Genomic DNA, 57,244 nt, shown 5'->3' on the forward strand with positions numbered 1-57,244 from the left:
TGGTAATCTCACTTTATCAATTCATCAGACAGGTGAATTATATAAATAAGCATGAATAAATATTTAAAATATATTCTTTTGTTGTTAGCTGTCGCGGGGAGTACCTATGGTATTCATCATTTTGTATTGGCAGAAAAGGGCGTGCAGCACTATTGGGCACAATCCGGTTATTCCTTGGCAGGGTTATATTTTTTTGGATTTATAGCTTCATTTTTTGTTACAATTGTTATTCTGCTGGGGCAAAGGGTAATGCCGAAAAATGTTGGTTTTGTATTTCTTGGCGTGATGACGGTCAAGGCGATAGCGAGTTATCTGTTTATTCAGGACGGTTTAAATAAATTTGAAAATGACTTTATCGAATATAATTTCCTGGTGGTATTCTTTGTTTTCTTGTTTTTTGATGTTTTTGTGGCTTTCAAAGTGATAAATGAAGGCTGAAATAAGTAGGTAAAGTATTTTTATAAAAAGTTTCAATAAAAGGTATTTAATGCCAAATAAAATTGTATTTTTGCGCAAAATTTTTCATTATTCAACGTTAGTTAAAATGGTGAGTCTTAAGAGAACACTTTTAGTATTTACAGTGATTTTTTTTACTGTTAACCCTTTCAGTCTGAGAGCAGCGGATGATGTGCATGAAGATGTGCCGAAGACGCAAGAAGAAGAAATCAATGCGTATATAGCGCATCACTTGGAAGATGACCACTATTTTTCATTATTCAGTGATAAAAAAGCAGGTAAACATTATGGTTTTCCGCTTCCGGTGATTTTGATTGATGGCGGGTTGAAAATATTCTCTTCGGGAGAATTTCACCATGGTGAGCATATCGTTGAAAAAGGAGGAGAGTTTTATAAATTATACCACGGTAAAATTTACAAGACAGATGCTTCGGGCATATTGAGTTACGATGAGCACCACCACCCGACGAATGCAAAACCATTGGATTTCTCTATTACAAAGAATGTAGTAGGATTGTTTTTAGCCGGAATTTTATTGTTTTGGGGCTTTCTAAGTCTCGCAAACACGTATAAAAAGGGAGCTAATGCCATTCCTAAGGGCATCGGTCGTGTGCTAGAACCATTGGTACTGTATGTACGTGATGAGATGGCGATTCAAAATATCGGACACCGTTATAAAGAATTTATGCCGTATCTACTTTCGGTATTCTTCTTGATCCTGACATTAAACTTGTTAGGACTTACGCCACTTGGATTCAACGTGACGGGTAATATCAGCATTACGCTGTGTTTAGCCCTGTTCACTTTTTTTGTTACCAATATCAAAGCGAACAAAGATTATTGGAAACACATCTTCTGGATGCCGGGAGTGCCTGTTCCGTTTAAGTTCGTTTTAGCACCTATTGAAGTGTTGGGTATGTTTACCAAGCCTTTCTCGTTAATGGTGCGTCTTTTTGCTAATATCACAGCCGGTCACACGGTAATCATGGGATTAATAGCTATCGTTTATTTATTACAAAATCAATTAACCGTAGGCGGAAGTATAGGTGTTTCAATGATACTTACTTGTTTCCTTATGGTGATTGAATTGTTTGTAGCGTTTTTGCAAGCCTTTATCTTTACGATGTTATCTTCGTTATTTATTGGTATGGCTGTAGAAGAACATACGCATCATTAATCAGAATTTTTGTTAAATTTTATAAAATAATTATTATGTACAACTTAATTGGAGCAGGTTTAATCGTAATCGGTGCAGGGATTGGCTTAGGTAAAATCGGTGGTTCTGCAATGGAAGCTATCGCTCGCCAACCAGAAGCAACATCTAAAATTCAAACTGCGATGATCATTATTGGTGCCTTACTAGAAGGTTTAGCATTCGGTGCTTTACTTTTAGGTAAATAATCAATAGCAAAGTACAACACAATTTGCAACGGTTGGTTGCAGATTGTGTTTCATTAAAATGACAAGAATTAAAAAATTAACATTTTACACTATATATAATGGATGCATTAATTAATCAGTTCTCATACGGTTTGTTCTTTTGGCAGTTAATCGTATTATTGGTTATTATCTTTTTGCTGGGCAAGTTTGCTTGGAAACCAATTGTTAATGCTTTAGAAGAGCGTGAAAGTGGTATTGCTGATGCTTTAGCTTCTGCCGAAAAAGCGAAGTTGGAGATGGCTCGTTTGACAAATGAAAATGAGCAGCTTTTGAAAGAAGCACGCGTTGAGCGCGATGTAATCTTAAAAGAAGCTAAAGAATTAAAAGACAAAATTGTAGCCGAGGCAAAAGTAGCCGCGCAAACCGAAGGTGCAAAACTCATTGAACAAGCAAAACGTGAGATCGAGGACCAAAAGACAAAAGCATTAGCCGAGGTGAAAGGTCAAGTATCTGCATTATCTTTAGCGATTGCACGTAAAGTGTTAACAACAGAATTTGAAGACCAAGGGAAACAAGAGGCACTAGTGGCAGACTTGTTGAAAGATGTGAAATTAAACTAATTGGTTACGCAAATTAAGTATTAACGTATGTCAGTATTCAAAGTTGCTTCAAGATATGCCAAATCACTAATTGATTTAGCACAAGAACAAGGAAGTTTAGAAGTTATTAAAGTTGATATGGAACAAATTGTCGCTTTGATAAAATCTAGCTCTGAGTTGCAAGCTGTTTTAGGTAATCCTATCATTAAAACAGATAAAAAGAATAGTATCTTAGAAGCTCTATTTAAAGATAAAGTACGCCCTGAAATATTAGGATTCTTTAATATTATGGTTAGAAAAGGGCGTAGTGAGCTCGTGTACGCTACAGCGCAGGAGTTCATCCGCGAATACAATGAAGTAAAGGGCATCGTAAAAGCGGAGGTGACTTCAGCAACTGCGTTATCTGAGGCTAATTTGCAGTCCCTAAAAGCTAAGATCGCACAAGAGATCAATGCAGAAGTCATCCTTACCAATAAGGTGGATGAGGCGTTGATCGGTGGCTTTGTGGTAAAAGTAGGCGATAGACAACTTGATGTAAGTATCGCCGGTAAATTGAATAAGTTAGAAAGACATTTTAGTAGTCAAGGTATTTAACACCTCGGCGAATAATAAAAGTAATAGAATCTAAAACCCCTTATACGAATTTAAAATGATAGAGGTAAGACCAGATGAAGTTTCGGCAATTCTAAGAGAGCAATTGTCAGGCTTTAAGTCAGAGGCCGAATTGGAAGAAGTGGGTACCGTATTGCAAGTAGGAGACGGTATTGCACGTATTTACGGCTTAACAAAAGTTCAATCAGGCGAGTTGGTTGAATTTGCTAATGGATTACAAGGTATAGTATTGAACTTAGAAGAAGACAACGTAGGTGTCGTACTTTTAGGTCCTTCTGACGAAATTAAAGAAGGCGATACAATTAAACGTACAAGCCGTATTGCATCTATTAAAGTAGGTGAAGGCATGTTGGGACGTGTAGTAAATACATTAGGTCAACCTATTGATGGTAAAGGTCCTATCTTGGGTGATACGTATGAGATGCCTATCGAGCGTAAAGCTCCGGGTGTTATCTTCCGTCAACCGGTAACTGAACCTCTTCAAACGGGTATAAAGGCTATCGATGCGATGATTCCTGTAGGTCGTGGACAACGCGAGTTGGTCATCGGTGACCGTCAAACCGGTAAAACTGCGGTTTGTATCGATACGATCATCAATCAAAAAGAGTTTTATGATGCTGGGCAACCAGTTTTCTGTATATACGTTGCTGTAGGTCAAAAGAATTCTACCGTTGCGAACATCGTTCGCACGCTGGAAGAGACTGGCGCTATGGCGTACACCGTAGTTGTAGCAGCTTCTGCTGCTGATCCTGCTCCACTTCAGTTTTACGCGCCAATGTCGGGTGCTGCTATCGGGGAGTTCTTCCGGGATACAGGTCGTCCGGCGTTGATCGTTTATGATGATTTATCAAAACAAGCTGTGGCGTATCGTGAGGTGTCATTATTGTTGAAACGTCCTCCAGGACGCGAGGCATATCCGGGCGATGTATTCTATTTACATAGCCGTCTGTTAGAAAGAGCTGCAAAAATCAACTCTTCCGATGCTATCGCTAAAAATATGAACGACTTACCTGAATCCATCAAACATTTGGTAAAAGGAGGAGGTTCATTAACAGCGTTACCGATCATCGAAACACAAGCAGGTGACGTATCGGCTTATATCCCTACCAACGTTATTTCGATTACGGATGGTCAGATCTTCTTAGAGTCTAATCTGTTCAATGCAGGTATTCGTCCGGCAATCAACGTAGGTATTTCGGTATCACGTGTTGGGGGTAATGCACAGATTAAATCCATGAAAAAAGTGTCAGGTACATTGAAGTTAGATCAGGCACAATACCGCGAGTTGGAAGCATTCGCTAAATTTGGATCAGACCTGGATGCCGCTACAAAATCCGTATTGGATAAAGGTATCCGTAATGTGCAGATCTTGAAGCAAGGACAGTTCTCACCTGTATCTGTAGAGAAGCAAGTAGCTATCATCTATGCCGGTACGAAAGGACTATTGCGTAATGTACCTGTAGATAAAGTTAGAGAATTCGAAGAGGAGTATTTAACACAATTGGAGCAACGTCATCCAGAAGTATTATCCGCATTAAAAGCCGGTAAATTCTCAGATGAGTTGACAGATGTTTTAGAAACTGTAGCAAAAGAATTATCTTCAAAATATTAGTTAGTATAGCGTATTGAGTATAGTGTGTCGAGTACATAGCTCAGTACACTGTACTTGGTACCCACGAATAAAGTATGGCAAATTTAAAAGAAGTTAGAAACCGTATTACCTCGGTAACATCGACGCAACAGATTACCAAAGCAATGAAAATGGTGTCTGCAGCGAAATTGAAACGTGCAACTAATGCAATCGTGCAATTACGTCCTTATGCCAATAAGCTAAGAGATATTTTGGCTCAAGTTTCTACTTCTGTTGAAGGGAATGATTCTCCTTTCACACAAGATCGTGTGCCTGCCAAGGTGTTAATTATTGTTGTTACCTCAAATAGAGGTCTTGCGGGGGCATTCAATGCAAATGCCATTAAAGCAACAAATAATTTGATCGCTTCCAAATATGCAGATCAGTTTGCCAAAGGGGATGTAAGCCTTATCGCTATTGGTAAGAGAGGTCATGATTTCTTTTCAAGACGTAATTTCAACGTAATCGGTAATCACAATGATATATTCAATAATTTAGATTTTGAAAATGTATCTAAGGTGACTGAATATGTGATGGATGAATTCAAAGCGGGAAATATCGACCGTGTAGAAGTTGTGTACAATCAGTTCCGCAATGCAGCTGTTCAAATTTTGACTTCAGAGCAAATGTTGCCTCTTCTGCCTGAGCAAAAGAACGAGGATGTAGTAGAATTGGATTACATTATCGAACCTTCCAAAGAAAAGATAATTGAAGAATTGATTCCTAAGGCTATTAAAATCCAATTGTATAAAGCGGTATTAGACTCCAACGCCTCCGAGCATGGCGCGCGGATGACGGCAATGGATAAAGCAACTGAGAATGCAGGTGATTTGTTGAAGGCATTAAAATTGTCTTACAATCAAGCACGACAAGCTGCGATTACAACCGAATTAACAGAAATTGTTTCCGGTGCAGCAGCGTTATCCAACGGATAATTCAGCTAATTTAAAGATATATAGTTAGGGCGATGAAATTCTTCATCGCCTTTTTTGTTTATCACCGCGGAGCCAATGTCGTTAAGTTAAGAGCTCAACTGCTAGTTGTTCATACTGAGGCTTGCTGAAGTATCTGTTCGCCATATAGGGAATATATAGTTTACAGATCCCTGACTGCCGTCAGGCAGGCTTCCGTTCGTCAGGATGACAAAACGTGCTAACTTAACGACATTGACCGTGGGGCTGTCTAGGTTTAATTCGGCAATATCTCTACTAATAACATGATTTATCTGAAACCCGAGACCAGACGGGTAAGGAAAAAAATAAACGCGATTCCTTATAAAGAAATCGCGTTTACGTTATCCGGTTGAATCTTTTAAAACTAGTTTAACGGTTCATTGGATATTTGGTCAGGAAATGAAGGAGCTGCCGCAGTTCCTGTACCTTTTATTACATCGACTAATTCAATTTCGAATACCAATGGCGCATAAGGAGCTATTTTACCTTGGCCACCACGTTCGCCATAGCCCAATGATGAAGGAATGATAAAAGTAGCTTTACTGCCTTTGTTTAATAATTGAAGACCTTCTGTCCAACCTTGAATAACCGGATCATTCCCGATGCTGAAACGAATAGGTTCGTAAGGACGCATCGGATTGAATTGATTCTCTTTTTTAGCTAACACAGGATCGCTCGTATCGAACACCGTTCCATTAGTTAATTTACCAGTGTAATGAACCACTACGGTATCTCCTAAAGCTGGTTTATCGCCTTTACCTTCTTCTTTAACAATGTATTGTAAACCAGAAGCTGTTTTTTTAGGCTCTAATTTGTTGGAAGAGATATAAGCCGTGATTTTTCCTTCTTCTCCATTTTTCAAACCTTCTATCTCTGCTTCGAAGTATTTGTTTATGTCAGCGTAAAGAGCTGAATCTGTTAATTCCCCTTTTTTAAAGTGTTTTCTAACCTTTACGGTAAAGGTTACGAATTTGTCTGCAAATTCAGGTTTTGGTTGACCTGTTTTAGCTGCCATTGTGTCTAAGTTTAGACGAAATACAGCACTATCACCTTCGCCTAACATCTTGAACATGGAGTTGTAATCTCCGGCATATAAACCAGGGATTGAATCAGGCGCAATATTTACGATTTGAGGTAAGCCCATATCGTAAGTGCTATTTAATAATGAGTCATTTCTGTCAGAATTGATTATCATATCGACCGACAATAAATCGCCACCGACAGCTTTTTCTGCACCTGCATCCTTAACGATTTTGTACTCAAGACCACCATCACCTTTCTTAAAGTTTTGGCATGAAGCAGCAGATAATAATACCGCTGCAGATAGAAATAGAATTGATTTCTTCATTTTTATTTATACTACTTATTTACGTTGTTAATAGTTCTTTATATTTTGGTAAAATAGATTTAAATGTGTGTACTACAGTCGTAAGCTCTTCGTTGGAGCTTCCGCCTGAGGCATTCAGATGTCCACCGCCATTGAAGTATTTTTTACATATTTCATTGCAAGGAATCTCGCCGATCGACCGCAAAGATAGTTTAATTAATTCGGTTCTGTCAACAATTAGTGCAGCAAGTCGGATCCCCTTTATAGAAAGGGCATAATTGACCAGACCTTCTGTATCTCCGGTGCTGATTTCGAATTGTGCCAGATCAGCTTTGCTAATGGAAAATAGCGCTGTATTGTATTCGGGAATTACTTCCAGACAATTTAAAAGGCAGTAGCCCAAAAACTTCAATCGCCTCTCGGTAGAGCTATTGTAGATCTGCTCGTGAATTTCCCAATTGCGGGCACCTGCTTCTATCAGATTAGCGATAATATGGTGTACGGCTGATGTGGTAGAACGAAAACGAAAAGAGCCTGTATCTGTCATGATGCCTGCATATAGACAGGTCGCAATGTTAGCATCGATTAATTCTTTCCCTCCCAGGATATCCACAATGAAGGTGTAAATTAACTGTGCTGTGGCGGCTGCGTTTGAATCCCAATAGGTTAATTGAGCAAAATCTTCGGGATCCAGGTGATGATCTATCATCCATTTTTGTCCTGAAGCCGCACGAATATATTCTTCTAAAATATTAGTACGGGAGAGTGCGCTGTAATCTAAACAGAAAATAATCTCTGCTTCATCCAGTAGTTGTTTACATGTTTCCGGATTTTCAGGATAAGATATAACGGCATTACGTCCCGGTAACCAATCCAGAAAAGTAGGGAAATCCGATGAAACGATGACGTGTACTTCGTGATTTTTCTTTTTTAACCAGTGGTAAAGACCTAAAGATGAGCCTAAAGCATCGCCGTCAGGCTTATGATGAGTCGTGATTACAATTTTCTTAGGTTCGGTAAGTAACTTTAAATTCTCTTCTCCTTGTAGCATAGTATTATTATGGGTACAAACGTACTAATAAATAATGTTCTTGTAAAATTATTTTTGATGTCGGAAAGCATAAAGTTTGTGATCTCGTCGCATACATAACAAGAAAGTGTCGCTGTTGTAATTTATTTTTCCATAATAGAATAGAGGTCGTCCCTCTACCGGAAAGCCATCGATGATCGATCCATTCTCATTAAAGAGGTAAATGAGGTTGGTTGCTTTGGAAGCAATACCTATCAAAGAGAATCCGGTAGTAGATCTAAAATATTGGGGTCTGTCTGAAATATCTTTTGTAAAACTATATTCGAAAAGTAGTTTTGTGGTGTCAGTTATGTCATAGGCGCGTAATCGACTGCCATCGATAACGATCATTTCCGGGGCGCTTGAGGATGCGATATTGATAAAGTCAGCATAAAATTTAGCGTTCCATTTTTCGAGTCGTGTGCTAATGGCGGCTTTGTTGATCGGAAACTTGTAAAAGTTGCTCGTCGTATCTGTAGCCAATATAGTGAACTCTGTATTGCCCACATTTAGCGATCCGATCGGGTTCCGAAATACAACATCTCCCGGGGCATCGATATGCTTGGTGATACGGCCTTCCTGATCGAATAAGTAAACTCTTCCATAGGTAGTTCCAATCGCGAAATAGTCGCCCACCATTTGTATTGAACCGATTATTTCGCCTGCTATGTTTTCATCCCGGAAAAGATCAACAAGAGCCCCTTCCATGGTGTAAGTGTATATTTTTTTTCGTGTAGGTACTAAAATTAATGACTGACCGGCTATAGATGTAAGGGTGGGAGTGGCTATTGGTTCTTCGGGTATGCCCGTAGAGAATCCTTTCATCGGTTTTCCGGAAGTATCAAAGCGATATAATCTGTTCCTGTCTGTTACCAAAATAATGGATCTGTCTGCGATCTGAACCATATCTCCGACTACGCGCCCGGAAAATACGGTCGACCATATTTTTTTTCCCGAAGGGCTAATCGCGTGTAGCGTATGGTCCAATTCCTGCAATAAAATGAATTGGCTAGTATCAGAGTGCTCAAAGATATAAGGTTTTGTAATCACATTGTTTTGCAATGGGTAGACCCACTCAGGGGTGGTTCCGAGTGCGGTTTTACTTTTGTAGACGGCGTAAATACGTGATAGGAAACCGTCGTTATTTCCCGACAACTGAGCTGACCAGGAATAAAAATCCTGATAGCCGAAGTTATCGTTATTCCTGAAGTTTTTTTGATAGTGCTGCGGTAAGGAATTTAGAATTTTGGAATTCGCATTTTTAGTATGTACAAAGAAGGTGATATTCGCTTCGTTTCCCTGGAGCTTTTCAAAGTTTTTAAAACCCAGGTTTCCGGTTAGTAAATTTCTGTTTTTCCAATCTTTTTGATATTCGCGTAGCGTATTGCTACTGTTGGCCACAACGAGTATATTACTTATCTGCATCACATACGGACGGGGGAAAACTTTGAACGCATCGCCATAGAAAGCATAGAGTAGATTTGAGTTTTTGAATCTATAAATGGAATCTCCTGCATCTTCGAATAATTCAAGTTTTTTAAGCCGGTTCCACGAATTGGTGTCAGCTAGACTGATATAGCCCATATAGGTTTGATTTGATTGTTCGATCAATGCAAATTCTAAACCTAAGGCTTGCTGCAATTTAAATATGGCGGCAGTATCTTGTTGTTGAGACTTGAATTGGTTGTAGATTTTATCTCTCTCTTTACGAAAGGTAAGTAAGTCATTGAGGTCTTTGGTAAATTGTTTCTGATCACTGATACTGTATTCTATATATACGGCTGTAGCCGATGGAAAGAAATTGTATAAATATTGTGTCTTTTTTCGTTGGCTGCGGAACAAAGCAAGATAATTCCCATCTGTATTTTCGATTTCACTTTCACCGGTCAACATTAAAGCGTCTTGTTTAAAATTAATATTCCACGCAGATTGTCCTTTCAGGCCTTCAAACTGTTTTAAAAATGTGCCTGAACTCGTGCGTTGAAACTGTTGCAGAACGGATGGAAGCTGCTGATGAGGAAAAAACACACTTAGCGGTGTGTTCCGGGAATTGTTTGTAATGAAATAATCAATTTGTTCCTCGGGAAGACGCTTCGTTTCTTTACTTATTATAGCTGCTAAAAGGGGTTTGGAATAGGACGCAAAGAGGATGTTTTCGTGGCAGATGATGTAGAGTGTAGCATCGATATTTCCATTGTTGAAGGAAAATATTTGCTGATTCAAGGTGTCTTGTATGTCTACTTTGTAATCTGTTCCCATCTGCTGAATGATGGCAGGCAGTTGATTAGGAGCTATTTTTCCGGTAGTTGGGATGGTAAATAGCGTTTCCACAGATTTTTTATCATTGGGGTGAAATGAAATGTAAATTTCAGAATCCGATACATGCGATCTTAAAGCATCATTGCGCAGTAATTTTTTCTTGAATTCTTCGAGTCTTTCCATTTCGCTGAAGCCGAGAATGGCATCAAACACCTCAAAATCTTTAAAGATATTATCTGTTACTTCGTCATTGCGAATTGACAAAATCAATAGGGTATTCTCGGGCAGGTATTTCAAAGGCTTGATTGCCTCTTTGTGGTCTTTATTCAGATCGCTGAAGTAATAAATAGAAGCGCCAATTACAGCTATAAATAAAATGGCCGTTACGATAATCGTATTCCTCATACTACAAACCTACTTAATTATGATGCGAAAATAAAGCGTAACCAAATAAAAAAGCAAAAATATTGATGCTTTTAACGGATATTTTTTACATTTATAAGCAATATTTCAATAAGTTTGAATTTTTAGAGATTAGATGAATAAACAGATTATATTGACAGCCTCTTTTTTGGGGTTGATCGCTGTTATATTGGGCGCGTTTGGAGCACATGGCTTAGAAGGGAAAATCAGCGAATACCATTTGGCAACCTGGAAAACCGCTAACCAATATCACTTTTACCATACCTTGGCATTGTTGTTTTTGTCCACATTTTCGAGAGCCAAGAGTCCTTCCATACGTGTGTCATTTATTGCATTTACAGTTGGTATCTTGTTTTTTTCGGGGTCACTGTATGTATTAAGTGTACGATCTTTGCTCGATATAGAAATCGCATCGTGGCTAGGCCCCGTCACTCCGATAGGCGGATTGTTTTTTATGACGGGATGGGTAGGGTTGTTTGTGGCGGCGATACGACATCGCGCTTAGTTTAAAAGTATAACATATTTAACCTCGATAATTTTATTGTCGAGGTTTTTTTGTTAAAATGTGTTTTTAAGGAAGGATTTTCTTAATCAATTTTTATGCGCCTCTGTCGCCGGCGCAGGGGCGACTTCTTTTTTTATAAAAAGAAGGAAAAAATCATCGCTGTACCCATTTGCCAGAATGGTTAGTGCCTCCTCCTGCAATTGGCAAATGGCTAAGGCGATATTTGTCTAATTTGTAAGGATAGTGCTTTATTCTTAAATATTATTTTATATTTCAGCTCAGCAGTAGTATAAGGCCAATATTAATAATAAACGCACTACCCCTACACACACGCTAAATGTCGCCTTGGCGGGTCGCAAATAGCAGGAATGGTGACCCGTTGTGCGAGCCGGCACAGCGACGACTTTTGCTTCTTTTGAGAGAAAAGAAGGAGGCTGCCCGCCGATGAGGGCAAAAGATAAAATACAGATATTAATGATTGCTGATACAACTTGGAATCAGCGAATAATAACCTGACTAATTTAATCCTTCCTTTATTTATTACCCCACCATCATCAGAGATTATAATCTTACAAAAAAGCAAATGCTGAATTGTGTTTTTACAACTCGGCATTGGCGAATGCGAAGCATTTTATCTAAGTTTGTTGTATGTCCAATTCCGAGCTGTTCGATCAAAAGCGTAAAACGTTATTTGTAGAAGTGATCCTCCCTTTGGCAATCGCCAAAACGTATACATATCGTGTGCCACATGATTTGAATGACCGTGTGAAAACAGGTATTCGTGTAATTGTGCAATTCGGAAAGAATAAAATTTATTCGGCTATAGTAAGAGCTTTCTCTACAGAAGCCCCTGTCAAATACGAAGCCAAATACCTGCTGGATATTGTAGACGAAGAGCCGATTGTAGATGGATCGCAATTGCAGTTGTGGGAGTGGATGGCGGCATATTATATGTGCCATTTGGGAGAGGTTATGCAAGCAGCTCTTCCCGCAGCCCTGAAAATGGCTTCGGAAACCAAAATTGTTTTAGCGGATAATCCAAATCTGGATCGGTCAGACGTTTCTGATAAAGCGTATTTGATCCTGGAAGCACTGGATATTGCCGGCGAATTGAGGGTCAGTGATGTTGTTAAGATATTGGGACAGAAATCCGTATTCCCCCTGTTAAAATCCTTGTTTGAGAAAGGCTATATTTTAATTTCAGAAGAAATTAAGGAACGATATAAACCGAAAACAAAAGCGTTTTTGCGTTTGGCATCGGAGTATGGTGATGCGGAAGGTAAACGACTACTATTAGACAGTCTTAATCGCGCCCCTAAACAGCAGGATGCTTTTCTTGCTTTTATGCAATTGTCCAAAACAAAGGAAGATATTACACGTCAGGAGATTATGGAGCTGTCCGGCTGTGGAACAGGGGCTGTGACGGCGTTGATCGATAAGGGGGTCTTTGACCTAAAAGAAAAGTTGGTTAGCCGATTTAACGGCATAGACACGTTGGTAGTAAAAGATTTTACCTTTAGTGAAAGTCAACGGAATGCTTACGATACCATTGAAGCGCAGTTTGAAGACAAAGAAGTTGTACTGTTGCATGGAGTGACAGCTTCCGGTAAGACACAAATTTACATCCGATTAATTGAAAGAGCATTGGAAGAAGGTAAAAATGTATTGTACCTGTTGCCGGAAATTGCACTTACAGCACAGATTACCGCACGGCTCAAGTTACATTTTGGTAACAAATTGGGGGTTTATCATTCGAAATTTAACGACAATGAACGAGCGGAAGTTTGGCATAAAGTTATCAAAGATGAATTCAGGGTGGTAATTGGTGCCCGTTCTTCGGTGTTTTTGCCGTTCAAAGACCTTGGTCTTATCATTGTTGATGAGGAGCATGAGAATTCATATAAGCAATATGATCCGGCACCTCGTTACCATGCACGGGATACGGCCATATATTTAGCCCATATTCATCATGCCAAAGTTTTATTGGGGTCTGCAACACCTTCTGTCGAAAGTTATTATAATGCTAAGGCTAGTAAATATGGTTTTGTGAACTTATTACAGCGTTTTGGAGAGGCACAACTGCCGGATATTCAGATTATAAATATACCGGAAGAGAGCCGAAAAGAACAGATGCATTCCTATTTTAGTGCTGATCTTTTAAGAAGTATAGAGGAGGCAGTACGTAAAAAGGAACAGATCATATTGTTTCAGAATCGCAGAGGGCACACCCCTTTTGTGCAATGTAGCACCTGTGGTTACGTTGCTAAATGTGTCAATTGCGACGTGAGTTTGACCTATCATAAAACATCGCATTTATTGCATTGCCATTATTGCGGACATTCCGAGTCTCCGATTAATGTGTGCCCGGCCTGTGGTATGCCACACATGGAGAGTAAGGGATTTGGTACCGAAAGGGTAGAGGAAGAGCTAGAGATTTTAATGCCGGAGCTTCGGATCGGTCGCCTGGATCTGGATTCAACAAAAGGTAAGTATGGATTTGATAAAATAATAGGTGCCTTTGATGATTATGAATTTGATGTGTTGATCGGCACGCAGATGGTAGCTAAGGGGTTGGATTTTGGCCGCGTTAGTCTAATCGGAATTATCAATGCGGATACCATTATTAATTTCCCTGATTTTAGAGCATACGAGCGTGCTTTTTCATTATTTTCTCAGGTTGCAGGGCGCGCCGGAAGAAGGCAATCTCTGGGTAAAGTAATCATCCAGACCTATACGCCTAAGCATAGGGTCATTGAACAGGTGGTGAATCACGACTACGAAGGGATGTTTATGAAGGAAATTACGGAACGTAAAAATTTTCAATATCCGCCATTTTGTAGACTGATAAAAATGGATGTCAAGCATACAGATCAACAGCAGACGTTAGATTCTGCCAACAGGTTGGCTTCCGCACTCCGTTCTCATTTGGGAAATCGGGTATTAGGCCCTGAGCCACCACTGGTGTCACGTGTACGAAATCACTATATCCAAACCATTACGCTGAAGATCGAGCGAGCAAACATCAGTATCCATAAAGTTAAAAACCTGATTAGGCAGGCGATAGCACTGTTTGAATTGGACAAACACAATGCCGGTGTACGTATCCAAATTGATGTGGATCCCTATTAAAAATTAAGGGCTTAGTTTCCATACTTTATCCGCCGAAGGAAGATATTCGGGCAATGCTGCCGAGCCATACCAATTAAATAATTCATAAGTAAGGAGATTCGCCCGGATAGCGGGGTCTGTCATTAGTACTTCATCTGCTTCATCCGGCGATGTTACATTGAGTACAAAAATTCCACGATAAGTCCGTTCATTTTTCCCCAAGGGGCCTGCGAGAATTAGCTTGCCTTGCTCTACAAGCTTATCGATATTGTCTAAATGCCCCCTGAAGGCACTGTTTATAAATTCTTTGTCATCTGTCGTATTGTTTCCTGTTTTGAGTATAACAAGAAAGTACTTCTTCATTCCATAATCGTCTGCACCTAACTTTTGTGCGAGTGCAGCATTGTAATTGGGGTTGGCGTTAGTGGAATCTATAGCCGTATTTTTAGTATGCTGCTTCAGTAAACTGTAGGAATAGATTTTTTGTCCTCCATCCGAAATTTGAACCAAAATCTCTGAGTCGGTACGTTTTTTATAGACAATTTTTTTTGGAAAATCATGAGCTTGATTTTCAAATATCAGGGCTGTATCAGAAAGAGTTTGTTTAAAATTAATCGTTTTCCCTGCATTTTGTCCTTTTACCGTGGCAGAATACACCACTTCTTTGCCCCTTGTTTGATGGATAGTAGCATATTCGGTAACAGTTATATTGCCATTTTTTAACATATAAGAAAATCCTTTCAACATGCGTGGATTTAATTTATCCCAATGTTCGTAATGGTTCTTGTCTTTCCGTTTCCAGGTGCCTTCCATAAAGTCGGGAGATATGGTTTGTGATATACTCTGTTGGGTAAGCAGCATAGTCAAAAATACGAGTAGGTACTTCATAATTTTTCGTCTTTGGTAAGTAACACTAAGGTATTCATTTTTATCAGATAGAAGAGATTTTTTTTATCCCATTTAATAGCTGTACCATCGCTGCTGATGGTAGCTGTTTCAAGCGCGTTGATGGCATTTGGTATTTGAATAACGAATGTCCTGAGCTAAAACATTTTGCACTTTAATAGCGATAATATGCCCCAACAATGGTATTTTTGAGGAACAATGGCATACAAATTCGTAGATAACTACCGAGAAAAAGGCGCGCGCAAGCAACTTGTGAAACATCTGGAGAAAAGAGGAATTGAAGATAAAAATGTGTTGCGGGCAATCGGAAAGGTACCCCGTCATTTTTTCTTTGATGAAACCTTTTGGAATCAGGCTTATAGAGATATAGCTTTTCCGATCGGGGATGGGCAGACGATTTCACAGCCTTATACCGTGGCCTATCAATCTGAATTGCTACATGTAAAAAAAGGGGATAAGATTTTAGAAATAGGTACAGGATCTGGTTATCAGTCTTGTATATTGTTGGAATTAGGAGCCGATTTGTACACGATTGAGCGTCAAGAAAATCTCTACAACCGTACCATACAGGTATTGCCTTATATGGGATACAAACCTCATTTTTTTCTGGGTGATGGATCGAAAGGAATTCCTGAACATGCACCTTATGATAAAATTATAGTTACCGCGGGTGCTCCGTTTGTTCCGGATGTGATGCTCAAACAGTTGAAGCTGGGAGGGCTTTTAGTTATCCCTGTTGGGGATGAAAATTCGCAAAAGATGGTGACAATTTTACGCGTCGGCGAAAATGATTTTGAACGTATTGTATTAGATACGTTTCGGTTTGTACCTTTGGTAGGTGATAAGGCCTGGTAAAAATTACTATCTTTAAAGCAGAAATGAAAGAATTTTACACCCGAAATATAACCACTACCGAAGCTGAGTTAGTGGTCATTGAAAAAAAAGTGAACACCAACAGTTTACTGCGACTGGCGGTGATATTATTAGGCGGCACAATCCTGTTTAAAATATTTCAGCTCAATAATGTTCTCTTACTGTTGGTAGCAGTGATGGTTATTATACTGTTATTTTCATTTTTGATTTTGCGTCAAAGTAAATTAGAGAAGAAAAGAGAAGAAAAAAGAGCTTTTCTCCGTGTGAATAGAAATGAAATGGATCTCTTACAAGGTCATGTCAATATGTATAGCAATGGGGAACAGTTTGAGGATGGAAAGCACCCTTATATCTCAGACTTAGATGTTTTTGGACCACATTCGCTATTTGCAAAAGTAAATCGTTCGGCTACGCCGGATGGTGTGGAGCGGTTAGCTTCTTGGTTTTTGAAAAGTGCAAATAAGGAAGTGATATGCAGTCGCCAACAGGCTAGCGCTGAACTGGCGGTAAAGAAAGAATGGGCACAGGATCTTCAGACGCGGTTACTTTTCAATCTTGGGCAGAAAACGAATATCAAAACATTTTTAACAACATATTTAGGCGATGGGTCTTTAAATTTCGGTTCATGGTTCATGAAGATCTATGTGCCGATAGCACCTTTACTCTTTTTAACAGGGGGGATCGTGTCAATTTTTGTGTACCCTGTATGGGGATATCTCGCGATCTTGGGCTTAATCCACTTTTGTTGGTCGATGGCTTTGGGAGGGAAAGTAGGACATTTTTCAAGCCGTATTGATAAGATAGGAGCTACTTTGGTCGCTTATTCGGATGCGGTGCGGCTTGTCGAAAATGAGCACTTCACAACAGATCTAAACATTCACCTTCAGGAAGAGCTGAAAACAGACCATGCCGAAAAGAAGCTCTCGCAAGCTTTTCGCGAGCTGGGTAATTTGGTGGATAAACTTGATGCGAGAAACAATATTTTAGTAGGATCAATTCTCAATATTATCTTTCTCTGGGACTTTCGTCAGGTCTTGTCTATTGTAAAATGGAAAGAAAATTACGAAGGCAATATTGTTCATGCGTTTGATGTGATGGCAGATTTTGAAGCGTTATTGGGACTGTCTACGCTGCAAAGAAACGAGCCTGATTGGACTACACCTGTCATTTTGGATAGTCATTTGGAAGAAGGTATGCAAGCTGAGGATATTAATCATCCGTTAATTCCTGTTGGCCAGGCGGTAGCAAATAGCTATGATGCCAGAAACCATCGTGTAGCCTTGGTAACCGGATCTAATATGGCCGGTAAAAGTACATTCTTGCGTACCATTGGCATTAATGCGGTATTAGCTTATGCTGGGGCAGTGGTGTGTGCTAAGCAATTTAAATTGCCGATTTACAGGCTAGTTACTTATATGCGTATCAAAGACAGCTTAAATGAGAGTACTTCTACTTTTAAAGCAGAATTGGACAGAATGAAATTCATTCTGGGGATTGTGGAAGTTGCAGACGACAGCTTCTTTTTGATCGATGAAATGCTGCGCGGTACAAACTCAGTCGATAAGTACCTGGGATCTCGTGCTGTTATCAAGAAGTTGATAGCGATGAATGGCAGGGGGATGGTTGCGACGCATGATTTGCAATTGGCTACTTTAGAAGGTGAATATCCATCTATTCTTCAAAATTATCATTTTGATATCCGGATAAAGGAAGGAGAAATGTTATTTGACTATAAACTGAAAGATGGGCAATGTACGGTTTTTAATGCTTCTCTACTGCTGAAAGGTATTGGGATTGATGTGGATAACACTAGCTTTACCTAAAAATTTTAATATAATGACATTAGAAGAGAAGATTGATCAGTCTGAGACCCGTGTTTGTACAACCGTATTTCCTTTTTTAACCAATCACCATGATACTTTATTTGGTGGCAAAGCAATGGCGATAATGGATGAAGTCTCTTTTATGGCTGCCACGAGATTTTGTAGAAAGACGTTGGTAACCGTGTCGTCAGATAAGATTAATTTCGAAAAAGCTATACCCTCGGGAAGTATCATTGAAGCTATTGCGCGGGTGGATAGTATCGGACGCACAAGCGTAAAAGTAAAGGTAGAAATCTATTTAGAAAAGATGGACGAAGAAGGACGCGAATTAGCTATTCAAGGCATGTTTACTTTTGTGGCGCTAGATCAAAATAAACAACCGATTCCGGTTCTGGAAGGACTTGCGCTCGATGAATAGAATAATGCGAAAAGGAAACTTCTTCTAAATGTCTTGTTATCGCTTCATTACGCGATCAAGTTCCCGTTTGCTATCCCGTTCTTTAATGGTATCACGCTTGTCAAAGTCTTTTTTACCCTGCGCTACGGCAATTTCTACTTTTGCAAATCCTCTTTCATTGATAAATATGCGCAACGGGACGATGGTGAATCCTTTTTCCTCCCCTTTTGCCTTGATTTTTTTTAGTTCTTTTTTGTTCAGCAACAATTGACGGTCTCGTTTTGACTCATGATTATAAAAGGAACCAAAAGAATATTCTGCGATGTGCATGTTGCGTATATACAATCCGTCTTCAAAAAAGGCGCAAAAGCTGTCATTGATATTTGCTTTTCCTTCGCGGATAGACTTTATTTCTGTTCCCAATAACCGAATGCCCGCCACATATCTATCTAGCAGGTGATATTCAAATGATGCCCTTTTATTTTTAATATTGATTTGTGAAGATATAGCCATGTTTTATTGCAAATGAGGACAAATGTAATGATTTTCGAAATTTATTCACTTTTTATTCATTCTTCTATTGGAGTTGTGTTAACAATAATTTAATTTTATGAGATTTATATGGTTTTTCGGCTATGCAAAATATCTTGAGTTTTTGTATGTTTGCACCGATTTTTATAATCTACAAAATGTACTTATTTTAGTCTAAATTATTTCTCGTTAGCTGATTGGTACAGCCTCAACGTGTTTTTTGAAGCTAAAATAGTATATGTTGTTTTGTTTTTTTTCAATTTTGACATTTGATAAGGTTTAGTCAAAAAGTAAAAGAAGAATAAGCTTTTTAGTATTATCACAACAAAAAGAAACACCTATAGCATGAGCAAGGGAAAGTTAAGTGAAAGAACATCAAAGTTTCTAAACGGGGAACTAGAGCGTATCAAGTCGAATGATTTATATGCTTATTTCAGGCCTATTCAATCTAAACAAGATACGGAGGTGTTGATTGATGGAAAGCGGGTTTTGATGTTCGGGTCAAATTCTTATTTAGGATTGACTACGGATAAGCGGATTATCCAGGCATCACAGGATGCACTCGCGAAATATGGTACAGGGTGTGCCGGTTCCCGTTTTTTAAATGGAACATTAGATATTCATGTGGAGCTGGAAGAAAGACTGGCAGATTTTGTTGGGAAAGAAGCTGCCATACTTTTTAGTACCGGATTTCAGTCTAATTTAGGCCCGTTGTCTTGTCTTACAGGTAGAAACGACTATATCTTGTTGGATGAACGGGATCACGCTTCCATCATTGATGGTAGCCGTCTGTCATTCTCTAAAGTTATAAAATATGCACACAATGACATGGAAGATTTGCGTGCTAAGATTTCTCGGTTGCCGGAAGATAGCTTAAAGTTTATTGCTACGGATGGTATATTTAGTATGGAAGGCGATATTGTAAAGCTTCCTGAATTGGTAAATGTTGCCGAAGAATTTGACGCGGCTATCCTTTGTGATGATGCGCACAGTTTGGGAGTGATCGGTGAAAAGGGCGCAGGTACGGGAAGCCATTTTGGATTGACAGATAAGGTTGATTTGATTATGGGGACCTTTAGTAAATCTTTTGCTTCTTTGGGTGGTTTTGTGGCGGCAGATAGAGACACGATAGAATATTTGAAACACTCCGCACGGTCATTGATGTTTAGCGCGAGTATGACACCTGCTTCTGTTGCTTCGACGTTGAAGGCGCTAGAGATTATTCAGACAGAGCCGGAACACATCGAAAGATTGTGGGCGAATACGAATTATGCTAAAAGTCTTTTGTTAGAAAATGGATTTGACCTGGGAGCGACAGAAAGTCCTATCCTTCCTGTTTTTGTACGTAACAACGATAAAACATATTATGTTACCAAGATGCTTCAGGATGATGGTATCTTTGTGAATCCTGTTGTTGCACCAGCTGTACCTGCAGAAGAATCTTTGATCCGTTTTTCATTGATGGCGACACATACGTTCGACCAGATAGATGAAGCTGTTGATAAAATGGCTAAAGTATTTAAAACGTTAGAGGTCGAAACCTTTATTAGCTAATCGCTATGATAGAAATCATCCCGGTAGAAACAAAAAAACAACGTGCGGAATTTATAGATTTTCCGCATGATTTGTATAAGGGGGAACCTAATTATGTCCCGGAGTTGTTTGTTGGGCAAGATGATTTGTTGAATCCGGATAAGCACCCTTTCTATAAGCACTCATCGGCACAATTGTTTCTTGCGTACGAAGATCATAAAATCGTAGGCAGGATTGGCGCATTCTGGAACGTGAATCACAATGCATTTAACCAGGTGAATGAAGGCCAGTTCGGTTTCTTTGATAGTGTGAACGACCAAAGAGTTGCGGATGCTTTATTTGAGGCTGCAATAGCGTGGATAAAGGCCAAGGGGGGAGATACCGTGGTCGGACCCATTAACCAATCTACAAATGAAACCTGTGGGCTTTTGATTGAAGGGTTTGAAATGCCTCCGGTAGCGATGATGCCCTATAATTATCCATATTATAGCGATTTAATAGCACACTTTGGATTTGCAAAAAAAGTAGACCTAAGAGCTTATGATATACCAACAGCGCAGGCCAGTTTGCGTTCGGTACAGTTAATGGATCGTCTGGAAGAGCGTTTAAACAGATCCGGTATCAGGTTGCGGCTTATCAACTTAAAAGATTTTAAGAATGAAACTGCAAAGATAAAATCGGTGTACAATAAAGCTTGGGATAAGAACCTTGGTTTTGTACCGATGACCGATGAAGAGTTTGCCTATGTCGCGAAAGATCTGAAAATGATCGTAGACCCTCGTTTTTGCATTATTGCAGAAAAGGATAATGCGATTGTTGGTTTTGCGGTAGGGATTCCGAATATTAATGAGATATTAATTCATATAAAAAGAGGGAGATTACTTCCGACAGGAATTTTTAAACTGCTGTTTGGTAAAAAGAAAATAAAGTCTTTGCGGGTGATGATGCTGGGGGTACTCGAAGATTACCGGAAAATGGGCATAGAAGCCTGTTTATATGGCAGAATTATCAAAAATGCCGGTCTTTATGGGATAGAAAGAGGAGAGTGCTCATGGATGCTGGAGCATAATTACATGATGAATCATGCTATTGAACAAATCAACGGAAGATTATATAAGCAGTATCGCCTCTATGAAAAAGCGGTATGAGGAAAAGAATCTTAATTACGGGGGCTAGTGGCTTTGTTGGTTCTCATCTGGTCGAAGCAGCAAAGAATCTGGATTTCGAAGTGCATGCTGCAGTTCGGCGTTCGAGTAATATCACGGAGATTGAATCTTTTGTGGATCAATTTGTATTTCCTGATTTTTCTTCTGTCATCGCATTGAAGAAGTTATTCGAAGAATATCAATATCACTATATCATTCATGCTGCTGCATTGACCAAAGCAAAAGAGGAAACGATGTTGCTGGACGTTAATGTAGGGTACACACAGCATATTCTTGAAGCGGCCTTCGCTGCAGATATGCCATTGGAAAGGTTGGTATATGTGAGCAGTCTGGCCGCAGTGGGCCCCATTGCTTATGCCAGCGACAGGCTTATTGACGAATCAACACCTTACAACCCGGTAACGGTATATGGCCGCAGTAAGTGTGCTTCAGAACAGATGATTAAAGCGGATTTTTCGGATAGACCGCTGTCTGTATTTCGTCCCACTGCAGTGTATGGCCCGCGCGAAAAGGATTTATTTATTCTTTTTGATACGATGAATAAGGGGTTGGATCCGTATATTGGCAGAAAACCCCAAAAGCTCAGTTTTATCTATGTAAAGGATTTAGTGGATGTGTTGTTAAAAGGGTGTGTGGTGCCTCAGGAGGGACTACAGTTTTATAATGTCACCGATGGCAACATCTATTCTAAATATGAAATGGCGGATATTTTCAAGGAGACACTACGTAGAAAGCTGCTTCGTATTCATATCCCCTTTGGCATAGTTAAAAAAGTTGCTCAAATATCCGAAACCATTTATAAGCATTCGAAGAGAACGCCTGTTATTTATCCCGAACGGTTGAATGAGTTGACCGCAGAAAATTGGGGCTGTGATATATCGAAGGCTAAAAATAAACTGGGTTTTAATCCGAAGTATAATCTTAAAGAGGGACTAGGAGAAAGTCTTCTTTGGTACAAGAAAAATAATTGGTTGTAAGAACTGTAAATAATGAGTAGTCAGAAGATTAATAAGAAGCTTTTTCAAGACAGAAAGCGTACGAATATATTGAGTAATCCCGAACAAAAATTTATTTCATATCTGGTGCCGCGTATTCCCAATGCGCTGTCTTCGGATGGATTAACGGCTATTGGTTTTTTAGGGTCACTTATGATTTTAGTAAGTTTTCTTTTAGCGGAGTACGTCCATCTGAATTATCTGTTGCTCGGTATTGTTGGATTTTTTGTACAATGGTTTGGTGATTCATTAGACGGTAGGATCGCCTTTTATCGAAATAAATCGCGCAAATGGTACGGTTTTGCGCTAGACATTATTATGGACTGGGTAAGCACGGTCTTCATTGGTCTGGGGTATGTGTTTTATGCACCCGGAGATTTTAAGTATTCCGGATTTGCATTGGTCGCATTGTACGGTTGGGCGATGATTATTTCTCAGTTGCGGTATAAAATCACCGATAAGTACACGATAGATGCCGGACTTTTAGGACCTACCGAGATTAGGGTTATTATTTCCATTGTTCTGCTTGTAGAAGTCATCATTCCGGGTTCTATTAATTACTTGGTGATTTTGATTTGTATTGCTTTGTTTTTTATAAATCTTGGTGATACCAAAAAGCTTCTGGATTTGGGAGATATTAGGGATGCTGATGAAAAACAGCATAAATTGAACAATCAATAAAAATGATGTCAAAAATAAAGGAGTTCCTTAAAGCCCAGTTATCTGCTTTTGCAGGCGGAATGGTTGATTATGGGATTATGCTCTTTTGTAAGGAGATTCTTGGTTTTGCGATCAGTACCTCTATTGTGATATCAGGATCCATAGGGGCGGTGGTCAATTTTACCATTAACCGTTTTTGGACCTTCAAAAAAGACGAGGCTCCTGTTGCGAGTCAATTATGGAAATTCATCATAGTAGTTATTGGAAGTATCATATTAAAATCCCAGGGAACTCCCTTGTTGTCCACATTAACAGGTATTGACTACAAAATTACACGATTGATGGTAGAGCTTGTGGTGTCACTGGGTTTCAATTTTACATTACAGAAATATTGGGTTTTTAAAAAAGCCGATAGGCAGGAAACTGTTTAGGGATAAGTGCCTAATACGAGTCCGTTAATACTTTCAAAATCTCCTGATTGTACAATACGGTATATTTTGCCCGGATGAGATTGAATTCCGAAATATTATAATCCAGCAAAGCTTTTGAATAGTCCATGGACGAAGCCATGCCTATGTCGTACCGTTCCTTCATGGCCTCGAAGCTCTTTTTAAGGCTGAGGCTCTGCGTCTGTACCACCTGATATTCCTTGTGCGACCTGCTGTACTCTTGCCGGGCCATCAATAAGATCTTCTCCTGATCTTTTAAGGTTTTGTCGAGCTCTCTTTTCTGTAAATCAAGCGTAAGCTTGGCTCTGTTAATGCTGCCTTTTGTTTTGAATCCGTCGAATATAGGCATACTCAGCGACAGGCCAAGATATAGTGATTTATTTTGGTTTACCTGATTCCAAAAGGGCATGAATTGACCGGTTAAATAGTCATTGCGTTCCGAGGAATAGTTTGTGCCATATCCACTTGAAAAACTTAAGGTTGGGTAATAGCCGTTCCTTGCATTCTTCAGACCGATCTCTGCCTGTTTGATCCGTACGTAGCTCAGTTGTATGTTTGGGTCAGCATTAACAGATGTGCTTGAGCCATAATCGGCATCGAGTAGTTCCAATGCCGGCGTGGCCAATATGAGGCTGTCGGTGTAGGCGAGGTCTAGCAGTCGTTGTATATCCAGCGTCTTGCTTTCATACGTATTTCTGCTCACGAGCACATTCAGTTCATCTGTAGCGACCTGACTCTCTGCCAGCGATACATCTACCAATGTTTTGGTGCCCATGTCAAACTGTATTTTCTGTTGTTCGAGCTGCGCTCTGGAGTAATTGAGCTGTTCGAGGCTGGAACGGTGCAAAGCCTGGTTTACAATAGCATCGAAGTAGAGGGAGAGTAGATCCAGGCGTAGTGATTTTTTCAACCGGCTGACCTCCAGTTCGCTGCTTTCTATATCAAGCAGCGCAATTTTAAGCTGGTTACTTCTGGCGAAACCCTGAAATAATGTTGCATTCATTCTGACACTGGCATTTGCGTTGTTAGACCATCTGTTTCCGGTAACGAGCTGACCTGCTATCTGGTCGAAGGCAAGTCCTAGATTGTAGTTGTGACCTGCTCCCAGAGAGAGTGTAGGCAGTATACTGTTTTTTGCATCTGTATGGTCCTGTCGCGAGAGCAGGAGTTGGACATGCGCTTGTTTAAGATCAATATTCTGTTGGTCTAAGATTGCGTACGCATGGTTAATATCAATAGATTGTTGCCCGAAAGTTATCTGATGAAAAAATAGAAAGATACCAACACATAATGACGTGTGGTAGATTTTGGGTCGGTGCGTTGATTTCAGTTCAGAAGTGTACATTGCGATTGAAGTTGGATGCAATATAGAATTTATTTTGCAAGTTTCTTTTCCACTGTTGATCGCATTTGTTCATTGATATAATCCAGAAAACCCTGACGATAAGTAGCGCCTAAAGGGAGATCGTCATCTGTACCCTTTAATTGGATACGGTTCCCTTTCAGAGATTCAAAATGATCCATATTGATAATAAAGGACTTGTGTGTCCGAAGAAAACAATTTGGAGGCAACAGCTGTTCCAGCTCATTCAATCTTTCGGATGCGACAATTGCTTCCGTTGCTGTTTGTATGACGGTATAATTTTTTGCACCTTGGATATGTTTTATTTCTGCGTACGTTAGCTTGATGTATTTGTTTCGTTCCATTTTTAGATAGAGTATATGTCTTTCTTCTTCCTGTATATTTTTGAAAATAGCCTTATTTTTTTTCTGCTTTTCGCGTACTTTGTTGATAGCCATGGAGAATCGATCAAAAGAAAAAGGCTTGAGCAGATAATCTACTACACCATATTGATAGGAGTCTAGCGCAAAATCGGTATAAGCTGTTACCATAATAACGTTCGGAAAAAAAGAATAAGCCTTCAAAAAATCAATTCCAGAAAAGTGAGGCATTTCTATATCCAGAAAGACCAAATCTATTTCGCTGCTATGTAAATTTATAAATGAGACAGCCTTGAGCGGGTTGCTAAATTCGCCTATGATGTTAAGATAAGGTATTTTTTTGCAAAAATTCCGGATTACCTCAAGGGCGTGCTCTTCATCATCTACGATGATACAGTTAATCATTCTTTGATAATTTTTAGGTTCACGATATAAAACACACCATCGTTATGGTATTCTAATATACAATTATTTTTGTAAAATTTATCCAATATATTGTTGATATAGCGTTTACCTATGGCGTGTCGCTCTTTCTTATTTGTTGATGTTGTATTATCTATTTTATTTTTCATATCAATTTCCAATAGGTCTGGCGATTGCTTTACATGCAATACGACAGGATATTGCGGGTCATTAAAAATACCATATTTCATGGCGTTTTCAAAAAATGTCAACAGTATAAGAGCGGGGATTTTATTTTGATATGCAGCGCCCTCGTCTATGATATTAAAATAATACTTCCCGTTAAAACGCAAGCTGTTCAGCTCGTTTAATTTTTTGATATGCAGCAGCTCGTCATTAACCAGTACGGGATGATCACTTTTGTGATCCTGCAACGAATGGCGCAATATATCCGACAACAGCAGCACCGTTTTGTCAATGACATGGTCATCAGCAGAAATTGCTTTTGAATGGATGAAATTGAGTATGTTAAATAAAAAATGAGGATTGATCTGCGCTTTCAGAACAGCATGCTTCGTTTCCAGCAATTCGTGTTTCAGTTTCTCTTCTTCCAGCTTTTTTTGAAGCATTTGTTTCTGTAGCTCTCCTTGTCTGCGGAAAAACCAGATCAAAGCTGCATATATCCCAAATCGGGTAAAGAGATCGAAGCCACTTACGAAAAAAAACTTGAGATTGGTAACAACCGGACTTTTGAAGTCTATCCATTCTGCCATCAATAGTATGCCGCAGCGCCGGAGTGCCATGCACACCAGCCATGCCAGTGCCAGTCGCCAAAGCAGTTGAAACACCTGTATACGATCTGCCTTTGGTGGAAAAACAAATAAGATCAGAGCATAGAAAAATGCCGTGCCCGATAACAGATTGATTATTATTTCGGTTAGTAAATTCCTTTCAATAAAAACGTTATTGAAAGCAAAGGAGAGCTTTAATAATTCCACACACCAATATATCGCCCATATTCCTAAGTGCATCAAAATTATTTTTGTTCGTTTTGTCATCATAATGGCGAGTTTCATGTACTGAGAGCAGGCGTTGGTGTATTTTAGTTTTCTAGTTGCCATATTAAGCAAATATTTGAGGGATTACAAATAAATAAAATAATTATGAAAAAAATTTCTTTGAAAAGCCTTAACCTGAGCGAGGTCGAACAATTATCCCGTTCACAGCTAAAAGATGTGCTAGGCGGGTTTATGTCAACATCTGATTCGATTACAATTCCTGGCTGCACGGTAAGATGTGAAAATATAGGACACAACTGTACAACATCAGATTGTAAAGTAGGCTCTTGCGGTTATATCGATGGTTATCTGCAATGTTCGATAAGTTAATAAGCACATGACCCTATCATATCGAGCAACTGCAGATCAGTCATCCAAAGAGAAGGTGACTACGAAACAGACTTAAGCTTTGAAAATTGCCATTCGTGTACTAGGAGATAGCGTTGGTGTATTTTGATTTTTATTTTCAGGTAGATTTCGCAACTTGGGGTAAAGCAAAAGTTGGCGGTACAATGATAGGTTATCAATGTGTCAGGACTTAATTTTTTTAACGATACGATTATATAATAAACCGAATCAATATGTATAGACCCAAACCTAAACGTCAAAGTGACGGATTACTCGTTTGTACCAAGATACTTGACTTTTTTCATATAAGACACACACAATTGTACCTTGCGAATGCGATAGAGGCACACGTCGATTCGCCTTCCTTATTAAGTATCAAAGATGTGCTGTCGGAATACGGTATAGAGAGTGTGGCTATACGTAAAGGCACGACGAGGCGTGCACAGCAATATGGACTAGTGAAGGAGTGGTGCATTCTAAAACAGGAAAATGTACAATGGAAATTTCTGGCACTACCGTTTCTTGTTATTGTGATGTGGTAGATGCAGCTAGCTATGCGACATTAAGTAATTGTTGGGGGTAGTATCCTGGATTATAATTAATAGAGATTGCAACTTTGCAATCTCTACTTTTCGGAAGAATAAAATATCAAGTATAAATTATGAAGCAATTAAAAATAGTTCAGATTATTGTTTTAATAACTATATTATTACTTAATTATGGATGTAGGAACAACTATTTGCTTATAGCCCACTTACCACATGTGCATATAGACAGTCTTTTAGTACTTACTTTTACCAAAGCCAAATATGATCCAAATTTGGGTAGTTCAGGCTATAGTCAAGTCATCACAGTTAGGGATACGGTCCGACTTACACCTAAGCATAAATTGTATTATAGAAATAAAATAATAAAGGGATCTTTTGCTTCTATGGATATAACTTATCTTAACAGAGAGGGTTTGTCTTATAAAATTCATGAAAAATCATATCATAGCAACCCACAATTTGATTTTTATTCAACCCCAGTTAGAATACAAAGTGTGACGGATACAGTTATATCAACAAAATTTAGTCTGGTAATAAAATCAGATAAGAGTCAATTTGATATGCAAAAAAATATATTTAATTATCGTAGAGGGCATTCTTTAATTGAATTGAAAGATTATAAAGATACTATCAATCATGTTTTTGTACCACCCTATACTGATTCCTTCTATTTATTGGAGTTTTTGTTTCATGAGACTCATGGGACTTCTCTAAAGAATGTTTTATCGTATTTCAATAGTTTTACGGATAGACTTCGGAATAGTGATAAGGGATTGATCATTCAACGTGAAATCAAGGCAGAGGTTGAATTAAAATCTAAAGGAGACTTTTTAGTTAACAATAAGTTGGAAACTATGTCAGGAGATAAGTTAACGATCAAAACACTATTGACTGATAATACCTATACATTATTAATATTTGGAGCGTCATGGTGTATTCCTTGTAGAAATAGCGTTCCATATTACAAACAGATATTTGAACAAATTAAGTCTCAAACAACTTTTGTCTCAATAAGCATTGATACATTCAAAGAAGCATGGGTAGAATCTGTACAAAAGGATAGTCTTCCCTGGTTAAGCCTTTTATCAACCCCTAATTTCTTAAAAGAGAATTTCGAAATATTTGGTATACCGTATTATATACTCTTGAACCAAAAAGGCGAAATCATTTCAAATGGAAATAATTTTGGATTTATTGTAAATCAAATTAAAACTGCCCGATTTGATTAGATTGACATGCTTTACCTATCGGGTCTAACCCGATTGCATCTAATTTATATGGCAACTGGTAATCCGTCGTAGCATCAGATCCATATATTGAATCTTATTAATCAGAAAAAGGTCTCTTTTACCTTTGAAGAATTTATTGGAGGCAAAATAGTGCGTTCGTGTATTGGAAGGGGGTGTTGGTGTATAATAGTTTTTATTTTCAGGTCGGTTCCGTAACTTGAAAAATAAAAGTTAGCGCGATAAACTATACGTGCTGCGCCCACCGTATTTATCAATGGCGGTGAACTACCGTATAGCAGAGTTAAAGAGCTTTTTCTAGACGTAGAAAAAAAAGATGCCCGGGCAGATTGCAAGCAGACCCGGGCAAAGAGAGCTCACAATTTCTCTTTCAGCGTTAAACCAAGTAATCTGAAGTGAGCAGATTACAAATTTAAACATAAATTTTTATAGAGATGAATAAAAAATTCTCATTAAAAAACCTCAACATCAAAGAGGTAGAGCAACTGTCCAGAACACAGTTGAGGAATGTATTGGGGGGCTTTACCGGAGGTACAGGGCCAACTGAGACTGACGCAACCGGGACAGAAAGTCCAGGTAGTTGTACTGTAACTTGCCCTAGTGGATTATACTCGTGTACTTCGCCGACAGGAGATTGTACTCATAAAACGCATAATGATGAAGGTGTACAAGTGATTTCTATTGCATGTGACGGTATATCATATAAGTGTTAGTACGTTGAATTGACTAAATTGGACTGACTTATGGACCTAAGATCCTAAAAGTCAGTTCTTATATTAAGATAGATATATGCAAAAGATTTTCATCCTTTTTCTGTACTTCTTTCCATTGACGGCTTTAGCACAAGATAGCATTGTTGTTAAACTGACAAACTTAACCGATAGTTTGGTTTTTTCTGGATCTCGTACGGTTACTTGGATTGCTCCAGATTCGGTAAAACTAAGTAATATCCCAACAGATATCGAAAGCTACAAGGTTAAGATACATTCTTTTTCAAATGAATTGCCTCCGTTAATGATTTTTTACGGAGTAACAAATTCTGGCAAACGGCAGGTAATCTTTGATACGGACTTTGACAGAGACCTGAAAGATGAGTATGTTTATACTTTTGACTCGGATATTCAAAGTAATCAAAAGGAACGTGAAGATAGCACTATGCGAGCTATACCCGCGATCCAAGTCAAATATCCAGGTATGGAAAAAGAAATTCTATTGAAACCAGTGGTTTTTAATCGTGTAGCTAATTACCCGAACGTTCAGGATTCTATTTGGCATTTGTTTGTTGAGTCGAATTACGATCGAGTGGCAAATTTTAACGTTTTAGGAAATACTTACCATTTGTTTGTTCGGGGGCAGGTGTCAGCATTTCATGCCAAGAGTATGTTTAGCTGTTATATCGTTCGAGAGGGTGATGAATTTTTTAAGCCAAGTAAGCATAATCCCCCTCATAGGTTACATGATACAATTGTTGTAGACGGAACACAATTTGTGATCGATTCTGTATCACCATATCTTGAGAAGTCTTGGATTAGTTATCAAAGTATTTCGGGGCCGATATATGGAGTTAGGGAAAATGAATTTGCTAAAAATATTGTTAGCAAAACAATCACAGGTGAAATTTTTGATTTACATTCATTAAAAGGCAATTATATTTTAATTGATTTTTGGGGATCTTGGTGTCACCCTTGTATTGAACTAATACCAAAAATCAGAGAATTACATTCAACCTATCACAACAAAGGCTTAGTCATTTTAAGTGTCGGATGTGATAAAAGGGGAAAATTTGAGAAGATGATGAGTATTATAGAAAAAGAAAATATGGATTGGCTACATGTTTTTACAGAATATGATAAGCCTTTGAGTATTGATAATCAATATAGTATTTCTTGTTATCCTACTTCAGTCATTATTGATAAGTCAGGCAAAATAGTTTATAGAAGCTGTGGACTACATGATTTTCATCATGTAAAACAGAAACTAGATGAGTTAATGCTAGCCAATTGATGTTGGTTGTATTGAAGTGGTGTAATGTGGGAATTCAAGCAATCCGGAGTGAGCAGACACCAATTACAATTTCTTAAAAGAGAATTTCGAAATATTAGGTATACCGTATTATATACTCTTGAACCAAAAAGGCGAAATCATTTCAAATGGAAATAATTTTGGATTTATTGTAAATCAAATTAAAACTGCCCGATTTGATTAGATTGACATGCTTTACCTATTTGTCTAACCCGATTGCATCTACTTTATCTGGCAACTGGTAATCCGTCGTAGCATCAGATCCATATATTGAATCTTATTAATCAGAAAAAGGTCTCTTTTACCTTTGAAGAATCTATTGGAGGCAAAATAGTGCGTTCGTGTATTGGAAGGGGGTGTTGGTGTATAATAGTCTCTATTTTCAGGTCGGTTTCGTAACTTGAAAAATAAAAGTTAGTGCGATAAAAGTTCCGGAGTGAGCGAACATCAATTATAAATTAATACACAAATTAATGAACAAGAAGATCAGTCTAAAAAACCTCAACATCAAAGAGGTAGAGCAACTGTCCAGAACACAGTTGAGGAATGTATTGGGGGGATATAGTGGCGAAACCACTGTTCCGGCAATTTGCTCAGCTACGTGCACTTGTCCTTCTGGTTACAGGATAATTGATTCTAATCAGCAATCATACGATGTTACTGCTGATTGTTCTCCATGTTCAGCTATAGATGATGTAGGCGTAGTATGTGGAAATGGCTCCAATGTTCTTTGTAATAATGATTCAAATTGCGAGCCAATACCTATTTCAACTTAAAAGTGAAATGGGTTCTAAGAACAATAGAATGTCAAAATCACATTTGTAGCAAAAAGAAATACTGGTAAAGGGGACTTTGCCAGTATTTCATTCAATAATGAACTTTATAATCAAGTAATAATAAGAAATGAGATCTTTTGTTTGTATAATATTCACTGTTTTTTTGTCTGTGCAGTTTTCAATGTCGCAAGACTTCTCCGTAGGTTTGGAAGAAAGAATTGGTTTAGGGAAAATAGGAGATGTTGTACACCCCTTAAGTAAAGCAAACCCTCTTTTGCTAAAAAAATTTAGATATAATACCACTAACAAAGGCGATACATCGTCACTCTTCTTCATAACGTTCAGTAATGATAATACACATATATCATATCTCAAAGATTCCTTATTCGTATTGATGACTGCGGATAGTGTATCTAATAGAAAAATTTGCATTGATGAAGATTTCGATTTTGACTTTACCAACAATGTCGTACACAGATTTACTCCAGAGACATCTTCTTACCCTATCGTACCTATCCGTAGGAGACAGACAGTAAATAGTGACACTTCGATTTCATATATACCTTACCAACTTCGAGCCTTTGACAATAGAGTGACGATTAGAGGTGTAAAACCGGAGTACACCTTTACCGAAGCCTGGTATAAAGAAGGATATTTTATTGTAGACGGCAAAGAGTATACTGTCAGGTTAAAGGAATATTTACTAGATAGAGAAGGACGCAGGAAGGTTTCGTTTGTTTTTAAAGAAATAAGAGACTCTCTCCAAGCAGCAGGTATGTATTACGTTGGTGACACCGTCATTGTAGATAGAGGGAGGTATAAGGTCGAGCTGGATGGAAATAAATTAAAATTCATCTATACCGGGAGATATTCTGCTCTTGCTCCTGATTTCCAAAGACAGGATTTGATAACTGGAAGGAATGTGCAACTGATTGATTTTCAAGGAAAATACACCTTGTTGGATTTTTGGGGGAGCTGGTGCCAGCCTTGTGTCGAGAGTATACCGGCTTTAAAAAATTTAGCAGCTGCTTATTCGGATAAGTTTGAAATTGTAAGTATAGCATTTGATAAGGATGCCGACGTTCCCAAGCTAAAGTCACTGATAAAAAAACATGACATGAATTGGCATCATATCAGAGAGCCATGGGAATTTAATAATTACAATAATCTTATAAAAAAATATGATATACGTGCATATCCCACATTTATACTGATAGACAGAGAAGGACAAATCATTTTAAAGGTTATTGGCTTTGAGGGTTTTTCAAAGCTTAAAGATAAACTTTCAGAAATCTTTGACCTATAACATGTTTTAAAACCTTGAGCTGATCTCACACTATCCTGACAATCCATATAGCTTGTGGTATCTGATGGATGATTTTAAGAATCAGTAGTTTTATATTAAAAATGTGCATCGGATAGAGGATACTTTAATAGATATAATCTATTGTCTGAAACATAAAAAACAGTTTAGATGGAAAAACACGTTCAGCTCAGATTAGCCGCTTTAAAAAATTAATCTTTGGACAATGATATATATATCCGCACAACCCGATACGACTTATTTTATCTGGCAATTGGAAATCCAATTGCGAAACCTACGGGATTTGGGTATTTCAAGAGATAATATCCAGGTATTGGCAGCTTATAGCAAAGTATTGGGGTTAAACCCAAATTTTGAACAATTCATGAAGGACAATGCACATTTGGCGACTTTTTTTGTCTACGAAGACCAGCGCGACAAGCCTGAATATACATCTTCGGTCCGTCCCAATATACTCCGGCAACATTTCACTGCATACCCCGAGCTAAAGGATAGAACATTGATGTACCATGATTCGGATATTTTGTTTTCACGGATTCCCCATATTGACAATGTGGAAGAAAATGATACCTGCTATGTCTCCGACACCCGAAATTATTTGGATATTAACTACATAAGATCTACAAGTGATGAAAATATGCTCGACCGCATGCTATCCATAGTAGGAATGGAGAAAGATAGGCTTATCCGGGAAAACAAGCAGACCGGAGGAGCGCAGTATATTCTCAAAGGTATAACTGCTGATTTTTGGGCGAAGATAGAGCGGGATGCTGAGGAGTTGTTTATCGCCATGCGGGATTATAACCGACAACTTTGGGAGAAAGAATACCCAGACAAAAAAGAATTTCGTAGCAAAAAACGAGGTATCCAAGCCTGGTGTGCGGATATGTGGGCTGTGCTCTGGAACCTGTGGCTGGAAAATAAGCAAGTGGAAATACATCCCGAAATGGCATTCTCATGGCCGTACAATCCGATCGAAGATTGGGAAAGATTGGCTATCCAACATTATTCGGGTAATATCAAAGAAAAAGACAAGTTTTTCAAAAAGACGGAGTATTTGAATTATACGCCCTGGTATGATGATACTTTGCTGGAAATTCCGGATACCAATTGTAGCTATAAAATTGTGGAACTTATCCGTGATAGGAAAAAAGAGCTGGACGCAAGTCGAAAATCCTACTCAGAATCCTGCATAGTGGTGCATACAGATATACTAAACCCGGAAAGATTGGAATCCTGGCGGCTTTTCGAAAAGTATATTGTAAAGAATCTGGATATCGATGTATATCTATATGCACAAGAAATAACTTGTGAAATTACTCCCGATAATACCATTCAGAATAAAGAAAAACTGCAGCATGTAATCGCACAAGGATACCGGCAATTATTATGGCTGCCATTGGAGTATATGCCGGATATTTCTGCTGTTGCTAATATGTTAGGGGATGCCACCACAAAAAATATGGAATGGCTATCGTTCAAAGTACAAAATATTTATAAAGTCGACAGTTTATTTGTGGAAACGTTCTCTAAAATATTGGATATGGAATTGTTGGAATTAAACAAAGGCAAATTCAATATCCTTGAATCAAAAGAAGACAAGTTTATTTTTCTAATAAATTTCTCAGAAATATTAACAGAAAGAAATACTCAAATCGATACGTTGTTTGAAGGTGATCTGACACCACAAGAGGGTATTGTATTACAGATTCCGGCCGTGTTTAATATCTTATAAAACCTGATTATGAAAGAAGATACAACATTTGATATTTTTTCGAGCTACGTATTAGCCGAAGGGGAGGATTCATTAAGCGAACTGTTGGACGAATGGGCAGAGCAAGTTGTTGAAAGTGAAGATTATGGTTTCGAGCGGGGGTTACTGGGGTTGGGATGGCTAATCGCATTCCTGATCGATAAAGAGTTTATGAGTGGTGATCCGGACGAAATTTTGGAAGATATAGATGATGCCATTTATAAGCTCGCTATAAAAGAAATTTTAGAAAAAGACACAAGTGTTGACAAGGTATTAGATTTCATTACCTATTACCAACAACGCTTGGTGAATAAGGCTCCGACTGCTCATTTCTATCGCAGATTTGTACATTTTGAATCCATGAAATTGTTATTGGAAAAATTGAACGCTTTTTTATTGGAGGGCACGGTTTCCAATGCCACTATATCCGACAAGGTTGAAATAGTAGTAAAATACAGTTTTCTAACAAAAACGTGTGTGAGCGAAAGTTTGGTTGAAGAGGCTTTCTATACAACAATCGAGAAAGTCCTTGATTTTTTGGAGGAAGCCGAAAATTTAGATGTACATACACTAGATATAGCGAAGTTGTTACTATGTGTGCAACAGTATGATAATCCTCATTGGGTGAGTAGATTAAGTAAATTATTAAATGGCAGAAGGGAAACGGTAAATGTAAATCCTATCAGTGAAATAGACTGCTGGTCTAACTTAGTACATAATTTTGATCGAGATAATCTGACGTTACCATTTGAACTGGATTGCTGGGCGGGAGCAGAAGGAAAGAAACTGCTATTTACTCTTTTTACGAATGTGAAATCATTTGAAATTGTAAAGTATGGCGAAAAGGCATCGGTACTAATTTAAATTACAAAACGTGCTGAAACGCTTCCCTCATTATAAGCAAATGGATCAGATGGACTGTGGTGCCACCTGCCTGCGTATTGTTTTCAAATACTACGGACAGCTGGTATCCATCCACAAGATCCGTAAGCTCTGCCAGACCACCAAAAATGGGGTCAACCTGTTGGGTATCTCCGAAGCCGCAGAAAAGCTGGGTTTCCGTACTTATGGTGTCAAGCTAAGTCTGGAACAGCTCAGTGAAGTCGAATTGCCCTGCATCCTGCACTGGAACCAAAACCATTTTGTCGTCCTGTATAAAATCAAAAAAGGACGCTACTATATCTCCGATCCCGCGACCGGATTGGTTTCCTATGATGAAAAAGAATTCAGCAGAAACTGGTTTTCCACGAAAGAACTGCATGAGGGATTATCCCTGCTGTTGAGCCCTGGCCCTGATTTTTACCAGCTTGACGAGGAAGAGCCCCAGCTTGCACTGAAATGGAGTAAGGTATTTACCTATTTTTATAAATACAAAAAGCTTTTTATACAACTGCTACTAGGCATGTTGCTCGGTACGATCCTGCAACTGGTCACCCCGTTCCTGACCCAGTCGGTAGTCGATATCGGTATCAATACCAAGAATATCAACTTTATCAACCTGATCCTGATTGCGCAGCTGATGCTGTTCATCGGGCAAACGGCAGTTTCCTTTATCCGTTCCTGGATCATGTTGCATATCAGTACGCGTGTCAATATTTCGATCCTGACCGACCTGTTGATCAAGATCATGAAGCTCCCCATGAATTTCTTTGACCTGAAAACACACGGTGACCTGATGCAGCGGATGGGCGATCAGCAGCGGGTAGAGTCATTTCTGACAGGCAATACCCTTAATACGCTGTTTTCGATAGTCAATATGCTGGTTTTTGGAGGATTGCTCATTATTTATAACAAGCTTATTTTCCTCATATTCTTTATTGCTACGGTACTGTACACCTTATGGATTCTGGCCTTTATGAAAGTCCGGCGCGAATTGGATCATAAACGGTTCAAGATTTCTTCGGACAACCAGACCTATATGGTCGAGATGATCCAGAGTATAAGGGATATCAAGCTGAACAATTCCGAAAAACAGAAACGATGGGGATGGGAGACCCTGCAGGCCAGGTTGTTCAAATTCAAGGTCAGGAGCCTCGCGCTCTCGCAGTACCAGTCCATCGGATCCATGGCCATTAACCAGGCCAAGGGCATCCTGATCACCTACATATCTGCCAAGGCCGTAATCGATGGCGAGATTACACTGGGGGGTATGATGGCCATACAGTACATCGTGGGTATGGTGAGTAATCCTGTACAACAGTTACTGGGCTTTATGCAGTCCTATCAGGATGCCAAGATCAGTATGGAACGTCTGAACGAAATATATGAGACCGAAGAAGAAGAAAGTCTGGAGAAGGATTACTTGCAGTGGATCCCCGAAAAGAAAGATATAGAGATCAAAAACCTCACCTTCCGGTATTTTGGCGCGGGCAACGAACCTGTCTTCAACAAACTGAACCTCACCTTCCCCGAAGGAAAGACGACCGCCATCGTAGGGATGAGCGGTAGCGGCAAGACTACTATTTTAAAGTTATTGATGCGTTTCTACGATTACGAAGCAGGCGAAATCACTGTGGGAGGAAAGCGGCTCGATCAGATTAGCCAGCATACCTGGCGCGCCGCCTGTGGTATGGTCATGCAGGACAGCCATATCTTTGCCGATACCATTGAAAACAATATCGCTGTCGGAGAAGAAGTGCCGCAACCTGAAAAAGTACAGGAAGCTATCCGCATCGCCAATCTGGACGATTTCATTACCGAGCAGCCTTTTGGTCTTGCAACGAAAATCGGTACAGCGGGAAAGGGCATTAGCCAGGGTCAAAAACAGCGGTTACTGATCGCAAGGGCAGTCTACAAACAGCCCGAGTTTATCTTTCTGGACGAGGCGACAAATTCGCTGGATGCCAACAATGAACGGGTCATTATCGATAACCTCGAAACATTCTTCAACAACAGGACTGTAGTCATTGTGGCTCATCGGTTGAGCACGGTCAAAAATGCAGATAATATCATTGTACTGGAAAAGGGGGATATCGTGGAACAGGGGAATCACAACCAGCTTACCGAACTGAAAGGTAAATATTACGAGCTGGTCAAAAATCAATTGGAGTTGGGTAACTAAAGAGAGCATAAACAGATGGCAAAAAAAACACTGGTCGATGAAGATATCCATTCGGAAGATCTACAGGATATTATTTCCAAGCCACCCTCCTGGCTGCTGAAAAGAGGGATCTCATTTGTGCTGCTCACGGTCATGTTGATTATCGGGCTGTCTGTATTTGTCAAGTATCCCGAAGTAGTGCACGGTACACTGAAGATCAATACGACAAATGCACCGAAGGTCATCGTTAACAAAGTCAATGGAAACCTGATCAGGTTGTTAGTCCCCGATGGAGAATGGGTAAAACCAGAGCAGGGCATCGCGTATATCGAGAGTACAGCAGATCACGGGCATGTACTGACCCTTTTAAACAAGGTGAAGGAAATCCGTAATGCAGATGGTAAAAATTATGATCTGGAAAATATTATTCCGCCCAATACATTGAATCTCGGCGAACTGCAGGGAAGTTATCAGTCCTTCTACTCTGCCTATCTCAATTATAAGGCCATCCATACCGAGGGAATATATCAGAAACGTAAAAATCTCCTTAACGATGAGGTGTCGAATGTAAACGCCCAGAACGAACGTATCATGCAGTCTTACGAGCTGCAGAAAAAAGAACTCGAACTGGCGGAGGCTGAACTGGAAAAATATAGGTTGCTTGCAGAAAAGAAAGTAATCAGTCCACTGGAGTTGCAGCAGAAGGAGGCTCTGCTCTTGTCCAAGTTACAGATCATACCCCAAACCGAAAATAATCTTATCAGCAACCGGGGCAACCTATTGTCCAAGAACAGGGAGCTATCCGAGCTGCAGAATCAGATATGGGAGCAGGAGAGGATGTTTGTACAGGCGTTGAACAGTTTTATCTCGGATGCAGAGAACTGGAAAAAACAGTATATCCTTACAGCACCACAGGAAGGGAAACTTATTTATGGAAATTTTCTGCAGGAGAACCAGTATGTCACAGCGGGGCAGGAATTGTTTTATATTAATCCCGGCAAGGAAGATTATTACGGTGAGATGTATATACCCCAATCCACCTCTTCAAAAGTCAAACTGAAACAGGAGGTGTTGATAAAGGTTCGAAGTTACCCTTATCAGGAATACGGTTATCTGAGGGGTAAAATAGACTATATCTCTGATATTCCGATGAAAGACAGTGTTTTCTTTTCTAAGGTTTCGCTAATAAGAACAGCCCAAGACTCCCTGATTAAATTGAAGCCGGGTATTTATGCTGATGCGGAGATTATTACCGATGATCAATCTATGTTTAAACGAATCTGGTCTAACCTGACTAAGTCATTAAAATTCTAATGGTTATGCTTTTAACTTTTATTTTAAATCGTAATAGTATATAATTGCCTATGAAAACACCGCTTGTTACAATTGTGATGCCCGTATATAATATGGGGGTCTATGTGGAAGAATCAATTTCAAGTATTTTGTCTCAAACCTACAAAAACATTGAATTTATCATCTTAAATGATGGTTCCACGGACAACACGGCTTCACTGATAGGAAGTATTAGAGATTCCCGCATAAATTTTATAGATTCTAACGAAAATAAAGGTAACTATTTTCGTAGGAACGAGGGCTGTAAAATTGCTTCGGGAAAATATATATGCGTGATGGATAGCGATGATATCGCATTGCCTCATCGTATAGAAACGCAGATTCAACGTATGGAAAGCGATGACTCCATCCTGGCCTGTGGCAGTTTTTTTAAAATTGTCGGTAATTCAAGTACCTGCTTTACTACACCAAAAAGTTATGATTTTATCAAGCTCTCATTGCTTAAAAATAATGTCGTAGTCCATCCGACACTAATGCTAAATAAAAAGATATTGGAAGAGGTTAATTACTATAGTGAAGAGTATTACTATGCTGCGGATTATAATTTGATATGCGATATAGCACGCAAAGGTAAAATCGTCAATATACCGGAACAGCTCTTGGAATATAGGAGACACGAAAAACAAATATCTTCTGCACACCATTTAAAGCAAGCCCAGTATGCTAATTTGGTTCGTGTCAAATATTTGAAAAAATTAGGTTTTTGTCTTTCCGAAGACGAAGAAAGATATTTTACACGCTTGATGACCAACGCCAAAGTCTCCGAGTTTGAAATTGATGGAATCGAAATGGTGGTGAGCATGTTAAAGGAACAAAATAGGATATATAACATATTCAAACCAGTGCAGTTTAACAAATATATAGACTTACTGTTTTCTAAATGTTATTTACGAAATCATTTTCAAGTAGCCCGTGATGGAAAATTGTCATTTTAGTAATGCGAAAATTCTTCGTCTAAGTAAGAGTTGTTTGAAACGGATATCTGCAGGGAGCGGGGACTGCTTCACAATCCGTAGACCAGTACATTTTAAAATATAGTTTATTATGGGAAAGAACAATCCTGAAATTAGTGTGGTTATTTCTGCATACAATGCTTCTCTATATATCGAAGAATGTATAGAGCGTATTCTTACTCAATCCTTCTCTGATTTTGAACTTATCATTGTCAATGATGGATCTATTGATGATACAGTCGATAAAGTCAAAACTTTTAAAGATAATCGTATTCAATTGATAGACAATGTTCATGATTTTATAGGTTCGCTGAATTTGGGAATGACTGCGGCAAAAGGCAAATACGTTGCCAGAATGGAAGCAGAAGATATGATGTCTATAGATAGACTAAAGATCCAATATGAATATATGAAGTCTCACCCTGAAATAGATGTATGCGGAGGTTGGATGGAGCTTTTCGGAGCATCTGCGGGATATGTGGAGCAACCTTTGTCTAATGAAGATATTTTGTTGCAGATGTTGTTCCGCAGTCCTTTTAATAATTCGACTACGATGATGAAAGCTGAACTAATCAAGGCAATGCCTTTGAAAGCGGGAATATTTCATTGTTATCATCAGGATTATAAATATGCTGAAGACTATAAGCTTTGGACCACGTTAGCTTCAAAAAAATATAAATTTGCGAATATTACTGACATCTTAGTCTTCCATAGAATAAGCGAAGATCAGGAAATCACGCGCAAAATGGAAGAAATACAGAAATGGTCTGTCAAGATTCAAATTGATTATCTGAATGATGTCGTAGATAAGATCGTTCAAATTGATCCGGATTTCCATGATATACTAGAAGATACAGTACAGCTATGTAATAATCGGGAAATGCACTTTGATCAATTATGGAATTTAGTCTATAAATTATATATGGAGGTCTTGATCGTAGAAGAATAGTCAGAACCATTCGTAGCCAAGATAGGCGTTTTATAATTAAAATTGGGATTGTACAAAGCTTCCCATTCGCCAATATATTCTATAGTGCTTTTGAGCGTGAGCCATTTTATGATAATGGCTTCCTGCATTTGGCTCTTAGCCATATCAGTAAGTGAAATGTAATCATCTTGCTTTTGCGAAATGATGCTTATTTTCTCGTACTTCCTCATTGCTTCTTGTTCCCAACACCAAATCCCTTTACCACTGTTACATTTTTAGAAGAGGGGGAAGGTGTAGTATCCTGCAAGCGGTCGATGTATTCAAAGAGCAGTTCAATATTCTGATCGTGACCTCTCTGTTTCTTGGCGATCTGTTGTATGGTATATTTGATTTCGGCTATTTCCAACTTTACCTCAGTGTTGTCGGCAAGATATTGACGTATCTTAGCGAATATCCGCATGATTTGTATATTCACTTGAATAGCTTGTTCGCTATTAAGCACACTTGATAACATTAGGACACCGTGTTCTGTAAATACATTGGGGGCTTTTCTTCGTCCGCCCCAACTTGAAGTCGCAATTTGCGACTTCAAGATTTCAATCTCCTCTTGATTTAAAGCAAACATGAAATCTTCTGGAAATCGGGAAGTGTTTCTGCGTACCTGTTCATTAAGACGCTTAGTTTCCACGCCATACAGTTCAGCTAGGTCACTGTCTAGCAGACCTTTTGGTAAAAGTATATCTTAGAGATGGTAGCGAAAAGTGGATTCTGGTAAATGTAGAGATCGAAGGCGGGAGCAGTAGGGATTTTCCATTTCGATTTTTCCAGTACCACTACAGGATTTTAGACCGCTATGAAGTTCCCGTAGAGAGTATTGCTGTATTTACGGGCAGTCATCGGCAGCGGCGTTCGTCGATGTACCGACACGAAGGTATCCGCACGTCCATCGAATTCCGTTACCTGTCGTACCATATTTTTGATAATTCGGAGGAGGAACTGCTAAAGACAGATAATATCTTTGGTTACATCGTTCTTGCGTGCCAGAAAGCACTGTTGGAGGGGAAGGTTGCCGAAGAGGAGCTCTCGGAGCACCGGAGCACGATCGCCCGGGCACTTCTGGGCAGCAAGAAATATGATAAGGACCGTATTATCAGTTTTTTAGGGTTTCTTAAAAATTTTATCTTTATAGAAGATAAGCAAATAAATCGTATATTTGATTCATATATTTATCAGGTGACAGGAGGCACAATAGACATGGGTGTAATAGAAATATTAAAAAAACAAGAACGACAAGCAGGATTATTGCAAGGACTCGAGCAAGGACTCGAGCAAGGGATCGAAAAAGGGATAGTGGCTAAGAACTCTGAGATTGTCAAAAAACTGATTATTCAACACGATTGGTCTGATGAAGCTATCGTAGATTTTGCCGAGGTGTCTCTTGAGTTTGTCAAGAAAGTACGTAAAGATCTCGCTAAAAGCAAAAAATAGGTAATACTTTTCTTTATAGATATTATGTAACCAGCCGTTCGGATATCCCGAGCGGCTGTTTTTTGTTGTATCAGATACCGAATGTATTTGTTTTGGCTAGCGCCGGCAGAGTGGACTGTTGTCGTTCAATCTTAATTAGGCACGGGACAAAGTCCGCGTGCCAGCAATTTGTATAGACCGGCCTTTGATTTATAACTAAAGCTGATTTAACGGTAGGCTTTAATAACCTTTATTGGAAATACCGGAAAGATTCCGGCACGAGCCGGCGTAATAAATATTCCTGTAGCTAGTATTCAAAGCAATTTCGTTTTCATTTCTTGGCTTTATAAAGATTTGTCTTCTTTTTTGTTGGATGCGGATCTATTTGAACATCTGGGTGTTTTTTCAGCTCATTCTGTAGAGATGTGCCCAATATCTTCCAGCCCATATCAGCAAAATATGCCACTATATCATTAATTTCTCTAGGTGATTTGAAAAAAATGCTATTTATCAGTTCTTTGTCTATAACATCTAATATTTTCGGCTTCTTCATGAAATACTCCCTTTTTTCCATATCGTTTCTATGCATCATAAACAACTGCGACTGAAGATCAGACGGAATCTTAAATTCGCGAGATCTGACGTTTTCAACTGTGAAATTCGTAAAACTTATAAGGCGTTCCATAGTTTCTATTTTTAGACCGGTGTGTCCTTGTTCGACATTCACTATTGTTGCTTGTGAGACTCCAGTTAGTTCCGAAAACCTTTTAATGGAAAGGTTTAAGCTCTTTCTCATTGTCCTTAAATTTTCACCAAAGAATGATTTCATTTGACAAATACACAAAATGAAATCATTTATAATTGACTAATTATTTGTTTGTTTTAAAATAATTTTTATATTTGTATTATAGATAAAGAAAATTATTATATGATATAAAGTAAGATATAAGTAATATAAAATATATTTAAGAGTCTCGTAGATCGAAGTTGACACCCAAGGCGCGAGACGGCAAGATACTCACCATTTCCCTGCTTTTTTCTATATTTGCAGGATTGGCAGGGGATGGTCTTGCTGTGAAGCCTTTGTCCTTGGGTGTCAACTAAGATCGCAAAGTGTGGAGCGGACTATTCCCCTGCTTCTTAATATTCGAGACTCGTTAACCACAACGAGTATGAGCCATAAAAAGCAATTTCAAAAAAACATTATCTCAGCCCCGGAGTAGCTTCGCAGGGCTTGTCCGTGTTTGCGGACATTCCTAAAAATCGGTGAATGCTAAAATGAAAACCGTTTTACCAATTATGATAAGTAGAAAGGCATTCCGATGGATTATCAATCAATTTATTTATAGGTGGCCTGAGCTTTAGGCTTGGGTAGAGATGAATAGCGCTGTTAGGATCTAGCGAAGGCAGTAGGAACAGGTCACACCCTAAAAACCTTAAAAAATGAAGAATTTTTATGGGGGTGGGAGAGGACTGTGTTATTTGAAGCGGCTATCCCATCTTTTCAAATCAAAAAATAACCGAAGCCGAACGCTGTTCAGCTTCGTACTAGGTCTTATATGTGTGTTGTTTAGTGAGGCCCGGGCGCAGTCCGCTGGAGAGCGGGCTGTGATCGGGGCAGAAGAAATGCAGCCGTTGCAGATAGGGGATACAATCCCCGAGAAGCTTTGGAATCTGCCATTGCAGGTGGTGAATCATCCGGGCGGTAAGGATACGATCACATTGAATGATTATCGCGATAAGAAGCTGATAATTTTGGATTTTTGGGCGACATGGTGTGCGCCATGTGTTAAATCCATTATCAAATGGGATAGTATTGCAACACGCTACCCAAATGAGCTAGCCGCGTTGGGTGTGCATATCGGAGAAAAAGATAATCTATCCGTTTATATGAATGAACGTGACTGGGTACTACCATCTATATCCGAGAAAAGTTCTTCCATGTTAAGCGATGTTTTTTATACACGTCCGGTGGTAAGCCGTATTGTCTGGATTTCGGACAACAAAGTAATGGCTATCACCGGTCTAAAGGGATACAATATTGAAGAGGTGGAAAAAATACTTAAAGGTGAGACCGTTGTACTACCGTTAAATCTGGATTGGACACATAGCGGGGAGGAGACATGGTAAAAACTATTTTTATCTCGATTATATTCCTGCTGTTGTGTGATTCCGTCAGGTCCCAGATCACCGGACATGTTTTCTCAGAAGAGAACCGGCCATTGTCGGAAGTGAACATTCATGCGAAAAAGGGACTTTTGAGCACAAAGACAAACATAGCAGGAGGGTTTGTCATTACCCTTACGAACATTCCCGATACGCTTATTTTTGAATCCCTGAATTATGAACCACAGTTTGCAGTTGTCTGGGAACCGAAACAGAACGTTGAGGTTCACCTCAAAGTACGTTCATACGAAATCGAAGAGGTGTTAATCCAGACAGGTTACCAGGACATAGCAAAGGGGAGAACTGCGGGATCTTTCAGTCACCTCGATAACGACGCGTTGAACCGGAGTGTAAGTCCGGACATCATAAGCCGTCTGGAGGGAATGGTTGCGGGACTGCAGTTCAACAGGTTGCAGACTACCGACGCGCCATCGACAAAGCCGGATCTACGGGTTAGGGGATTGAGTACGATCCACGGTGAAAGCTCGCCGTTGATAATTTTGGATAATTTTCCATACGAAGGTAATCTCAATGATATCAACCCAAATGACGTGGAGAGTGTGACAATACTTAAAGATGCCAGTGCTGCCGCGATCTGGGGTGCACGCGCGGGCAATGGTGTTATCGTAGTAACGAGCAAACACGGTAAAGCGACCTCCCCCTTCCGTATCGGCTTTAAAGCGAATACCACAATATCACAGCGCCCCGATCTTTTTTATGATCGGAGATTCATCCCTGCCCATGATGCTGTCGAATTGGAAAAAATGCTGTTTGACAGAGGGCTGTACCAGAAAAATGACTGGACAGCATTTACTCCCGCCGTTGAAATACTATTTGCGCTGAAGGAAGGCACGATGGATTCCATGACGGCGAATTCAAGGTTGGAGCAGTTAAAAGCATTTGATGTAAGAAATGATGCGTTCAGGTATCTCTACAGGCCGCTAACATATATGCAATACGGTTTGAATGCGCAGGGTGGAACGGCAAAACATAGATATTATCTCTCGTTCGGGCTGGACGATAACAAAGAGCTACAGGTCGGAGACAACAACAAAAGGATTTCCACTATGGCCAGGAATGAAATCAATCTGACACCTGATCTACTCCTGAGCAATACGCTGAACTTTGTACAGAGCAGATCGACGCAGAATGGGATAGGATTGATGGATCTTGCACCGATAGGAATGGGCGGTAACCCCTATGTGTATATGCAGTTGGCCGATCAATCTGGCAATCCGCTCCCTGTAGTGAGAAACAATAGAAAAGCGTATACAGAGCAGGCCATAGTGAATGGGCTAGTAGACTGGGAGTACCGGCCTCTCGACGAACTCGAACTGGCAGACAACACTTCTGATCGTAAAGAAATCAGGATCAATACGGCATTGACCTATAATATTAGGGATTTTTTGAAAATAGAAGGAAGGTATCAATATCAAAATTCTTGGTCTACCAATAGAAACCATTATTCAAAGGAATCCTATTACGCCCGTCATCTGATCAACCGTTTCACGCAGGCTGACGGATCACGTCCAGTACCGTTGGGCGGGATATTGGATAGAGGTATGTCTTCGTTCGCATCAAATTACGGGAGACTCCAGCTTAATTTTAATAAGGACATATCCGGTACACATTTTATCAACGGTATTGCGGGTGTTGAACTGCGCGAGGATGTCGTTAAAAATCAGGGAAATTCCAGATTGTACGGATACAATGATGAATTATTGACACATGTAACAGCGCTGGACTTCAATAAGGCCTATCCCCTGCGCCCGAATCAATCATCAAGGATAGAAAATGGAAATAGCTCCGGGAGCGAGATAACGGATCGTTTTCTTTCTTACTACGCTAACTTTGGTTATTCATTCCAGGATAAATATCTTCTGAATACAAGTTTACGTTGGGATGCTTCCAATATATATGGTGTCGATTTCAATCAAAAGGGTGTTCCGTTATGGTCGGTTGGAACAGCATGGAATATGGTTAAAGAACCATTTTTATCCAACTTACAAAATTGGTTCTCACAGCTGAGACTCAGGGCTACCTATGGTTGGAACGGAAATTCATTCCGCACTCTTTCTTCGCTTCCCACCGTTAGATATGGAGCGCTCAATAGTATAACGGGGCAGCCGCAGGGCAATCTTGTAAGTGTCGGCAATCCTGATCTGAGCTGGGAGAAAGTGGAAACAATAAATTTTGGTGTTGATTTTAATACAGTCGATAAAAGGTTTGGTGGGAGCATCGAATGGTACAGGAAGAACAGTTCCAATCTAATCGGCGAAGATCTATTGGATCCTACGAAAGGATTTTATTCTACAGGAGCGGGAGGTTTTAACGTCGATAACCGACGGAATTACGCAGATTTACGTACAACGGGAATGGATATAGAATTGAATATGATGCCTGTACGCGGTCAGGTGACCTGGCAAAGTACGGTACTGTTCAGTGTAAGTAGAAACATCGTGACCAGTTATTATACCAAGACCAATCTGCCTATTTTGAACTATCTTTCTACCTTACCGCCTGTGGTAGAAGGAAATTCAAAGGACCAGCTCTATTCTGTTCCTTGGTATGGATTGGATACTGAAGGCAATCCTACTGTCCTAGTTGATGGAGAGCTAGGTATCGATTACGACAGTTATTTTAATAACCTCGGATTTGAAGGATACAACAAGATAGGACTGGCAATTTCACCCTATTTTGGTGCATGGAGAAATGGTCTTTCTTTTAGGCAGTTTACTGTTGATGCCAATATTTCATGGAAGGCGGGGCATGTTTTTAGACGTTCGACAATAGAGTATAGCAATCTACTGGGAGCCTCGAAATTAAATAATATGGATTTTTTGAATCGTTGGCAATCGCCCGGAGATGAGCAGAAAACAAATGTACCTTCAATGCCGAATCAGGCGAATACCTATAGGGATATGGTTTATGCCAGTAGTGATATTGTATATGAGGATGCATCACACGTAAGGTTGCAGGACGTCAGTCTGTCGTATAGGATTCCACTAAGTATGGCGCAGAAATTAAAGCTAGCCGATGTTCGGATTTTCTTTTACGCCAGAAACCTGGGGATTATCTGGAAGAAAACGCAACACGACATAGATCCGGATGTATTTTCCCTTTTCCCGCAGCCGAAACAATTTTCCTTTGGGTTTGATTTAAATTTTTAAGATATGAACAGCAAACTATATATGTATAGATTAAGCATCCCAATGATGGTTGCATTATTGGCTACAAGCTGTATGAAGGAGTTTCTGGATATAAAACGGGATAAATCCCAAGTGGTTCCCGATCGTATTGAGGATCTCGAAGCAATACTTCTTCATTCCAATATGAACAGTTTCACATCCCACCAGTTGGGCGAAACAGGTGCAGACGACTATTTTGTTTCAGATGCACAGTGGCAAACTATTTCGAACCCAAGTAGTAAAAATGGGTATATCTGGGCAGATGATGTGTTTTCCGGTATGACTTCGCAAGATTGGAATAGAGGGTATGAAAAGATCTTATATGCAAATTTTGTTATGGATGGCCTTCAAAAATTAGTTGAAAATAATCGCGACAGTGATAGTTCTATCGACAGGGTCCGTGGTATGGCTCATTTTTATAGAGGAACCAACTATTTTTTCTTGGCACAACTCTTTGCACCGCAATATGTTGAAGATGCAGCTTCGCAAATGCAAGGATTACCACTTAGGACAACTTCTAATATAAACATCGAGGTTCCAAGGTCCAATTTGTTACATACCTACGAACTCATCGAATCTGATTTGAAAAAAGCATCGGTACTGCTGCCGAAGAATACACAATTTAAGACGATTCCGAATTCTACTGCGGCATATGCGATGCTGGCCATACTGAAACTTCAACGGGGGGAATATGAAGAGGGAAAAAAGTATGCAGATACAGCGCTCTTCTCTGCACCACCGTTGTTGAACTTTAATGAGGTAAATTATGATGCGGCTGTTCCTTTTCCCAGTCACGGGTTGGAAAACGATGAAGTAATTTTTAGCAGCAATGTGTCTGTTCCCGTTTCGCTATCTAGCTCAAGGATAAATGTGGATACGCTTTTGCTAAAGGCATATGACGAAAACGATTTAAGGAAAAAGGCTTATTTTACGGTTAACGCTGGAAGGACAATTTTTAAAGGCAGTTATGCAGGTTCCAATTCGCTGATTTTTACGGGGATTACAAGCGCGGAACTTTTATTGATCCGGGCAGAATGTAATGCCAGATTGAATAATTTAGCACAGGCAGCGAAAGATCTAGAGGAGCTGTTGAAGAATCGCTATGCTAATACTGTTCAAATCCCCCATATTCCGGATAATTCGAAAGGTGAGCTATTGAAATTTGTATTGTTGGAAAGGAGGAAAGAACTGGTTTTCAGAGGTAGGCGATGGCAAGATTTAAGACGGTTTGCTCAGGAACTAGCGCTAAGTGTGACACCGCGGCGAAAAATTGAAAATGTGATTTACGAATTGAAGCCTGGTGACCTGAAATGGGTATGGCCGATTCCTCCTGATGTTATTCAGATCAGTGGTTTCGAACAAAATCCAAGATAACGTAAAAGTCACTATTCATGCGCATGAATAGTGACTTTTTTAACGACGAATTAGTTTTCCTCGTGTTTTGCCTGTTCTGCTTCTGGATTTGCTGCCATCAGCGCTGATAAAGTGGAAGGTGGAGGAGTATTGTCATCTTCCCAAAATACGGCACATACTTCACCACTATTTGTTGTTTGACAATCTCCGGGAGGAAGTGTGTCCCCAATCCTGGAGTTGATTTGCTGTTGGCCACCAGAAGGCGGGTCTACAGAATACCAACCCGCATTTACAAGTGGCTTTTCATCGCTTGTAGAGCTCTTAACTTCTGTAAAAACAGGCGTTGCTGGAGTCTGTTGTTGACCACCGGATGGAGGGTTTACTGAATACCATTCCGTATTCAGAAGTGGTAAACGATTGCCTGTTGATCCGCCTACTCCAGCGTCAACTGGTGTTGTTGCTGCAATTACCAAGGCTGCCAAGGCCATTGCACTTTTTTTGATAGTTTTCATACGCATATCGTATAATTGTTGTTTAATTTTTTTGACCGACCCCTGTCTAACTTTCTGTACGTTGCCATCGATATCAGGGTAGGGCAATCCATAAAATCTTGTGGCGCACGCGCCCTCTTTCATCACTTTCAATATCCAAAGATATATTGCTAGGGAAAGCTATCCATGTGCTATAGCACACAAATGAATAGTGATATCGGACTATTTTCTATGGGAATAATAGTAATCCAATGCTTTATAATATTGCCTGCTGTTTGTAAAGCCGAGCAGGGAACACAACTGTTCCACCGTGAGTGACTCATGTTCCAGTTCCGGAATATGTGTATACAGATACCATAGCCTGATGTTACGTTCCAGATTTTGCAGCCTTAGGAATACCTTAACGGAATCCACATAGTGCTGTTTGAGAATATGGTACATATTGCTGAGCTCGGGATAGCTCTTGATTCCCTGCTGCAGATGTTCATTCCTGATTTCGTACACGGTGCTGTCCCGCAAAAACCGGATCGCCACTTCTTCGCCATTGTTACTATAGATGTGTTTTGTGCCAGAAAAATATTGGTACGGTACAGCGAGCTGCTCGATCACGACCTTGCCTTTCTGCTGTATGGTTTCATAGGAGACTAGTCCATCCAATAAAATACAACAAGTGTTCTTTATTGAATAAAGATCGATATAGTATTCCCCTTTACAGTACGGGTTGAGTTTGCCGTAGCGTTGGAGAAATTCGAGTATCTCTCGGCTCAGTGCGCCATATCGCCCGAAGTATCCTTCCAGTCGTTCCATAGCTTTTGTGGGTTTATATATTGTCAAAAAATCTCCTGCGGACCATGCTCACACCCGCAGGGAGATTAAACAAGAGATATTGGGCATAATTAAATTAGCTGGCTTCCAGATGCACGCGGTCAAACTGCTCCCGGCGTTGTAATACGGCATGCCTTATACAGTAGTCAATGGGATATAACGGATCGATCTGCAATACTTCCAGGATCTTGGTTAAGCGCTGCTCTAGTGCGCCCGAGACGATAAGGGGGGCGATTCCCATCTGCTCATACGTTTGCAGCAGGCGGCTTTCAGATTCAGTACGGAAGCGTTCGGAGGTGGGGCGGTGCCCGTCGGCAACGAAATCAAATTCGACCGGTAGATGAAAAAACTGGTCATAGTGGGTGCGCGCATATTGCTTGGCCATACCTTCGAAACGGCCCAAAAGCTTTTCAAAGTCCCGGTATCCACGGTAATTCAGAACCTTTTTCCACCACATCGTCCACGCTGTCTCGTCGGGGTAGGCGCCGGTGATCAGTCGCGTACTGCCGTAGAGCCATTCCTGTAAGGTGCAGCCATCAGAAATAAATCCTCCGGGCAACGCGGATTCCGTACGGATACGTTCTTCGAAACGTTTCATACCCAAGGTGATGAGTTCGGCGTAGCTGCATTCCCGTAGACTTTTACCGGGATAGAGCTGCGGTAGTATTTCGCGCATGGTCAGTGCATGTGTTGCCGGTATGCCGGTGGCAATAGCAAGGGCTAGGCTCAGGGTGGTTTTGCCCGTGCAATAGGTGCCAGAGATAACTATTTTTTTCATATTTCGTTTTATTAGGTTACGCGTTACTGGTTACGTGTCACGCTATCAAATAAGCCACTTCAAACTGTCCCGTGAAATTTCCTACTTTTCCACTCAGTTTTATCAGTTGCCACTGCCGGCCATTCTTTTTGACTTCACGGATTTTGTCGAAACTTACATTTGCTTCGGCGTTTCCCGTGAAAAGCGGGCGCTCGGATCTCAGCTCCATCTTGCGCAGCCAGATATTATTGCAGGAGAACCGATCGGTACCTGCTGTTTCGAAAAGGAGGACCTGCATCAGCTGGCCAAACACTCGGGTAGCGTCTGTCGCCAACAGTGCATCCCGCGAGCTACCTATCCCATGAAGGGTATTCTCCTCAAACTGGTATCTGTTCGTCACGCTGGCGCTGATCGTTTTTGATGAGAGGTCTGTGTTTGTCGTTTTCACCTCTAGGGACGTTGATTTGTAACCTATGGAATGAAGTTGCTCGAAGTGCCGTTTTATAGTTTCCTTTTCCGGTAACTTACCGTAGCGCATGCCCCCCTTGTGGTCTACCTCGATAAGTGCCTTATTGGTGCCCATCTGTATTTCAAATAGGGAGGTGCTGCCCTGTATGCTTTTACCGTCCATCGCGCTTCGCAGCATACGGCAGTGAAACGGGTAGCTGCCCATAGGCAGGCTGTCGCCCAGGTTGATGGCATAGCTGCGCAGGAAAGCCCTGTTGGTATCCGCAATATTTATCTTTCCCAATTGGTTTAATCCGTGCGTGGCTATACGTAAGGCGAGGGCAAGATATTCGATACTGCCGATATGTGGGGCTTCCCCCCGGGGCCGAAGTGGTCCGATATAGCTCGTCGAGAACTTTCCTCGGATTTCGTCCTCCAGCAATTCGAAATCGCTGATCTGTGTATAGAAACTCCGGAACACATCGCCAAAGTAACGTTCTTCGGATCTGCCCAATAGGTTGTCGATATTCTTTTCTGTAGAGATCATATCATTTATCGTATTTGTGATATACGAAGGTAGGCCGTGGTATGTAGCCAAAAAATGGAAGAATATGGTAGAGAAAATGGATAATGGAAAAAATCCTGTAAAATGCTTACCTACTTTTTTGATTTTTATCAAATCTGTGCAATCTGCTTGCAGGATTTTTGAATATGCTGTAATCTCTTTACTTAAATGGAAACCTGTTATCGGAAAAGCTGTAAAATATTTGCAGGTTTCCCTCCATAAAAGAAGAATCCAGCAAATATTTTACAGGGTAGTTGCTTTTAGTTTTTTTCCGTTAACTTTAGGATTCTACTATCCAACATATAAACTATGAAAACACAAAAGGAAATCTTTGATTTCATTGCGCAGCGTTTTAAGACAAAGGAGACAATGCATGCCGCTATTGCTGATTTATTTTCCGTGGAAGCGTCTACAGCTTCTAAATGGAGCTATGGTACTACGATTCTGGGACTTGACCGTCTAAAAGTACTGGTCGATCATTTCGAGCTAAAGCCGGCCGATCTTTTTTCCTCTGTTTTTGAGGAGGTAAGCTTTTCGTTTATGCCCCTGGATATGGACGATCTGGGAATCTATTACCGTTATATGCTCGGCCTGGCGGCCAGGCTGGAGCAAGCTGCCGCTTCCGGGCAGGCCAGCATATCCTTTATTGCGGATGAAGTCCCGATCTTTCATTTTATGTTCTACACTAACCTGACCTATTTTAAGCTGTATTCCTACGCCTATGATATGCTTAAATTTAATATGAAATATGAAGAATTTGTGGAGCGTCTGGAGGCCTATGACCTGAAATCGGTATTCCGGCGGATTGCGAAAGCCTACGAACGGATAACAAGTGTAGAGGTGTGGGATGACTACGTACTGGATGCCGTCCTTTTCCAGATTGAGCACATGGAAATCCTGGACCATTATGCCGATCTGAACAGCAAGAAAATAATCCTGCAGGAATTGCTGGATATGATCGAACGCTTTAAGCTGACGTCCATAGCCGGACAAAAGCCATCGGGAGTCAAACTGGAATTTTTCCGAAAGGATTCGCCGATCCGGATAGGCTATATGTTGGTGAACGATGGCGCCGAAAGTTCGCTGTCGATCAAAGTGGATACCATCAACAGTATGTCGACCCGCGACCATCGGGCAATCGCTATCTTTTCTCGGTCTTTCCGTGCTGCGATCGATAAATCGACATACGTAGGCAATGGAGGTGAGCGTGAGCGGACGATATACTACCGCAATCTGATCGCCAGGATAAACCGGGCGATGCATTCCTGATAGATTAAAAGAGATTTGGGGAAATCCATCTATTTAAAGAACCGGCTTTCCCGCCAGTTCTGCAGGTGTGACCGATCTGCCGGCTATCCGGGCGGGCAATGGGGGTGATCCTGCATGCTCCGGAAATGGTGCGGCAGCACATCCCCCTATCAACATGGAAAAGTACTTCCAACAACTGATCGAACAAGCGGTCAGGACCAATGACCTGCTCGAAAAACAGGCACAGGTTATCGAAAACCAAAAGATCGTCCTGAAAAGACAGCAGGAAACGCTACAGCTCATCGCCCTGCGTATGGAACGCATGGAGGAGATCCAGCAGCTCATGGCCGATATCCTGGACCGCGACCTGCTCAGTCTTTTAGACCAGCCATTGCTTCTCAAACCTCAGGTAATGGCAAAATTAGATATCGCCGACTCGACCTACCGTGCCTATGTGGACGAAGGTAAGCTGCAGCCCATGTGGCTCGGCAAGATCGATTACTATTTCCCCCGTGATCTGAACAAAATACTGCTTGCCTCCAAGGGCAAACGTAGGAGTTAGCGTAAGAAACGGCAGGCAGTTTGTTTCAGACGACATGTAGTCTGCCCCGAACTACCTGTCGTTTGCGTACAAGTACAGGGAGTTTTCTATAGACTGCCATGAGGTCAATGCAAATACCAGTTAATTTATGAAAAACTACACTTAATGTCCGGCAGGCTACCATGAGTTTATTACAAAGTGCTGGCTACTGATGAATAAATGCCCTACGTTTTTTAAAAACTGCTATAAGTTTATCACAAACTATTGGCAGTTTGCCGAAAACTACCATGAGATCTTGGTAATCTGCCATGAGTTTACAGAAAACTACAGGCAGTCTGTCACAGACTGTATGTCGTTTTTGGAAATATACCCCATCCTGCCGGGTGTATACCTCTGATCGTGCCAACGCGAAAAGACGGGAAAAACAAAAAAAGGGGGCTTTATTTTTTTACACGCCGGTATGCGTTGCTTTTTTCATTTTGCCCTATGGTGGTGGCTATGTTTGTACTGTTCAATGATATCGGAGACAGTTTTACTAACCGCTTAGGGCCTATAGCTTACGGCCAGGAGCAATTAAAAATTAGAAAAAAAATGGCAACAAAAATGAAAGCACTCATCGGCTTCGGAAGTATGAAGGACGATGAACTATTGATCTCAGCGACAACGATCGTTAATGCGATGACGGGAAATACGAACTTCCCTGCACCCACACCAGACCTGGCCGATGTACAGCTACTACTGGATGATTTTGGAAGCAAACTGGCCACTGCCCGCAAGCGCGGTTCACCGGAGGATACCGCTATCAAGGAGGAGAGCATTCCGGCGCTGGTATCGGCACTGCAAAAATTGGGATATTATGTCAATGCCGTAGCAGATGGGCATCTCTCCACGCTGCTCAGTTCCGGATTTCCGACCAATGCACCGTCCACATCAAGCCTGCCACCTTCTATGGTGCTAAATGTAAGGCTATCGGATACCGCACAATCGGGGCAGATGCGGTTGGATTTCGCCAAACAAGCCAAAGTACTGGTTTACGAATATTGTTACCGAAAGGTTGAAAGTCCGGAAGCACCATGGAGCGACCGCCTCACGACGAGCTCTTCGCGGAACAACATCATCGCACCGCTGGAACCGGGACAGTATTACGAGGTAAGGGTGCGCGCAGTAAATACCAAGGGAGCGGGAGACTGGAGCCAGACAGCTAGATTCTTGGTGCGGTAATGACAATCGTTGTAAAACGTATTCGGCAGGGGAAGGAAAGTACTCTGTCCGAATGCTATCTCGATGGCAGATTTATTTGTTATGGGCTGGAGGATTTAGTCCGCGAAGTAAAGATCAAGGGAAGCACGGCCATACCGGCAGGCAGGTATAAACTGAGACTGAATATCTACGGTGGGATGAACGCACGTTATAAACGGCAATTTACTAATCTGCACCGGGGCATGATAGAGATCAGCAACATACCCGACTTTTCGTATGTGTACATACATATCGGCAATAATATCGGTGATACCTCGGGATGTCTACTGGTCGGTGACCGCTACAAGATGGATAACGACGGAGACTATATACTGGAGAAATCGGCTAAAGCCTATAAACGGTTGTACGGTCTGCTGATGGATGCGGTAGCAAAGGGGGAGGTGTGGATGGAGATTGGTAATCCGTGACCAGTGACTCGTGACCGGTGATTCGTGACCAGTGACTCGTGATTAGAATGTGTTTTTCTCGTCATCGCGATGACGTTGTAACGGTCATGCATCTCAAATCTAATATCTCACATCTCAATCCAAGCTCTCAATACTCATTACTTAATACTATGCGACCCGAGAGGTAAATCATCTTGATGAAGAGATGATTTCATCGAGCTCTCACTTACCATTAAAACAAATAATTACAAGTGAAACACATTATAAACAAAATAAGCCAGGCACTACAGGTGATACTGCTGGCTCCGATCAAGTTGCCGGGTAAGGCACTGAATATTTTAAAATATGTAGCCGTAGGGCTTGGTATAATTGAATCCGTACTGGATACCGGAAAGCAGGAATCGGATATCCGGGATCAGGAAAAAGATGCTGCGGACATTGCTAGCATCGATGTCGATGAAAATCAAGGATCAAAGAATAAGGATCAAGGATTAAAGATGAATGCCGAAGAAACGGACGAGGACGATGGAGGAGGAAAGCGATGAGGCAGCTGAATAATGTACAGGCAGGTACACTCGGCGGTACATGCTGCTCAATCTGGAATAGCGTTGACTGGTCCAATATGTTCCATACGGCGCTGATGGCCGCAATTGGTGCAGCGGTTAGTTATCTCGTGAGTAGATTGCTGGACGGTAAGCGACGACGGCGTTAGTTTTATTTAATTGAAAACCCCCTATGTGATCGTGCATCGGGGGTTTTCATTGTGCAGGCTATCCGTGAGGAGATGAAAGGCAAATTTATCATTCAAATTGCCAGCGTGTTACATGTTTCCTGTAAAAAACTTTGTATGAAAGCTTGGAAGTAATATTAAAAAGTTTCTATCTTTGCACCACTCCGCAAGGGAGGAACGGTCCGGAAGGGCATGAAAACAGGGTAGAAGGTTGGTGTTCGGAATAGATGAATGCGATACCTGAAAACGGGAGAAATAAAAAAAAGTAATTTTTATTTTGGAAGTTTAAAAAAGATTCCTACCTTTGCAATCCCAAAAGGGACGTAAACAATCCCAAACGGGATGTAGACAATCCCAAAAGGGACGTAAACAATCCCAAGCGGAAACGAAGGGGTTAAAAAAAAGAGATAAGAAGAGCCGTCAGGCTTTGAAATAAATGCAGAAGCGCGATGCGGATGCGAAGAAAGTTCTTTAAGAAAATGATCATGTAACGTAACGAGTAGCTGAATATTTTTAGCGAAAGTTAAGAGTAAAAAGTTAGCAATAACAAGAATCAGCCAAGCCAGTTCGGGATAGATATAAAAACAAGACAATTCTATTTATTATAAATAGTCTTGATCTTACACTTCATTTTACAATGGAGAGTTTGATCCTGGCTCAGGATGAACGCTAGCGGCAGGCCTAATACATGC

The 57,244-nt window shown here is 40.2% G+C and carries 56 protein-coding genes (1 of these 56 running past the window's edge); 41 read left to right on the plus strand and 15 right to left on the minus strand.

The window, feature by feature from the left end; all coding sequences use genetic code 11:
- From E4F24_RS04975 to atpG, 8 genes are all read left to right on the plus strand, one after another.
- Nucleotides 1–59: the end of an AtpZ/AtpI family protein gene (locus tag E4F24_RS04975; RefSeq protein ID WP_216629128.1), read on the plus strand. The gene continues 169 nt to the left of window position 1, outside the view; 59 of the gene's 228 nt are visible here — the last part of the coding sequence; its start codon lies beyond the left edge, outside the window; the stop codon is at nt 57–59.
- A complete protein-coding gene (locus E4F24_RS04980) occupies nt 52–438 on the plus strand; it encodes a hypothetical protein (protein WP_140937554.1) in 387 nt (128 codons plus the stop codon). The genes E4F24_RS04975 and E4F24_RS04980 overlap by 8 nt, the downstream gene beginning before the upstream one ends.
- A 142-nt stretch (nt 439–580) precedes the next feature.
- Nucleotides 581–1,633 carry a F0F1 ATP synthase subunit A gene (atpB, locus tag E4F24_RS04985; protein WP_235891148.1) on the plus strand — a complete coding sequence of 351 codons (1,053 nt, stop codon included), beginning with the start codon at nt 581–583 and terminating at the stop codon, nt 1,631–1,633.
- 35 nt (nt 1,634–1,668) lie between these two features.
- Entirely contained in the window at nt 1,669–1,857 is a 189-nt protein-coding gene (atpE, locus tag E4F24_RS04990) for an ATP synthase F0 subunit C (RefSeq protein ID WP_136819682.1), read from the plus strand.
- Between the two features lie 98 nt (nt 1,858–1,955).
- A complete protein-coding gene (locus E4F24_RS04995; protein ID WP_140937555.1) occupies nt 1,956–2,456 on the plus strand; it encodes a F0F1 ATP synthase subunit B in 501 nt (166 codons plus the stop codon).
- A 27-nt stretch (nt 2,457–2,483) separates the two neighbouring features.
- The gene (gene atpH, locus E4F24_RS05000) at nt 2,484–3,029 is read left to right on the plus strand and encodes an ATP synthase F1 subunit delta (RefSeq protein WP_140937556.1); all 546 of its coding nucleotides are present in this window, start codon (nt 2,484–2,486) and stop codon (nt 3,027–3,029) included.
- A gap of 55 nt (nt 3,030–3,084) precedes the next feature.
- Nucleotides 3,085–4,659: a F0F1 ATP synthase subunit alpha gene (atpA, locus tag E4F24_RS05005; RefSeq protein ID WP_140937557.1), complete on the plus strand. Its 1,575-nt coding sequence runs from the start codon at nt 3,085–3,087 to the stop codon at nt 4,657–4,659.
- Between the two features lie 74 nt (nt 4,660–4,733).
- Nucleotides 4,734–5,612, plus strand: coding sequence for an ATP synthase F1 subunit gamma (atpG, locus tag E4F24_RS05010; RefSeq protein ID WP_140937558.1), 879 nt, complete (start codon nt 4,734–4,736; stop codon nt 5,610–5,612).
- 382 nt (nt 5,613–5,994) lie between these two features.
- Here atpG and E4F24_RS05015 read toward each other — a convergent pair whose 3' ends face one another.
- From E4F24_RS05015 to E4F24_RS05025, 3 genes are read right to left on the minus strand one after another with little or no spacing between them, the layout of a single operon-like run.
- Nucleotides 5,995–6,978 (minus strand): FKBP-type peptidyl-prolyl cis-trans isomerase, encoded by a 984-nt coding sequence (locus E4F24_RS05015; RefSeq protein ID WP_140937559.1) that lies wholly within the window; start codon nt 6,976–6,978, stop codon nt 5,995–5,997.
- Between the two features lie 19 nt (nt 6,979–6,997).
- Nucleotides 6,998–8,008, minus strand: a complete 1,011-nt coding sequence (locus tag E4F24_RS05020; protein WP_140937560.1) for a DHH family phosphoesterase — start codon at nt 8,006–8,008, stop codon at nt 6,998–7,000.
- A 48-nt stretch (nt 8,009–8,056) separates the two neighbouring features.
- A complete protein-coding gene (locus E4F24_RS05025) occupies nt 8,057–10,690 on the minus strand; it encodes a PQQ-binding-like beta-propeller repeat protein (protein ID WP_140937561.1) in 2,634 nt (877 codons plus the stop codon).
- Between the two features lie 133 nt (nt 10,691–10,823).
- On the opposite strand from E4F24_RS05025, the gene E4F24_RS05030 reads away from it, so the two are divergent.
- Both E4F24_RS05030 and priA read left to right on the plus strand, forming a co-directional pair.
- Nucleotides 10,824–11,213, plus strand: coding sequence for a DUF423 domain-containing protein (locus E4F24_RS05030; RefSeq protein ID WP_140937562.1), 390 nt, complete (start codon nt 10,824–10,826; stop codon nt 11,211–11,213).
- Nucleotides 11,214–11,861: 648 nt separating this feature from the next.
- Entirely contained in the window at nt 11,862–14,342 is a 2,481-nt protein-coding gene (priA, locus tag E4F24_RS05035; protein WP_140937563.1) for a replication restart helicase PriA, read from the plus strand.
- A gap of 3 nt (nt 14,343–14,345) precedes the next feature.
- Here the strand turns inward: priA and E4F24_RS05040 are convergent, their stop codons facing one another.
- The gene (locus E4F24_RS05040; protein ID WP_140937564.1) at nt 14,346–15,209 is read right to left on the minus strand and encodes a DUF6265 family protein; all 864 of its coding nucleotides are present in this window, start codon (nt 15,207–15,209) and stop codon (nt 14,346–14,348) included.
- 216 nt (nt 15,210–15,425) lie between these two features.
- Between E4F24_RS05040 and E4F24_RS05045 the strand changes: the two genes are divergently transcribed.
- Genes E4F24_RS05045 through E4F24_RS05055 form a run of 3 tightly spaced genes read left to right on the plus strand, consistent with a single transcriptional unit; the run spans nt 15,426 to nt 18,341 of the window.
- Nucleotides 15,426–16,082, plus strand: a complete 657-nt coding sequence (locus E4F24_RS05045) for a protein-L-isoaspartate(D-aspartate) O-methyltransferase (protein WP_140937565.1) — start codon at nt 15,426–15,428, stop codon at nt 16,080–16,082.
- 23 nt (nt 16,083–16,105) lie between these two features.
- Entirely contained in the window at nt 16,106–17,923 is a 1,818-nt protein-coding gene (locus E4F24_RS05050) for a MutS-related protein (protein WP_140937566.1), read from the plus strand.
- Between the two features lie 13 nt (nt 17,924–17,936).
- Nucleotides 17,937–18,341, plus strand: a complete 405-nt coding sequence (locus E4F24_RS05055; protein ID WP_140937567.1) for an acyl-CoA thioesterase — start codon at nt 17,937–17,939, stop codon at nt 18,339–18,341.
- Between the two features lie 36 nt (nt 18,342–18,377).
- Here E4F24_RS05055 and smpB read toward each other — a convergent pair whose 3' ends face one another.
- Complete coding sequence (gene smpB / locus E4F24_RS05060; RefSeq protein ID WP_140937568.1) at nt 18,378–18,833, minus strand: SsrA-binding protein SmpB; 456 nt, start codon at nt 18,831–18,833, stop codon at nt 18,378–18,380.
- 363 nt (nt 18,834–19,196) lie between these two features.
- On the opposite strand from smpB, the gene spt reads away from it, so the two are divergent.
- The 5 genes from spt to E4F24_RS05085 are packed head-to-tail and all read left to right on the plus strand — an operon-like array spanning nt 19,197 to nt 23,636.
- Entirely contained in the window at nt 19,197–20,405 is a 1,209-nt protein-coding gene (gene spt / locus E4F24_RS05065) for a serine palmitoyltransferase (protein WP_140937569.1), read from the plus strand.
- Between the two features lie 5 nt (nt 20,406–20,410).
- Nucleotides 20,411–21,532 carry a GNAT family N-acetyltransferase gene (locus E4F24_RS05070; protein ID WP_140937570.1) on the plus strand — a complete coding sequence of 374 codons (1,122 nt, stop codon included), beginning with the start codon at nt 20,411–20,413 and terminating at the stop codon, nt 21,530–21,532.
- On the plus strand, nt 21,529–22,527 hold the full coding sequence (locus E4F24_RS05075) for an NAD-dependent epimerase/dehydratase family protein (RefSeq protein ID WP_140937571.1): 999 nt from the start codon (nt 21,529–21,531) through the stop codon (nt 22,525–22,527). The genes E4F24_RS05070 and E4F24_RS05075 overlap by 4 nt, the downstream gene beginning before the upstream one ends.
- Before the next feature lie 12 nt (nt 22,528–22,539).
- A complete protein-coding gene (locus E4F24_RS05080; RefSeq protein WP_140937572.1) occupies nt 22,540–23,226 on the plus strand; it encodes a CDP-alcohol phosphatidyltransferase family protein in 687 nt (228 codons plus the stop codon).
- A gap of 2 nt (nt 23,227–23,228) precedes the next feature.
- Nucleotides 23,229–23,636 carry a GtrA family protein gene (locus E4F24_RS05085; RefSeq protein WP_140937573.1) on the plus strand — a complete coding sequence of 136 codons (408 nt, stop codon included), beginning with the start codon at nt 23,229–23,231 and terminating at the stop codon, nt 23,634–23,636.
- 10 nt (nt 23,637–23,646) lie between these two features.
- Here E4F24_RS05085 and E4F24_RS05090 read toward each other — a convergent pair whose 3' ends face one another.
- From E4F24_RS05090 to E4F24_RS05100, 3 genes are read right to left on the minus strand one after another with little or no spacing between them, the layout of a single operon-like run.
- Nucleotides 23,647–24,999 carry a TolC family protein gene (locus E4F24_RS05090; RefSeq protein ID WP_140937574.1) on the minus strand — a complete coding sequence of 451 codons (1,353 nt, stop codon included), beginning with the start codon at nt 24,997–24,999 and terminating at the stop codon, nt 23,647–23,649.
- Nucleotides 25,000–25,028: 29 nt separating this feature from the next.
- Nucleotides 25,029–25,781: a LytR/AlgR family response regulator transcription factor gene (locus tag E4F24_RS05095; protein WP_140937575.1), complete on the minus strand. Its 753-nt coding sequence runs from the start codon at nt 25,779–25,781 to the stop codon at nt 25,029–25,031.
- Nucleotides 25,778–26,899, minus strand: a complete 1,122-nt coding sequence (locus E4F24_RS05100) for a sensor histidine kinase (protein WP_140937576.1) — start codon at nt 26,897–26,899, stop codon at nt 25,778–25,780. Before E4F24_RS05100 ends, E4F24_RS05095 begins: the two co-directional genes overlap by 4 nt.
- Before the next feature lie 42 nt (nt 26,900–26,941).
- Between E4F24_RS05100 and E4F24_RS14120 the strand changes: the two genes are divergently transcribed.
- The 13 genes from E4F24_RS14120 to E4F24_RS05165 all read left to right on the plus strand — a co-directional run bounded on the left by E4F24_RS14120 (nt 26,942) and on the right by E4F24_RS05165 (nt 41,149).
- Nucleotides 26,942–27,166, plus strand: coding sequence for a TIGR04149 family rSAM-modified RiPP (locus E4F24_RS14120; protein ID WP_140937577.1), 225 nt, complete (start codon nt 26,942–26,944; stop codon nt 27,164–27,166).
- A gap of 251 nt (nt 27,167–27,417) precedes the next feature.
- Nucleotides 27,418–27,726, plus strand: a complete 309-nt coding sequence (locus E4F24_RS05110; RefSeq protein ID WP_140937578.1) for a hypothetical protein — start codon at nt 27,418–27,420, stop codon at nt 27,724–27,726.
- 119 nt (nt 27,727–27,845) lie between these two features.
- Nucleotides 27,846–28,961 (plus strand): TlpA family protein disulfide reductase, encoded by a 1,116-nt coding sequence (locus tag E4F24_RS05115; protein WP_140937579.1) that lies wholly within the window; start codon nt 27,846–27,848, stop codon nt 28,959–28,961.
- 452 nt (nt 28,962–29,413) lie between these two features.
- Nucleotides 29,414–29,692 (plus strand): hypothetical protein, encoded by a 279-nt coding sequence (locus tag E4F24_RS05120; RefSeq protein ID WP_140937580.1) that lies wholly within the window; start codon nt 29,414–29,416, stop codon nt 29,690–29,692.
- Nucleotides 29,693–29,768: 76 nt separating this feature from the next.
- Nucleotides 29,769–30,983, plus strand: a complete 1,215-nt coding sequence (locus tag E4F24_RS05125) for a TlpA family protein disulfide reductase (protein ID WP_140937581.1) — start codon at nt 29,769–29,771, stop codon at nt 30,981–30,983.
- A gap of 491 nt (nt 30,984–31,474) precedes the next feature.
- Nucleotides 31,475–31,777, plus strand: coding sequence for a TIGR04149 family rSAM-modified RiPP (locus tag E4F24_RS05130; RefSeq protein ID WP_140937582.1), 303 nt, complete (start codon nt 31,475–31,477; stop codon nt 31,775–31,777).
- A 181-nt stretch (nt 31,778–31,958) separates the two neighbouring features.
- Entirely contained in the window at nt 31,959–33,083 is a 1,125-nt protein-coding gene (locus E4F24_RS05135) for a TlpA family protein disulfide reductase (protein ID WP_181182366.1), read from the plus strand.
- A 223-nt stretch (nt 33,084–33,306) separates the two neighbouring features.
- Nucleotides 33,307–34,836, plus strand: coding sequence for a hypothetical protein (locus tag E4F24_RS05140; protein ID WP_140937584.1), 1,530 nt, complete (start codon nt 33,307–33,309; stop codon nt 34,834–34,836).
- Nucleotides 34,837–34,845: 9 nt separating this feature from the next.
- Nucleotides 34,846–35,718, plus strand: a complete 873-nt coding sequence (locus E4F24_RS05145) for a hypothetical protein (protein WP_140937585.1) — start codon at nt 34,846–34,848, stop codon at nt 35,716–35,718.
- A gap of 10 nt (nt 35,719–35,728) precedes the next feature.
- Nucleotides 35,729–37,915 carry a peptidase domain-containing ABC transporter gene (locus tag E4F24_RS05150; RefSeq protein ID WP_317130735.1) on the plus strand — a complete coding sequence of 729 codons (2,187 nt, stop codon included), beginning with the start codon at nt 35,729–35,731 and terminating at the stop codon, nt 37,913–37,915.
- A gap of 15 nt (nt 37,916–37,930) precedes the next feature.
- Nucleotides 37,931–39,208, plus strand: a complete 1,278-nt coding sequence (locus E4F24_RS05155) for an HlyD family secretion protein (protein ID WP_140937586.1) — start codon at nt 37,931–37,933, stop codon at nt 39,206–39,208.
- A 50-nt stretch (nt 39,209–39,258) separates the two neighbouring features.
- Complete coding sequence (locus E4F24_RS05160) at nt 39,259–40,182, plus strand: glycosyltransferase family 2 protein (RefSeq protein WP_140937587.1); 924 nt, start codon at nt 39,259–39,261, stop codon at nt 40,180–40,182.
- A 109-nt stretch (nt 40,183–40,291) separates the two neighbouring features.
- On the plus strand, nt 40,292–41,149 hold the full coding sequence (locus E4F24_RS05165; RefSeq protein WP_140937588.1) for a glycosyltransferase family 2 protein: 858 nt from the start codon (nt 40,292–40,294) through the stop codon (nt 41,147–41,149).
- Here the strand turns inward: E4F24_RS05165 and E4F24_RS05170 are convergent.
- Nucleotides 41,110–41,358 carry a KilA-N domain-containing protein gene (locus E4F24_RS05170; protein WP_216629130.1) on the minus strand — a complete coding sequence of 83 codons (249 nt, stop codon included), beginning with the start codon at nt 41,356–41,358 and terminating at the stop codon, nt 41,110–41,112. The two genes, E4F24_RS05165 and E4F24_RS05170, sit on opposite strands and share 40 nt — an antisense overlap.
- Nucleotides 41,355–41,867, minus strand: a complete 513-nt coding sequence (locus tag E4F24_RS05175) for an ORF6N domain-containing protein (protein WP_140937589.1) — start codon at nt 41,865–41,867, stop codon at nt 41,355–41,357. The genes E4F24_RS05170 and E4F24_RS05175 overlap by 4 nt, the downstream gene beginning before the upstream one ends.
- Between E4F24_RS05175 and E4F24_RS05180 the strand changes: the two genes are divergently transcribed.
- Nucleotides 41,855–42,616: an RpnC/YadD family protein gene (locus tag E4F24_RS05180; RefSeq protein ID WP_140937590.1), complete on the plus strand. Its 762-nt coding sequence runs from the start codon at nt 41,855–41,857 to the stop codon at nt 42,614–42,616. The genes E4F24_RS05175 and E4F24_RS05180 overlap by 13 nt on opposite strands.
- A 310-nt stretch (nt 42,617–42,926) precedes the next feature.
- Here the strand turns inward: E4F24_RS05180 and E4F24_RS05185 are convergent, their stop codons facing one another.
- A complete protein-coding gene (locus E4F24_RS05185; RefSeq protein ID WP_140937591.1) occupies nt 42,927–43,424 on the minus strand; it encodes a helix-turn-helix domain-containing protein in 498 nt (165 codons plus the stop codon).
- Between the two features lie 614 nt (nt 43,425–44,038).
- Between E4F24_RS05185 and E4F24_RS05190 the strand changes: the two genes are divergently transcribed.
- From E4F24_RS05190 to E4F24_RS05200, 3 genes are read left to right on the plus strand one after another with little or no spacing between them, the layout of a single operon-like run.
- Nucleotides 44,039–44,725: a TlpA family protein disulfide reductase gene (locus E4F24_RS05190; protein ID WP_140937592.1), complete on the plus strand. Its 687-nt coding sequence runs from the start codon at nt 44,039–44,041 to the stop codon at nt 44,723–44,725.
- Nucleotides 44,719–47,931 carry a SusC/RagA family TonB-linked outer membrane protein gene (locus tag E4F24_RS05195; RefSeq protein WP_140937593.1) on the plus strand — a complete coding sequence of 1,071 codons (3,213 nt, stop codon included), beginning with the start codon at nt 44,719–44,721 and terminating at the stop codon, nt 47,929–47,931. Before E4F24_RS05190 ends, E4F24_RS05195 begins: the two co-directional genes overlap by 7 nt.
- Nucleotides 47,932–47,934: 3 nt before the next feature.
- Nucleotides 47,935–49,323, plus strand: coding sequence for a RagB/SusD family nutrient uptake outer membrane protein (locus E4F24_RS05200; protein ID WP_140937594.1), 1,389 nt, complete (start codon nt 47,935–47,937; stop codon nt 49,321–49,323).
- A gap of 50 nt (nt 49,324–49,373) precedes the next feature.
- Here E4F24_RS05200 and E4F24_RS05205 read toward each other — a convergent pair whose 3' ends face one another.
- From E4F24_RS05205 to E4F24_RS05220, 4 genes are all read right to left on the minus strand, one after another.
- A complete protein-coding gene (locus E4F24_RS05205; RefSeq protein ID WP_140937595.1) occupies nt 49,374–49,814 on the minus strand; it encodes a hypothetical protein in 441 nt (146 codons plus the stop codon).
- Nucleotides 49,815–50,015: 201 nt separating this feature from the next.
- Nucleotides 50,016–50,600, minus strand: coding sequence for a cyclic nucleotide-binding domain-containing protein (locus E4F24_RS05210; protein WP_140937596.1), 585 nt, complete (start codon nt 50,598–50,600; stop codon nt 50,016–50,018).
- Between the two features lie 94 nt (nt 50,601–50,694).
- Nucleotides 50,695–51,396: an ATP/GTP-binding protein gene (locus tag E4F24_RS05215; protein ID WP_140937597.1), complete on the minus strand. Its 702-nt coding sequence runs from the start codon at nt 51,394–51,396 to the stop codon at nt 50,695–50,697.
- A 37-nt stretch (nt 51,397–51,433) separates the two neighbouring features.
- A complete protein-coding gene (locus E4F24_RS05220) occupies nt 51,434–52,501 on the minus strand; it encodes an AvrD family protein (protein WP_140937598.1) in 1,068 nt (355 codons plus the stop codon).
- Nucleotides 52,502–52,696: 195 nt separating this feature from the next.
- Between E4F24_RS05220 and E4F24_RS05225 the strand changes: the two genes are divergently transcribed.
- From E4F24_RS05225 to E4F24_RS13735, 6 genes are all read left to right on the plus strand, one after another.
- Nucleotides 52,697–53,656: a hypothetical protein gene (locus tag E4F24_RS05225; RefSeq protein ID WP_140937599.1), complete on the plus strand. Its 960-nt coding sequence runs from the start codon at nt 52,697–52,699 to the stop codon at nt 53,654–53,656.
- Nucleotides 53,657–53,810: 154 nt separating this feature from the next.
- A complete protein-coding gene (locus E4F24_RS05230; RefSeq protein WP_140937600.1) occupies nt 53,811–54,197 on the plus strand; it encodes a hypothetical protein in 387 nt (128 codons plus the stop codon).
- 378 nt (nt 54,198–54,575) lie between these two features.
- Nucleotides 54,576–55,397: a fibronectin type III domain-containing protein gene (locus E4F24_RS05235; RefSeq protein WP_140937601.1), complete on the plus strand. Its 822-nt coding sequence runs from the start codon at nt 54,576–54,578 to the stop codon at nt 55,395–55,397.
- Nucleotides 55,397–55,843, plus strand: a complete 447-nt coding sequence (locus tag E4F24_RS05240; protein ID WP_140937602.1) for a DUF5675 family protein — start codon at nt 55,397–55,399, stop codon at nt 55,841–55,843. The genes E4F24_RS05235 and E4F24_RS05240 overlap by 1 nt, the downstream gene beginning before the upstream one ends.
- Nucleotides 55,844–56,073: 230 nt before the next feature.
- Nucleotides 56,074–56,367, plus strand: coding sequence for a hypothetical protein (locus E4F24_RS05245; protein WP_140937603.1), 294 nt, complete (start codon nt 56,074–56,076; stop codon nt 56,365–56,367).
- The gene (locus E4F24_RS13735; RefSeq protein ID WP_181182368.1) at nt 56,364–56,534 is read left to right on the plus strand and encodes a hypothetical protein; all 171 of its coding nucleotides are present in this window, start codon (nt 56,364–56,366) and stop codon (nt 56,532–56,534) included. Before E4F24_RS05245 ends, E4F24_RS13735 begins: the two co-directional genes overlap by 4 nt.
- Nucleotides 56,535–57,244 lie beyond the last annotated feature (710 nt).

The organism is Sphingobacterium lumbrici (assembly GCF_006476045.1).
Lineage (GTDB): Bacteria > Bacteroidota > Bacteroidia > Sphingobacteriales > Sphingobacteriaceae > Sphingobacterium > Sphingobacterium lumbrici.

Excerpts from the sequence above, each read along its gene's own strand:
- E4F24_RS05030 (WP_140937562.1), top strand. The coding sequence starts at position 10,824 with ATGAATAAACAGATTATATTGACAGCCTCTTTTTTGGGGTTGATCGCT.
- E4F24_RS05125 (WP_140937581.1), top strand. The coding sequence starts at position 29,769 with ATGCAAAAGATTTTCATCCTTTTTCTGTACTTCTTTCCATTGACGGCT.
- E4F24_RS05025 (WP_140937561.1), bottom strand. The coding sequence starts at position 10,690 with ATGAGGAATACGATTATCGTAACGGCCATTTTATTTATAGCTGTAATT.
- E4F24_RS05115 (WP_140937579.1), top strand. The coding sequence starts at position 27,846 with ATGAAGCAATTAAAAATAGTTCAGATTATTGTTTTAATAACTATATTA.
- E4F24_RS05225 (WP_140937599.1), top strand. The coding sequence starts at position 52,697 with ATGAAAACACAAAAGGAAATCTTTGATTTCATTGCGCAGCGTTTTAAG.
- spt (WP_140937569.1), top strand. The coding sequence starts at position 19,197 with ATGAGCAAGGGAAAGTTAAGTGAAAGAACATCAAAGTTTCTAAACGGG.
- E4F24_RS05020 (WP_140937560.1), bottom strand. The coding sequence starts at position 8,008 with ATGCTACAAGGAGAAGAGAATTTAAAGTTACTTACCGAACCTAAGAAA.
- E4F24_RS05055 (WP_140937567.1), top strand. The coding sequence starts at position 17,937 with ATGACATTAGAAGAGAAGATTGATCAGTCTGAGACCCGTGTTTGTACA.
- E4F24_RS05155 (WP_140937586.1), top strand. The coding sequence starts at position 37,931 with ATGGCAAAAAAAACACTGGTCGATGAAGATATCCATTCGGAAGATCTA.
- E4F24_RS04995 (WP_140937555.1), top strand. The coding sequence starts at position 1,956 with ATGGATGCATTAATTAATCAGTTCTCATACGGTTTGTTCTTTTGGCAG.
- E4F24_RS05140 (WP_140937584.1), top strand. The coding sequence starts at position 33,307 with ATGATATATATATCCGCACAACCCGATACGACTTATTTTATCTGGCAA.
- smpB (WP_140937568.1), bottom strand. The coding sequence starts at position 18,833 with ATGGCTATATCTTCACAAATCAATATTAAAAATAAAAGGGCATCATTT.
- priA (WP_140937563.1), top strand. The coding sequence starts at position 11,862 with ATGTCCAATTCCGAGCTGTTCGATCAAAAGCGTAAAACGTTATTTGTA.
- E4F24_RS05095 (WP_140937575.1), bottom strand. The coding sequence starts at position 25,781 with ATGATTAACTGTATCATCGTAGATGATGAAGAGCACGCCCTTGAGGTA.
- atpH (WP_140937556.1), top strand. The coding sequence starts at position 2,484 with ATGTCAGTATTCAAAGTTGCTTCAAGATATGCCAAATCACTAATTGAT.
- E4F24_RS05110 (WP_140937578.1), top strand. The coding sequence starts at position 27,418 with ATGTATAGACCCAAACCTAAACGTCAAAGTGACGGATTACTCGTTTGT.
- E4F24_RS13735 (WP_181182368.1), top strand. The coding sequence starts at position 56,364 with ATGAGGCAGCTGAATAATGTACAGGCAGGTACACTCGGCGGTACATGC.
- E4F24_RS05015 (WP_140937559.1), bottom strand. The coding sequence starts at position 6,978 with ATGAAGAAATCAATTCTATTTCTATCTGCAGCGGTATTATTATCTGCT.
- E4F24_RS05045 (WP_140937565.1), top strand. The coding sequence starts at position 15,426 with ATGGCATACAAATTCGTAGATAACTACCGAGAAAAAGGCGCGCGCAAG.
- atpG (WP_140937558.1), top strand. The coding sequence starts at position 4,734 with ATGGCAAATTTAAAAGAAGTTAGAAACCGTATTACCTCGGTAACATCG.
- E4F24_RS05195 (WP_140937593.1), top strand. The coding sequence starts at position 44,719 with ATGGTAAAAACTATTTTTATCTCGATTATATTCCTGCTGTTGTGTGAT.
- E4F24_RS05130 (WP_140937582.1), top strand. The coding sequence starts at position 31,475 with ATGAACAAGAAGATCAGTCTAAAAAACCTCAACATCAAAGAGGTAGAG.
- E4F24_RS05100 (WP_140937576.1), bottom strand. The coding sequence starts at position 26,899 with ATGGCAACTAGAAAACTAAAATACACCAACGCCTGCTCTCAGTACATG.
- E4F24_RS05210 (WP_140937596.1), bottom strand. The coding sequence starts at position 50,600 with ATGGAACGACTGGAAGGATACTTCGGGCGATATGGCGCACTGAGCCGA.
- E4F24_RS04980 (WP_140937554.1), top strand. The coding sequence starts at position 52 with ATGAATAAATATTTAAAATATATTCTTTTGTTGTTAGCTGTCGCGGGG.
- E4F24_RS05135 (WP_181182366.1), top strand. The coding sequence starts at position 31,959 with ATGTCGCAAGACTTCTCCGTAGGTTTGGAAGAAAGAATTGGTTTAGGG.
- E4F24_RS05185 (WP_140937591.1), bottom strand. The coding sequence starts at position 43,424 with ATGAAATCATTCTTTGGTGAAAATTTAAGGACAATGAGAAAGAGCTTA.
- E4F24_RS05040 (WP_140937564.1), bottom strand. The coding sequence starts at position 15,209 with ATGAAGTACCTACTCGTATTTTTGACTATGCTGCTTACCCAACAGAGT.
- E4F24_RS05080 (WP_140937572.1), top strand. The coding sequence starts at position 22,540 with ATGAGTAGTCAGAAGATTAATAAGAAGCTTTTTCAAGACAGAAAGCGT.
- atpA (WP_140937557.1), top strand. The coding sequence starts at position 3,085 with ATGATAGAGGTAAGACCAGATGAAGTTTCGGCAATTCTAAGAGAGCAA.
- atpE (WP_136819682.1), top strand. The coding sequence starts at position 1,669 with ATGTACAACTTAATTGGAGCAGGTTTAATCGTAATCGGTGCAGGGATT.
- E4F24_RS05085 (WP_140937573.1), top strand. The coding sequence starts at position 23,229 with ATGATGTCAAAAATAAAGGAGTTCCTTAAAGCCCAGTTATCTGCTTTT.
- E4F24_RS05190 (WP_140937592.1), top strand. The coding sequence starts at position 44,039 with ATGAAGAATTTTTATGGGGGTGGGAGAGGACTGTGTTATTTGAAGCGG.
- E4F24_RS05160 (WP_140937587.1), top strand. The coding sequence starts at position 39,259 with ATGAAAACACCGCTTGTTACAATTGTGATGCCCGTATATAATATGGGG.
- E4F24_RS14120 (WP_140937577.1), top strand. The coding sequence starts at position 26,942 with ATGAAAAAAATTTCTTTGAAAAGCCTTAACCTGAGCGAGGTCGAACAA.
- E4F24_RS05215 (WP_140937597.1), bottom strand. The coding sequence starts at position 51,396 with ATGAAAAAAATAGTTATCTCTGGCACCTATTGCACGGGCAAAACCACC.
- E4F24_RS05090 (WP_140937574.1), bottom strand. The coding sequence starts at position 24,999 with ATGTACACTTCTGAACTGAAATCAACGCACCGACCCAAAATCTACCAC.
- E4F24_RS05145 (WP_140937585.1), top strand. The coding sequence starts at position 34,846 with ATGAAAGAAGATACAACATTTGATATTTTTTCGAGCTACGTATTAGCC.
- E4F24_RS05230 (WP_140937600.1), top strand. The coding sequence starts at position 53,811 with ATGGAAAAGTACTTCCAACAACTGATCGAACAAGCGGTCAGGACCAAT.
- E4F24_RS05205 (WP_140937595.1), bottom strand. The coding sequence starts at position 49,814 with ATGAAAACTATCAAAAAAAGTGCAATGGCCTTGGCAGCCTTGGTAATT.
- E4F24_RS05200 (WP_140937594.1), top strand. The coding sequence starts at position 47,935 with ATGAACAGCAAACTATATATGTATAGATTAAGCATCCCAATGATGGTT.
- E4F24_RS05170 (WP_216629130.1), bottom strand. The coding sequence starts at position 41,358 with ATGAGGAAGTACGAGAAAATAAGCATCATTTCGCAAAAGCAAGATGAT.
- E4F24_RS05165 (WP_140937588.1), top strand. The coding sequence starts at position 40,292 with ATGGGAAAGAACAATCCTGAAATTAGTGTGGTTATTTCTGCATACAAT.
- E4F24_RS05120 (WP_140937580.1), top strand. The coding sequence starts at position 29,414 with ATGAATAAAAAATTCTCATTAAAAAACCTCAACATCAAAGAGGTAGAG.
- E4F24_RS05070 (WP_140937570.1), top strand. The coding sequence starts at position 20,411 with ATGATAGAAATCATCCCGGTAGAAACAAAAAAACAACGTGCGGAATTT.
- E4F24_RS05050 (WP_140937566.1), top strand. The coding sequence starts at position 16,106 with ATGAAAGAATTTTACACCCGAAATATAACCACTACCGAAGCTGAGTTA.
- E4F24_RS05075 (WP_140937571.1), top strand. The coding sequence starts at position 21,529 with ATGAGGAAAAGAATCTTAATTACGGGGGCTAGTGGCTTTGTTGGTTCT.
- E4F24_RS05240 (WP_140937602.1), top strand. The coding sequence starts at position 55,397 with ATGACAATCGTTGTAAAACGTATTCGGCAGGGGAAGGAAAGTACTCTG.